We start from the raw sequence: 57,671 nt of genomic DNA, 5'->3' as shown, positions 1-57,671 counted from the left end.
TCGAGTTCCCCGGCGGGATCCCACTCGGCGGCACGGGCATGGCGATCTTCGGCTTCCTCGGCCTGTTCGCGATGCACCACGCGCGCGACGAGGACACCTCCGCCCGGAACCCCGCCCTCGACTGGCTCGACTCCAAAGTGCGCGGCAACCCCACCGACATCACCGGCTGGAAGGGGCAACTCGACTCCTGGGCCTTCGGCCTCGGCGTCGTCGCAGGCACCATCGAGGGCGGCACGATCCTCAACATCAAGGGCATGCTCGTCCTCGAGCTGCCCGGACCGCGGATCCTCCTGTTCGTCAAGGCCCAACTGCTCAGCAAGAAACCCCCGGTCAAGGGCCAGACCACCGGGAACCTGCTGGCCGTGGTCGACATCGGCCCGTCCGGGGTGATGATCGGCATCCAGATCGAGTACGAGATCAAAGAGATCCTCCACCTCCAGATCCCCATCGAGGCCGGCTTCCCCTTCGAGGACCCCGAGAACTTCTACGTCGACATCGGCACGATCAGCGAGCCGATCAAGGCCACGGTCCTCGAACTGTTCGAGGCCACCGCTTATCTCATGGTCCACGGCAACGGCATCCGCGAGTTCCCGCTGTTCAGGGACGGCCTACAGGGCTTCTCCCTCGCCACCGGATTCGGCGTGTCGATCACCTGGGGCGAGAAGGACATCGGCCTGTACCTCCAGGTCGCCGCGGGATTCGACGCCGGTATCGGCTTCGCGCCGCTGACGTTCGCGGGCCGGCTCTACCTCGAAGGCGCGCTGCACCTGATCATCGTCGCCATCGAGGCCAGCGCCGCGCTCACGGTCAAGGCCGCCGAGGTCGAGACCGGCCACGGCGATCCGCCGTCGACCGAACTGGTCACCTTCATCCACGGCGAGGTCTGCGGGAAGGTCAGCCTGCTGTTCTTCACCATCGAGGCCTGCGTGGAGTTCTCTCTCGGCAACGATCCCGACGAGCCGCCCCCGCCCCGGCCGATCCGCGACCTCACCCTCCAGAGCCGCTCCCCGGCCCTGGCCGAGGGCAGCGCGGTCGACCGCGGCGTCGACACGGTGCTGTGCCGCGGCACTCAGGACGGCACCGTCCCGGTGGTCGACGGCGGCGACGGCCCGCGGGAGGTGCGCGTCCCGATCGACGCGATCCCGCTGCTGCAGTTCGAGGCCGGCCCGGTCGTGGACGGCTCCGCGATCGACGGGACCGTCCAGGGCGCGCCGCCGCCCGGCGAGGACGGCTGGCAGAAGCGCGGCATGGTCTATGTGCGCTACCACGTCAGGGAGGTCGAGCTCAGGCTGGTGGCTCAGCACGGCGCCCCGGTCGCGGCCGGGACCGACCCGACCACGGACGGCCCCAGGCCGTACACGTGGCGGATCGGGCCCGACGACGGCAGCGGCGACGGGCTCCCGGTCGATCTGGCCATGCTGGACTGGAAGCCGACGAACACCGACAAGGCGATCCTCGAGGGCGAGACGCTCGACCGGATCGTCGAGGACGGCTGGGGCGAGGCGTGCACGCCGGTCGCCCGGCCCGCCAGCGTCCTGTGGACCTTCCGCGACAGCCCGCTCGGGCCGAACGACTCCGGCTGGAACCCGCACGGCGAGGCCTGGCCGGACGAGCCGGGGTCCCGCCGCGGTCGGCCGGTCGACACCGAGGTACTCGTCCGCGAGACCTGGCGGACCGGCACCCCGCTCGACGGGCTCCTCCCGCACAAACCCGCCGAGGTCGTCGGTGCGCAGGCGCAGTGCCCGTCGGAGGAGCTGCAGAGACGGGCCCACGAAAGAGGCGACAAGCTGTGCGTCTCCAAAGCGCTCGAAGCACCGTACGAGCTGCTCGGCGCCTCGCTGCCGCCGCAGGACTTCGACAGCCCGCTCGGTGAGGCGCTCGACCTGGCCGACCGGGCCAGGGCCAAGGAGCTCCGGGACGTCATCCGGATCAGCGGCGGCCCGCACGAGGCGATGACGCTCCTGGTCGTGGCCGACGAGAAGCTCGTGGCGTCCGGGCTGATGGACGCCGCCGCCTACGACGCCGAGAACCGGGACCTGGGCCGCGTCGACGTCGCGTTCGAGCGGGTCGACGCCGAGACCGACCTGCCGAGCCGCTGGACCGACCCCCGCGGCTCCTGGTGGGACGAGGTGCGGCTCGCCCGCGGCCCGGCCGCAGGGGCCGAACGCAAGGCCGAGTTCCTCGTCCACGTCAAGCCGAGCCGCGCCGCCTTCCACATCGACCTGGGCATCCGGCCGCTCGGGGACGCCGTCGAGAAGTTCGGACTGGTCGCCCCTTCGTGGTTCTTGGTCGCCTTCGAGGGCTTCTCGGAGCGCGAGCGGCGCCGCCATGAGGCCGAGGACCGGCGGGCCGAGGCCGACGAGCAGGCCCTGGCGGACTCGCTGGACTCCGACCCGCACGCGCTGCTGCTTCCCGACGCCGAATACCGGGTCGTCGTCCACTACACCGCCGAGACCGGACGCAAACCGAGCGACGGCGAGGAGGGCGACCCGAACCAGATCGACGTCAAATGGACCGTCAGCGATGAGACCGACACCCGCACGTTCTTCACCGACGACGAGGCGCCGCGCAACCTCGAACCGTGGATGCTCGCGCAGTTCCCGGCCCCCGACGAGCCGCACCACTTCCACGACGACCCGGTGGTGTTCGTGTTCGCCACCGACGACGTGCTCGAGCTGTACGCCGCCTACGACCGGTCCCTGCGGGCGGCGGCCCGCGCGGCGTCGTTCCGCGGTTCGGACGGCACCCCGGAGGCGCCGTTCACCCGGATCATGCTCGACGGGCTGTTCGAGCGGATGGAGGCGCTGGTGCTGTCGCCGTTCGAAGCGACCGCGCGTCGGCTCCTCGCCGACAAGCCGTGCCGGGACTTCGACCCCGGCGGCGACCGGCACGGCCGCGCCGTGGTGGACTTCCACCTCGACCCGGTCACCGACTACGTCGTCGACATCGAGGCCCTGGACGACGGCGGCGAGGTCGCCGCGCCCGAACGCCGCGAAGGCGAGGTCGGTGAGCGGCCGCTGTACCGGCAGCGGATGACGACCTCCCGGTACGGCAGCCGGGACGACTTCGCCCGCGCCGTCCGGGAGTCCAGGGTCGTCCACCAGCGGGTGGAGGACCTGTCCTCGCTCATCGCGATGGACGGCGCGGTCGGTGGAGACGAGTTCGACCGGGCGCTTACGGCGGCCGGTCTGGAGGCCCGTCCGCGGCCGGTCAGTCCGCAGGTCACCGTCCTGTGGAACGGCGAGGAGGTGTCGGCCCCGGTCGCGATCTACATCGAGGCGCCCGAGCCTCTGTGGCGCAGCCGCCTCGAACCGGAGCCGGTCTACGCCGACGACGGCGTCCACATTCTGCAGTGGCGGCTGGGCCGGAGCGAATGGCTCGTGGTCGACGAGCTGATCGAGTCCGGCAGCGGCCCGCTCGTCGAGTCCGCGTACGTCCGGCCGGGACGTACGGCACTGGAGACCCGGGCGCCGTCCATAGCGGAGCTGCGCGAGAAGTTCCTGCGGAACCTGCCCGACGGAGCGCGGCCCGAGCCGCCCGCGACCGCGAAGGTCGAGCGGTTCGCCCGCGACACCGGCGGCGCCCGCACGCTCGCCTTCCTCAAGGCCGGCGCGCGCGGATCGACGGTCGCCCTCGGCCTCGCCCGCGAACTGCACCCGCTGCTCGACCTCGACACCACCGACACCGCCGCGCTGCTCGGCGAGTTCCCGCTCGACCGTCCCGCTTGGGAGATGCCATGACCCGCACCGTGATGCCCAACCTGTTCAACGCCAGGGGCGCCGTGATCGACACCCGCGACGGCGCCAGGGCCGCGCTGCGCTGGATGATCGATCCGAAGCTCGGCCTGCCGGCGACGCACTTCAAGGTGTGGCACCTGCCGAAGCCGTCCACCAAGGCCGAAAAGGTCGACGTCCGGTCGCGCCCGATCGGACGGGACCGGGTGCTCCACACCTGGCCGGGCGAGCGGGCCGCCGCGATGGTGCGGCTCGACTTGGACGTCGGATCGGGTCGGGCGCTGGTCCGCGCGCACTCCGGCCCTTCCGGTTCCGGCCAAGTGGTCGACGAGGTCACCGCCTCGGGTCCGGCCACCGGGATCGGCCTCACCCTCGCCGGCGCGTCCATCCGGTCCATCACCACCGGTCCGAACACGACGGTCACCGGCGCGGTGGTCCTCGACCTGCAACGCCACGTCGACGACCCCGGATGGCGGCTGCTCGAATACGTCGGCCTCCCGGTCGACAAGCGGTTCTCCGGCGGGTACCCGCTCGACCCGCAGGGCCCGCCCGGCGCCCTGACCGACCCGGTCAAGGCCGCGATCCGGCGTGTCGACCGCGGCACCCCGGCCGACTTCTGGCCGCCCGCGACCGATTCCGGGCTCCCGGCGCCGCCGTTCGCACCGCCCGACCCCGAGGCCCTGGTGCGCGGCGAGCTGGAGCCGACCATGAAGCAGCTGGCGGAGATGCTGCGGCTGACCGGCGACCGCAGCCACCACGCCGGGTTCGTGATCGAGCAGTCCATGCCGGTGCCGCGGTCGGTGCACGGCACCGACGCCCCCTCGCATTGGCGATCGACTTCGAACGCGAAGATGCCGCCGCTGCAGTCGGCGCTGCTGGCGGCCGGAACCGACCCGTACGCGGCGCTCGCCCTGGGCTTCGGCACCTCGATCGACGCCACCACGCTCATGGCCGTACCCCCGGTGGTGACCCACCGGATCGAGCAGCCGTCGCGAATGAGCGGGCTGCTGATGGTGACCTTGGAGCACAAGGCCGAGTTCAAAATGTCGGTAGCCGGCCTGGACCTGCGGCTGCCGTTCGAACACGACCTGGCCGCGCTCGTCGACGTCGGCGGCGACCCGCCGGACGCGCCGACGCGTATGCGCGTCAACGCGGACCGGACGAGCCCGCGCCTGGACCGGCCCGGCGGGATCGACCGGCCATGGCTGGAGATCGTCGACCTGACCTGGGATGCGGACCGGCCGGAGGCGGCCACCGGGATCGGCGCCTCGAGCTACGCCGTGCTCGGCTCGGTCGGCGGATCCGACCTCGAACCGGCGCTCGACAAGCGCCCCTCGGGCGGGCACCGGGTGTTCGTGCCGGGGCTGAGCGGCGAGACCGACCGGGTCAAGTACACCCAGTCGGCGGTCCCCGAGCGCTTCCCCGGGGAGGGCCGCACAGCCCGCTTCAGCGTCGCGGCCCAGGACTGGTTCGGGCGCTGGAGCCCGTGGCGGTCGGTGGAACACGACCGGTTGGTCGTGCCGCCGCAGCGGCCGACGGTGCGCCGGGTCGAGATCGACGAGGCCGGGCCCGCCCCGGCCGCCGCGGTCGAATTCACCTGGGACTGGGCCGACCGCCGCCCGGCGGAGGTGCGCGTCCGCCTCCTCGTGCACCCCGAGGGCACGGCCCCGCCGGACGTGGACGGATCGGTCCTCTCCCCCGGCGGCCCCCGGGTCGACGACCACGTGATCTCGTTCTCGGGGGCCTCGAGCGAGTCGCCCCCGACCGGCGTCGAGGAGATCCTCGAAGAGCGCCAAGGCGACCTGCGGACCTACCGGTGCACGATCCCCGGCCTGGGGCTGCCGTACGCGGCCCACCCGCGCATCCGCGTCGAGGCCAAAGCCCGCGCGGCCGAGCTGGTCCGCCCGCTCAAGTCGAGCGAGTTCTCCGCCCCGGTGGGGACCGGCGTGGCCAGCCCCCTGCCGCCGCCCGCGCCGGTGACGACCGCGCCGATGCTGTGGGCCTCGCTCCCCGATGCCGCAGGCGTGTCCCGCGCCGTCCTCGACTGGTCCGGGGCCGGACCCGGCTACACGGTGTACGTCGCCGACGAGTCGGCCGTGGCCCGCGAACTCGGCCTCCCCTCGCCCGATCTGGACCGGCCCGCCGCCGAACGGCTCGCGGACCTGCGCGTCCGCGACTTCGGCGCGGCCAGACGCGCCTTCCGGCGCCTCGCCGAGCGGCTGACCGAACCGAGGCTGAAAGTCGAACTGCCCAAGGGCAACCGGCTGGTCTACTTCTACGGGATCTCCTCGGTCAGCGACACCGGCGTCGAACGGCGCCTTCCGGCCGACGCGAACCAGTACCTCGCCGTCGCCGTGCCCGCCCGGCTCGAACCGGCTACGCCACTGCTGCTGGCGCACATGGACGGTGCGTCGGTCCGGCTCTCGGCCACCGTGGACGACGAACCGGTCGCCGTCGAACGCATCGAGATCGGCCGAGTGCGCGGCAGAGTCAACTCCGGCACACCGGAGGCGGCCGGAGAACCGGAGCTGATCGCGGGCGCCGCCACGGCGACGGCCGAAGACGGCAGGCTCCACTGGGAACTGACCGATTCGGACCCGCTGCCGCCGTGGGAGCCGGTCTACTACCGGGCCGTCGCGGTCGCCTCGGCCGACGCCTCGCTCGGCCAGATCCGGGGCCGCTCCCACCCGAGCCCGGCGGTGGAGGTCATCGTGCCCTCGCCGCACGCGCCGACCGTGACCGGCCTGACCGTCGTGCCCGCCACCGACGGCTCCGGCGGGGCCGTCGCCGGTTTCCGGACCGACGCGTCGCCGCTGCGCACCCGGCTCGGGGCCTTCACCGTCTCGGTCGTCGCGGTGCGCGCGAACGACGGCGAGACCGAGACGACCGTGCTGCGAGGCGATATCGCCTCGCTGCCGTCGTTCACCGGGACGCCGCCGCCGGACGCGCCGGAGCTGTTCCTGCACCGCCCCACCGCCGCCGACCCCTACCGTGTCACCGCCCGATTCGCCGCCGCCCCGCTGTCGGTCACCGCCGATGCGACCGACCCGCTGGGACGCCGCACCTCGTCATCCTGGAGCGCCCCGTGATCAACTCGACCCTCGCCAGCACCGCGTTCAACACCACCGGCCTGGAGGCACTCGGCCACGCGTCGGCGCAACTGTCCGCGAAGTGGGCCGACGCCCGGCCGAGCATCGACGAGGCCGCGATGAGCCTCGAAGGCGCCGCGTCCTGGCGCGCCCCGGTCGACGGCTACCTGGTCTGGTCGCGGCTCGGCGCGCCCGAACTGACCGACCACGCCGGCGTGAGCCTCGACGGCACCGTCGCCGTGCTGCGGTTCCACCCGCAGGGCGCACTCCGCCTCAAAGGACTCGTCGCCGCCCGCTTCGACGGCGGCCAGCACCGGCGGCCCACGCCGTTCTTCGCGGCGCTGCGCGACGGCACCCCGCCGCCGGACCTGCCGAGCGACCAGCCCATGCGGCCGGACACGGTCCTCGCCGGAGCTGACATCGGCCACGGCCGCCTGACCTTCCACGACGAACGAGGGCTGATCATCGACCCGGTCGCCGTCGCCTGCATGATGCGCGACCTGCTGCGCGCCATACCGGCCCTGCACCGGCGCGAGGCGGGAACCGACGACGACATCTCCGATCCGGCCCGGGCCGGGTCGATCGCGCAGGTCGCCGGCCTCGGCACCGCCGGGGCGGTGCGTGTGCACCTGGTGGACCTGTTCGGGAAGCCGTGGAACGACGTGCCCGACCGTGAGGGGGTGCGCATCGGCTCCGACGCCCGCCTCGAGGCGGGGCCGCACGAGTGGAGCGGTGCGCTCACCCTCACCGACGACACCGGGGCGATCCGCATCGGGACGCTTCCCGACGGCGAGCTCGGCACGACCGCCGTCTCGGCCCCGGCCCTGCCGACCACCGGAGTCCCTGCCGGGTCCCCGGTCCCCGTGCTCGAACGCCAGTTCTTCCGCGTGGCCGTCGCCGACCTCGGCCTGCACCTGGCGGGCAACCGCGGCACGACCGCGATCGGCGGCGTCGACGGCGCCGACGAGGCGACCGCGAACGAACCGGCCCCCGAGCTCGGCACCGGCGACCTCGAAGTGCTGCCCGACGGGCGGTCCTTCCTCGGCGCGGCGGGCGAGATCGCCGGTCTGTCCGGGACGCGGCTGGCGGTCAGCCCCACCGTCGCCGACGACTTCCCGCTGCCGGGAAGCCGCACCGAACGCTGGCCCGCGGTGCCCGCGCCGGTCGGCACCGCCGAGGACCTCGCCGCCGCGCACGCCGCGGCCGCCCGCGCCGACGCCACCGCCGCCTACATCGGCACCACCCCGGATGTGGTCGTGACCTGGCCGGCCGGGGCGCTGCCCGCCGAGGCGTTCGTGCGGGTCTTCCCGCGCGTCGACCCGGGCCGGGCGACCGTGCCGCTGGAGCTGCTGCGGTTCTCCAAGCGCGGCGACGGCGGCAGCGCCGTCGTCGCGGCCGGGTCCGAATGCAGGATCCGCGTGCCGGACCCGTACGGGGTCGGCGCCGATCCGCGGCCGTCCGCACCCGCGCTGGTCTTCGACCTGCTCGTCGTCACGCGTGGACCGTCCGGAGGGGATCAGCGGCTGTTCGGTTCGGTCGAGATCGACGCGGTCGGCGACGGCGGCACCGCGCCGCCGGACGGCACCGCCCCGAACGCCTTCGACGGCATCGCCGACGACCACCGCGGCATCGGCCCCGCGCCGGTCCTCGGGCTCGAGCAGACCGTGGCGCACACCGGGACCGACATCGTGCTGGACGCGCTCGGCGCGGCCGCACCTCGGGAGTCGCCCCGGTTCGCCACCATGGCCCGCACGGAGACGGTCGTGGCCGGACACGACGGCGCCGACCCCGGCGCCTGGACCTCGGTGGCCGGACCGGGCTTCCTCAACGGGAGATCGCTCGGCGGCGACGCCCGCCGCGGCAGCCCCGGCCTGCCCGCCGGGCCCGAGGAGCACGCCCCGGGCGTCCGGGTCACCGGCCGACTCGCGCAGGACCTGGCCCGCGCGGCGCTGCGCCGCACCCACCACATCGTGTCGCGCCTGAGCGAGCTCGACAACGCGCGCTGGAACCCGGTGTCGGGCACGTCCGGCGACGCCACCGGCGCCGTCCTCCAGTCGGTGGCGCACACGGTGGAGTCACCGGAACTCCGTGCCGCCCTGGAGCTGGTGGACGTCGAGACCCTCCCCGATACCTGGTCCGGGCTGATCAGCGCGATCGGCTCGCTCCTGACCGGCGATCTGCTGCCGCTCACCTCGCTGCCGGAGCCGGGTGCGGGCGACCGCTGGGTCGCCGAGTTCAAGCGCGAAGCGAGGGCGGCCCACCAGGGCCGGCGCGACGCGCAGTGGGCCTGGCGGTGGGCCTTGTCCCAGGCGCGCGAACTGGTCTACATCGAGACCGCGCTCCTGTCGCACACCGCGGACACCACGGCGGACCGGAAGGTGGACCTGGTGGACCTGCTGCTGAGCCGCATGGGCGCAGAACCGAACCTGAAGGTGGTGCTGGTGACGCCCCGCCGGATCCCGTTCGGACCCGGATACGAGCCGTTCGCGCACCGGATGCACCTGGAGCGGAACCGCGCCGTCGCGACGCTGGCCGAGGCGTTCCCCGAGCGCGTCGTGGTGTACCACCCGGTCGGCTTCCCGGGGCGGCCGGAGAACCTCCGGGGCACCTTCGCGGTCGTGGACGACGTGTGGGCGCTGGTCGGCGGCTCGACGTTCTCCCGGCGCGGGCTGACCTTCGACGGCTCGACGGATCTGGCGTTCGTGGGGCACGACCTCAAGGACGGGGTGAGCGCGACCGTGCGGGACGCCCGCCGCGCCGCGATGGCCCGCGTCCTCGGCGTCGGTCCGCGCGAGGCGGGCTCGACGGCGACCCCCGACCCCCGATGGACGCAGCTCGCGGGGCGGCGCAGCGCCTTCCGGCTGATGCACCGCACGGTCGAGAACGGCGGCGAGGGCGAGGTCCAGCCGAAGTGGCCGGGACTGCCGGAGACCGAGATCGTCGCGCCCTCCAAGGACATCGTCGACCCCGAGGGCGGGGAGTTCTCGGCAGTGCTCGACGGACTGGCGGCGGTCCTGGCGGGACTGGGGCCCGAGCGCCTCTGAGTCCGCCGGGCCGGGGCCTTAAGCGCTGCTGGACCGGGGCGTCGGACCGAAGGAAAATTCGCGGTGTCGGCGACTTGACGATCGTGTAATCGATTACGTAGGATCTCGAGTAATCGATTACACGAAGGAGTGTGCGGATGGCTCGGATCAAGGACGTCGCGGCGCGAGCCGGTGTCTCGGTCGCCACCGTGTCCCGGGTCATCAACGACAACCCGAGGGTCAGCGGGGAGAACCGCGCCCGCGTGGTCGAGGCGATGACGCAGCTGCGGTACGTGCCCAACGCCGTCGCGCGCTCGCTGCGAACCGACGCGACCAAGACGATCGGCCTGATCATCGGCGACATCCTCAACCCGTTCTTCACCGCGCTCGCCCGCTCGGTCGAGCAGGCCGCGCGGGAGGCCGGCTACACGGTCGTGATCGGGAACGCCAACGAACGCGCCGAGGAGCAGGACCACTACGTCCGCACCTTCGCCGAGCAGCAGGTCGACGCGTTCCTGATCTGCCCGACCGCCGAGGTCACCCCCTCGATCACCGAACTGGCGGTGGACGGGCGGCCCCTGGCGTTCCTCGACCGCACGCTCCCGGGCCTGGCCGTTCCGACCGTGCGGGTCGACGGCGCGCGCGCGATCGACGGACTCGTCGCGCATCTGGCGCGGCTCGGCCACCGCAGGATCGGGTACATCTCCGGGCCCGACTCGCTGTCCTCCGGCCGCGACCGCACCGAGGCGTTCCTCGCGGCGATGCGCCGGCACGGCATGGAGATCCGGCCCGAATACGTCGAGACCGGGGACTTCCAGGCCGAAAGCGGACGGGCCAGCACCGTGCGGCTCCTGTCGCTCCCCGAACCGCCGCAGGTGATCTTCGCCGGCGACAACCTCATGGCACTCGGCGCGCTCGACGAGATCCGCGGCCGCGACCTGCGGCTCGGCCGGGACGTCGGACTGGCCTCCTACGACGACGTCCCGTGGTTCGTGCACGTCGACCCGCCGATCACCGCGATCGCGCAGCCGACCGAGGAACTCGGCCACCGCGCCGTGGCGGTCCTGCTGGACCTGCTCGACGGCCGAGAGCCCGAGTCGACGACGCTGCACGCCCAGTTCATCCCCCGGAAGTCATGTGGCGAGGAAGGTGAGATCGCATGAGCCAGGCCATGCTGCGGGTCGAGGGGGTCGGCAAGAGCTTCCCCGGCGTCCGCGCGCTCGACGGCGTCGACTTCGACCTGCGCCCCGGCGAGGTGCACGTCCTGGTCGGCGAGAACGGCGCCGGCAAGAGCACGCTGATCAAGATGCTCTCCGGGGCCCACCAGCCCGACGAGGGGAGCATCCTCGTCGACGGCGCACCGACGCGCATCACCTCGGCCTCCGAGGCCCAGCGGCTCGGGATCGCCACCATCTACCAGGAGTTCAACCTGGTCCCCGAGCTCAGCGTGGCCGAGAACCTCATGCTGGGGCGGCCGCCGCGCCGGTGGGGACTGGTGGACCGGAAGCGGATGCGTCGCGAGGCCGAAGAACTGCTCGACCGCGTCGGCCTCGACCTGGACCCGGCCCGCCGGACCTCGACGCTCGGCATCGCCCAGATGCAGCTGGTCGAGATCGCCAAGGCGCTCGCGCTCGACGCGCGGGTGCTCATCATGGACGAGCCCACCGCGGTGCTCACCACCGGAGAGGTCGACCGGCTCTTCGCGCTCGTCGACCGCCTGCGGGACCGGGGCGTGGGCATCGTCTTCATCACCCACCACCTGGAGGAGATCCCGCGGATCGGCGACCGGGTCACGGTCATGCGCGACGGCCGCGTCGTCGGCGGCGCGCCCGCCACCGCTCCCGAAGAGGAGCTGATCACGATGATGGTCGGGCGGTCGATCTCGCAGCAGTACCCGCGCGAGGCCGCCGAGGCCGGCGAGCCCCTGCTCCAGGTGGAGGGGCTGACGCGGGCCGGAGCGTTCGAGGACGTCTCGTTCGAGGTCCGGGCGGGCGAGGTCGTCGGCGTCGCCGGACTGGTCGGCGCCGGGCGCACCGAGGTCGCCCGCGCCCTGTTCGGCGCCGACCGCTACGACTCCGGCCGCGTGCTCGTCCGCGGCAGGCCCCTGCCCGCCGGCGACGTGCACGCGGCGATGGAGAGCGGCCTCGGGCTCGTCCCCGAGGACCGCAAGTCCCAGGGGCTCGTCCTCGACGCGGACATCGCCGAGAACCTCGGCATCGTCACCCTCGGCCACGGCGCCCGCGCGGGCTTCGTGAACCGCAAGGGCCGACGCGACGCCGCGGACCGGGTGGCCGGGCAACTCGGCGTCAAGATGAGCGGCCTCGGACAGCGGGTCCGCACCCTCTCCGGCGGCAACCAGCAGAAGGTCGTCATCGGCAAATGGCTGCTGGCCGAGTCCAGTGTGCTCATCCTCGACGAGCCCACGCGAGGCATCGACGTCGGCGCCAAGGTCGAGATCTACCAACTCATCAACGCCCTGACCGAGTCCGGGCACGCGATCCTCATGATCTCCAGCGACCTGCCGGAGATCCTCGGCATGAGCGACCGCGTCCTGGTCATGTCCAGGGGACGCCTGGCCGGGGAGCTCCCGGCAGCCGAGGCGACCCAGGACTCGGTGATGACGCTCGCAGTGAGCGGAATGGAGGAAGCCCATGTCTGAGGCCACCTTGGTCGGCGCTGCGAAGCGCCCGTCGAAGATCACCGCCTGGGCCGCCGAGAACGGCGCCGTCATCGGCCTGATCGTCCTCGTCGCCGTCCTGGCGGTGATGTCCGAGGACTTCCTGAACCCCACGAACCTGCTCAACGTGGGCGTCCAGGCGGCCGTTATCGCGATCCTCGCCCTGGGCGCGACGTTCGTCATCGTCACCGCCGGGATCGACCTGTCGGTCGGTTCGGTCGCCGCGCTGTCGGCGATCGTGCTCGGGGTAATGTCCGCCGAATTCGGCCTGCCGTGGCCGCTCGCGCTGCTGATGGCGCTCGCCACCGGGATCGTGTGCGGGCTCGCCAGCGCGGGGCTGATCGCCTACGGCAAGCTCCCGCCGTTCATCGCCACGCTCGCGATGCTCGGCATCGCGCGCGGTCTCGCGCTGGTCGTCTCCGACGGCAGCCCGATCGCCATGCCCGACGCGATCGCCTCCCTCGGCGGCAACATCGGCGCCTACCTGCCGATACCGCTGCTCATCATGCTGGGGATGGGGGCCCTCGCCGCGGTGATCCTGTCCCGCACGTACTCGGGCCGAGCCATGTACGCCATCGGCGGCAACGAGGAGGCGGCCCGCCTCTCCGGCATCCGGGTCACCCGGCAGAAGTTCGTGGCCTACGCGCTCTCCGGCGGCTTCGCCGCCGTCGGCGGGATCGTCCTGGCCAGTCGGCTGGCCTCGGCGCAGCCCCAGGCCGGCACGGGCTACGAGCTGGACGCGATCGCCGCCGTCGTCATCGGCGGCGCGAGCCTGTCCGGCGGCAAAGGCACCGCGTTCGGCACCCTGATCGGCGCGTTCATCCTGGCCGTGCTCCGCAACGGCCTCAACCTGCTGTCGGTGTCGGCGTTCTGGCAGCAGGTCGTCATCGGCGTGGTCATCATCCTCGCCGTACTGCTCGACACCTTGCGCCGCAAGGCGTCCGTCTAACGAAGGAAGATCCATGAAGCGTACAGCACCAATCGCCCTCGGCGCCGCGCTCCTGCTCGGTGTCACCGCCTGCGGCAGCGCCGGCGACGGCGACGAGGACACCGTCGAGATCGGCATGTCCGTCTCGACGCTCAACAACCCGTTCTTCGTCCAGCTCCGCGACGGAGCTGAGGCCAAGGCCGACGAGCTCGGCGTCGAACTGACCGTGACCGACGCGCAGAACGACGCCTCGCAGCAGTTCGACCAGGTCCAGAACTTCGTCAGCCAGAACGTCGACGCGATCGTCATCAACCCGGTCGACTCCGACGCCGCCGCGACCGCGGTGACCGCCGCGACCAACGCGAACATCCCGGTGATCGCCGCCGACCGGACCGTCAACGGGGCCGAGCTGGCCCAGACCGTGGCCTCCGACAACGTCGAAGGCGGCCGGCTCGCCGCCGACGAGCTCGCCGAACTGATCGGCGGGGAGGGCCAGGTCGCCGTCCTGCAGGGCGTGCCAGGGACCTCGGCCTCCCGCGACCGCGGGCAGGGCTTCACCGAGGGCATCGCCGAGCACGACGGCATCGAGGTCGTCGCCGAGCAGCCGGCCGACTTCGACCGCGCCAAGGGCCTGGACGTGATGACCAACATCCTCCAGTCCAACCCGGACATCACCGGCGTCTTCGCCGAGAACGACGAGATGGCCCTAGGCGCCATCGAGGCCCTGGGCGACAGGGCCGGCACGGACGTGCAGGTCGTCGGCTTCGACGGCACACCGGACGGCTTCACCGCGATCGAGGAGGGGACGCTCGCGGCCACCGCCGCCCAGCAGCCGGCGCTGCTCGGCGCCGACGCGGTGGAGAGCGCCGTCGCGGCCGCCGACGGCGAGACCATCGACGCCAGCCAGGACGTGCCGGTCCAGATCGTCACCGCCGACAACGTCGGCGACTTCAAGGAGGAGTAGATGCCGAAGCGCGTCGCCGTGGTCGGCTCGGCCAACGCCGACCTGGTCGTGCGGGTCGAACGCCACCCGGAGGTCGGCGAGACCGTCCACGGGTCGGACATCGTCGTCCATCCGGGGGGCAAGGGCGCCAACCAGGCCGTCGCGGCGGCGCGGCTCGGCGCCGACGTGGCCTTCGTCGGCCGCGTCGGATCCGACCCGTACGGCGAGTTCCTCGGCGACGCGCTCCGCCGGGACGGCGTGGACCTGGCCGGTCTGCGCCGTTCGGACGGGGCCTCCGGGGCCGCCCTGATCGCGGTGGGCCCGGACGGCGACAACACCATCGTCGTCTCCCCGGGCGCCAACGGCCGAGTCGGGCCGGGCGACGTCGCGGCGGCGGGCGCGATCATCGCCGACGCCGCGGTCGTCTCGCTCCAGTTGGAGATCCCGCTCCCCGCGGTGCTCGCCGCCGCCCGCGCGGCCCGGCGCTTGGTGTTCAATCCGTCCCCGCCCGGCCCGGTGCCGGACGAGCTGCTGGCGCTGTGCGACCCGCTGGTCGTCAACGAGCACGAGGCGGCGCGGCTGCTCGGCAGGGCCATGCCGCGGTCGATGGAGGAGGCGGCGGCCGCGCTGCTCGCGCGCGGTCCCCGGTCGGCGATCGTCACCCTCGGCGCGGACGGGGCGATCGCGGCCGAGGCGGGGTCGACCCGGCACCTGCCCAGCCCGAAGGTCGACCCGGTCGACACCACCGGAGCCGGCGACGCGTTCACCGGGGCGCTCGCCTGGCGGCTCGCCGAAGGCGACGCGCTCGCCGACGCCGCCGCGTTCGCCACTCGAGTGGGGGCCTTCGCCGTCACCCGGGAGGGCGCTCAAGACTCGTACCCCCGCATGGAGGACCTGCCGTGAAGCGAACCGGAATCATCAACGCCGAACTGGCCGGGGCCCTCGCGCTCCTCGGCCACACCGATGAGGTGCTCGTCTGCGACAGCGGCATGCCGCGGCCGGGCGGCGTGCCGGTGGTCGATCTCGCCTTCACCGCGGGCATCCCGTCCTTCACCGACGTCCTGGGCGGCCTCCTCACCGAGATCGTCGTCGAGGGCGCCACCGCCGCCTCCGAGGTCACCGAGGCCAACCCCGAATGCGCTGCGCTCCTGGCCGAACGCCTGCCACAGTTGACCCACATACCGCACGAGGAACTGAAGACCAGGTCGGCCCGAGCCCGCCTCATAGTCCGCACCGGCGAGGCCCGCCCGTACGCCAACGTCCTCCTACGCTGCGGCGTCCCCTTCGGATAGAGCCAGGGGCGATTCAGATTCTCGGGGCGACGCTATCCTAGGATCGGTCCGCATCCGCTGCGCTCCTGCTCGCGATGCACCGCAGCGGAATCCGATCCTTCGACCGGTGGGAGCGACCTCATGCCGATCCGGGGTGTGCTTTTCGATATTGACGACACGTTGTTCGACTCGGGGTCGGAGGCCGACAGTCTACTCGCCTATCTGCGGATGCGGGGCCTGCTGGACCGGTTCGGCGGCGGTGCCGCGGCGGTCCGGTTGTGGCGGGAGGTCCGGGAGCGGCACTATGGCCGCTTTTTGAGCGGCGAAATCAGCTTCGCCTCGCAGCAGCGCGAACGTGCTCGGGATTTCCTCGTCCGCCTCGGTGCGTCCGCCGGGGCCGGTCTTTCCGACAGGGAGTGCTCCGCGTGGTTCGCCGGGTACCAGGCCCACCGCCATACGACCCGGACACCGTTCCCCGACGCCGAGTCCGCGCTCAAGAAGCTCGCGCCCGATTTTCGGCTGGGCGTGGTCTCCAACTCCTCGGTCGACCATCAACGCCGCAAACTCGACGCCATCGGACTCCGTTCCTACTTCGGCGACCGGCTCATATGCTCGGATCAGCACGGCGCCGCCAAACCCGAGGCGAGCATCTTCCTCGCCGGCTGCGCCTCGCTCGGCCTTCGGCCACATGAGACGGCCTACGTCGGAGACGACTACGAGACCGACGCGGTAGGAGCGCGTCGCGCGGGACTCCACGGCTTCTGGCTCGACCGGGTGAACGACGGCGTCGCCGCCGCGGTCGACGCCGATATTCGCGTCATTCAATCGCTGAACGAACTCCAGGCCGCCCTCGCCGCGCTGGACTCGGAGTCACAACCGGAGCGCTAGAGGGAGAACACGACGCCGGGTTCGTGCAGGGGGACGAGTTCTGTTCGGGTGGGTGGGTCGGCTCCCGGGCGGGAGACGGTGATCGCGGCGGCACGGGTTGCCAGGCGGCGGCCTGGCGGAGCTGTTCGCCGGTCGGGGCCGCGAGGGTGTCGCGGGCGGTCGGGCCGTCGGCGCCGGGGTAGGCGGGGCCTCCGTCGGGGAGCGAGGCCCGTGCACCGAAGGCGAGCAGCCGTCGGCATTCGCCGTCGAGCCAGGCCCGGTGGGTCCGCAGGCGGGGCCAGGGTGTCAAGGGCGCTCCTTCGGTGCGGGGGCCGGGCTCAGGCGCAGGACGCGCGCGGTGGGCGCCGGGACGTCGGTCTCGACGCGCAGCAGGCCGGTCTCGGCGTTCCAGGCGAGGTCCCACTGGCCCGTGCCGGGCGTCGCGGGGGCCGGGAACAGCTGTTCGTGGGCGAGTTCGTGTCCGCGCAGCGCGGGCAGCGGCACTTCGAGGGAGTAGGGCGCGCCGGGCAGGCGCCAGACGGTCAGGACCGCGGTGTTCCCTTCGCGCAGGGCAAGGGCCTGCCAGGGGCCGCGGTGTTCGAGGCCCAGGGGCCAGGAGGGGACGGCCCGGGCGGTGAACGGCAGCAGTTCGCGGTGCGCCGCGACGGCGTCGGCCACGAGCCGGAGTTGGTCCGGGTCCATGGACGCCAGGTGGCCGGAGAGGTAGAGGCGTCCGGTCAGGCCCGCGACGAGGGTGAACGCCGATTCCTCGGGGCTCATCTCGGGCTGGGCGTAGCCCCAGTGGCCGGCCTGTTCGGGGAGCACCGATGCCGGTGTGGCGGCGGCGATCGGCGGGTACAGCAGGGGGTCCTGCTGGTCCGATGTCGACTGGATGTGGAGGCGGGAGAGCGTGGCGTAGTCGGCGCGCATGCCGCCGGAGGCGCAGTTCTCGATCAGCAGGCCCGGGTGCCGGGCCAGCACGCCGTCGAGCCAGGCCAGGTAGGACCGGCAGTGCTCCAGCAGGCCCGCGCCGGGGGCGAGTCCGCCGGTGTCGGTGCCGGGGCCGGGCATGATGTTGTAGTCGAGTTTGAAGTATCCGACGCCCATGGCGACGAGCCGGTCGACCACTCCGTCGAGGTGCGACTTAGCTGCCGGGTGGCGCAGGTCGAGCTGGTGGCGGCCGTGCTCGACGACCCGGTGCCCGCCGCGCTGGAAGAAGGCGTCGTCGGGCAGGGTCCGCGCGAGCGGGGATCGCACGCCGACGACCTCGGGCTCCAGCCAGATGCCCGGGACCATGCCGAGGGAGCGGATGCGGTCGAGCACTGCTTCGAGGCCGCCGGGGAACCGCGAGGCGCTCGGCCGCCACTCCCCCACGGCATCCCACCAGCCGCCCGCGTCGTCGTCGTACCAGCCGGCGTCAATGCAGTAGCAGTCCGCCCCGGCTCGGGCGGCCGCCTCGGCCAGCGGGAGGATCTTGGCCGTGGTCGGGTCGCCCATCAGGGTGTTCATGTAGTCGTTGAAGATCACCGGCAGCGGACGGTCGTGGGCGGCGGTGCCGGTGCGGGCCACGAGCGCGCGGCGGTAGCCGGTGAGGGCCGACAGCGCCTGGTCGACCGGGTCGCCGTCGCCGCCGGTCGGCGCAACGGTCACGGGGACAGAGGTGAACTCCTCACCGGAGGCCAGTTCGACCGTCCACTGGTGTTCGGCGTCGGTGGGGCCGAGCAGCGCCAGCGAGGCGCCCTCGCGGTCCTCGCCGATCTCCCAGTGCCAGGCGCCGTTGTGCTCGATCTGGAAGGCCAGGCCCGGGCCGCCGTCGCGGCGGACGATCAGGCCGGTCGGCAGGCGTTCGCCGGTGGACCAGGAGCTGCGGGTGGTGACGGCCATCCGGGCGCGGTTGAGGTGGTGGTGGACGGCCGGATCCATCGCCGGCAGTCCGACCTCGCGCAGCGGCGCGCGGTTCCAGCGGGACTCGGCGACCCAGTCGCTGTCGCCCCACAGGACGTCCAGATCCTCGACGGCGGTGTCCGCGGTGACGAACGTGCCCAGGACCAGGGACGTCACCGCCTGGACGGTGATCGGCGCTTCGCCCGAGCGCAGGACCGTCCAGGCGCGGAGCGCGCCGCCGAGCGGTTGGAGCACGCTGGTGGCGCGCAGTCCGGTGACCTTGTCGCGCTGGTGGATTCGCAGCGCGCCTTCGGTGGTCTCGTGCGATTCGTAGCGCAGACGCGATCCGACCACTGTGGAGGTGTAGCGGTGGCTGCCGGGGAAGCGCCCGTGCCCGAGCGCCTGGACCTCCACCAGCGGCGGGGCACCGGCGGCGGGTGGCCCGGGGGCGTCCGCGGTGCGCCGCAGCGACCGCATCGCCACGGGCGCGCCGGGCCCGGTCGCGAGCTCCAGCTCCATGCCGCCGTAGGACCATCGCAGTGTCACGTTCGCTTCTCCTCGCTAGAGCAGGTCGTTGGCGCAGTGCACGGCCGCGGCGAAGGCGTCGGGGTCGCCGGCGGGCGAGTCGACGCGGATCCGGGCCTCCCGGCCCGCCCGCAGCGTGAACATGCCGCCGTCGGCCGAGGCGCCCGGGTCCACGGTGTCGGCGTGGCAGAACACGTCCCGGGCCAGCGAGTTCGCGGTCACGCGCAGCAGGCAGCCGCCCTCGGCGGGCTCGGCCTCGACGCGCAGCGGCCGCGGCTCCAGGTGCTGGTCGACGATCTCGGCGCCGTAGCGGAACGCGGTCGCGAAGCCGGAGGCCTCCGCGTCCGGCTCGGCCACGATCGCTTCGGAGCGCGGGTCGTCGAACGCGGCGACCTCGGCCGGGACGGCGAACGTGGCGGCGCCGCGGGCCTCGACGCGGGTCTCGATCACGGTCTTGGCGAGCACGGTGCCGTCGAAGCCCTCCCGGGTGACGGTGAACGAACCTTCGTAGGCCCGGCCGGTGTCGTTGACCAGGACGAGCGCGAGCGTGTCGGGCTCGGGTTCCGTGCCTTCCCAAGCGTTCGCCCACGCCTCTTTCGAGGCCCGCGGCTGGAGGGTGGCCAAGCGCGGGGCGTAGGCGTCGCGCAGGGCGTGCCACAGCGGCTTGCGGTGCTCGTCGAAGTCGACCGCGGCCCAGGAGACGACGGGCCAGTTGTCGTTGAGCTGCCACAGGACCGTGCCGGTGTTGTGCGGGGTCATGGACCGGAAGTGCTCGACGCCGAACCTGATGGCGTGGGCCTGGTTCAGCTGGGTCGTCCAGTGCCAGTCCTCGATGGACTCCGGGTCGGGAAGGTGCCCGGACCAGCCGCGCTGAAGCTTGGCGTTGCCGAGGTTCGCCTTCTGGTGGACGAGCATCTGGTGGCCGAACGGGTCGAGCGGTTCATCGTGGACGACCCTGGTGAGGGTGGACCAGGCCGGTGGGGCCTGGAAGCCGAACTCGGCGACGAAGCGGGCCCTGTACTTGCCGTAGACGGTGTAGTCCTCGCGGTTCCACACGTCCCAGATGTGGACCGAGCCGTAGCGTTCGTCGTTGGGGTTGCGGTAGTCGCCGAAGGAGAACGGGCTGGCCGGGGTGTACGGGCGGGTGCCGTCGAGTTCGGCCACGAGGCGCGGGATCAGGTCGGTGTAGTAGTGGTCGCCCCAGCCGCGCCCGGCGAGCGCTCCGGCCCAGCCCCAGTCGAGCCAGCCCATCATGTTCTCGTTGTTGCCGTTCCACAGCACCAGCGACGGGTGCGCCGACAGGCGGGTGACGTTCTCGCGCACCTCCGCTTCGACCTCGGTGCGCAGCGGCTCGTCCTCGCTGTATGCGGCGCAGGCGAACAGGAAGTCCTGCCACATCAATAGCCCGTGCTCGTCGGCGAGGTCGTAGAGGTCCTCGGACTCGTAGATGCCGCCGCCCCACACGCGCAGCAGGTTGATGTTGGCCTCGAGGGCGTCGGTGACGCGCCGGGCGTAGCGGTCGCGGCCGATCTCGGTGAGGAAGGCGTGGTCGGGGATCCAGTTGGCGCCGCGCACGAGGACGCGTTCGCCGTTGACCTTCAGGTTGAACGGGGCGCCGTGCTCGTCGGGGGCGGTGTCGAGTTCGACGGTGCGGAAGCCGACCCGGCCGGTCCACGCGGCATCGCCGGTCTTGACGGTGACGTCGTACAGCGGCTGGTCGCCATAGCCGACCGGCCACCAGCGCTCGACGTCCGGCACTGCCGCGTGGACCACGGCCGAGGCCGTTCCGGGGGCGACGGTCCCGGCGGCGGTCACGGTCTCGCCGTCGGGGCCGGTCACGGTGACGGCGACCGGGACCTCGGTCTCGGCGCCGCCGCGTTCGATGTCGATGTGGACGGCGAGAGTGCCGTCCGTGCCGTCGATGCCGACCAGGGGCCGCACGGCGGCTATCCGCACGTTCGACCAGGAGTCGATCCCGATCGGCTTCCAGATCCCGGCCCCGGCGACGTCGATGCCCCAGTCCCAGCCGAAGGCGCAGGCCATCTTGCGAATCTGGTTGAACTCGTGGTGGTTGACCTGCGGCATCGCTCCGTCGCGCGCGGCGCGGGCGTCGGTTTCGGGCACCGGGGCGGCGAAGGTGACGGTGAGGGTGTTGTCCCCCTCGCGCAGTGCCTCGCGCGCGTCCCACCGGTAGGAGCGGTGCATGTTCTCGGTGCGTCCGATTTCGACGCCGTTGAGCTCGACGGTCGCGACCGTGTCGAGACCGTGCGCCACGAGGTCGTGGCGGTCCGATCCGTCGTCGGTCCAGGTGAAGGTCGTCGCGAACCGCCATGAGGTGTCGCCGATCCACTGCTGGGCCGCTTCGTTGTCGCCGTCGAACGGGTCGTCGATGAGGCCGGTCCGGTTCAGGTCCAGGTGCGCCTCGCCGGGAACGGCGGCGTCCACGCCCTCGGCGAGCGCGGCGGCGACCGGTCCGGGAGCCTCCGGGGAGAGCTCGGCGGCGGTGAGGGTCCAGCCCTCGTGGAGGGCGCGGAAGGTCGATGGCAGCTGGGTCACGGTCGGTCCTCAATGTGGTCGGGAGCGTGGTGGCCTGGTTGGCGAACCGGTTCGCGGAGCACGCGGACGCCTCCGGCGGGGACGGTCGTCTCGGGTCCGACGCGGTCGCCGGAGAGCAGGTCGTGCCCCTCGGCGGCGACCGTACGGTCGGTGTCGTCGTGGTTGAGCAGGAACAGGTAGGAGCGGCCGGGGCCGGTGCGGCGCACCGCTTCGAGGCCGGGTTCGGCCTCGGCGGCGCGCTCCAGACCGGCGTCGGCGATCAGGCGGGCCGCGATGCGGTCGGCGGACTCGGCGGCCAGCGGCGCCGAGACGTACCAGGCGGCGCCTCCGCCGACCGCGCGGCGGGTGACGGCCGGGCCGTCCGCCAGTGAACTGGAGGCGTAGCGGACGACGGCTTCGGCGCCGTCGAGGTGGACCCGCTCGGTCCAGTCGGTCACGGCGGTGCCGTCGTCGAGTTCGACAGCCTCGCCTTCCTGGAGCGGGTAGAACTCGTCGCTCCAGGCGCCGAGGACGTCGCGGAAGGCGCCCGGGAAGCCGCCGGTGATGACCTTGGAGTCGGCCTCGCAGATGCCGGAGAGGTAGGTGACGAGCAGGGTGCCGCCGCGTTCGGGGACGGAGCTGAGCCGGTCGGCTGCGGCCCGGTCGACCACGAGCAGGTTCGGTACGATCACCAGATCGTAGCCGTCCAGGTCCCGGTCGGGCGGCACCACGTCGCACAGGACCTGCCGGTCCCACAGGGCCCGGTGCCAGGCTCGCAGTTCGCGTCCGTACGACAGGTCGCGGTGCGGTTTGAGGCCGTGCCGGAGGGCCCAGCCGGCCGGATCGTCCACGACGATCGCGGCCTTCGCCGCCTCGACCCGCGTCCCCCGGATCTCCGCGAGCGATTTCAGGCGGGCGCCGAGCTCGACGACCTCCTTCCACACGCGTGAGCGGGTGCCGGTGTGCGGCAGCATCGCCGAGTGGAACTGCTCTGCGCCCGAGGTGGAGGCGCGCCACTGGAAGAACATGACGCCGTCGGCGCCGCGGGCGACGTGGCCGAGCGAGTGCCGGAGGATCTCGCCGGGGTCCTTGGCGCGGTTGCGGCGCTGCCAGCTCGGGCCGCCGGTGGAGCTCTCCATGAGCAGCCAGGGGCGGCGGTCGGCGGCCATGCCGCGCATCCGGTCGCCGGAGAAGGCCAGGTCCTGTTCTCGCAGCGGATCGTCCACGCTCGTGTAGTGGTCGTTGGCGGCGACGGCGGTGTGCGGGGCCCAGGAGGCGTAGTCGACCACCTGCGCTCCGGCGCCGACCATCAGGTTGGTGGTGACCGGGACGTCCGAATGCCGTTCGATGACCTCCTTCTCGGCCAGGTAGTGCGACAGGAGCGCGTCCGAGGAGTAGCGCTCGTAGTCCAGGAACAGCGCGGGGTTGGGGGCGCCGTGGCGGCCCAGCGGGGGCATGACCTCCTCCCAACGGCCGTAGCGGTGTCCCCATTGCTCGGTCCCCCAGGCGGCGTTGACCGCCTCCAGGCTCCCGTGGCGGCGCGCGAGCCATTCGCGGAAGGCCGCGGCCGAGCGTTCGCAGTGGCAGCGGGCGTTGCCGCCGCCGAGTTCGTTGCCCACGTGCCACAGCCGCACGGACGGGTGGCGGCCGTAGCGTTCGGCGAGCGACTCGACTTGCCGCAGCGCGTGGCGGCGGTAGAGCAGGGAGGCCGGGCACCAGGCGTTGCGTCCGCCGGCGGGTTCGCGGTAGCCGTCGGCCAGGACCGGCGCGATCTCGGGGTGGGCGGTCAGCAGCCACTGCGGCGGGGCCGCGGTGGGGGTGGCCAGGTCGATGCCGATGCCGTTCCGTTCGAGCAGGTCGACCGCCTCGTCCATCCAGGTCCAGTCGCGTTCGCCGTCGGCGGTCTCCACGGTGCCCCAGGCGAAGACGCCGAGGGTCACCAGGTTGACCCCGGCCTCGCGCATGAGCCGCACGTCCTCGTCCCACACGTCCCTCGGGAACTGCTCGGGGTTGTAGTCGCCACCGTAGGCCAGGCCGTCGGCGAGCCTCGGGGTCGGTCCCGGGCCGGGCCGGGCGGGCACGACGGCGGGGACGAAGTCGGGTGTTCCGGTCTCCATCAGGCGCTTCGCTCCTTCGATTCGGTCGGGACTCCGGCGTCGCGCCACTGCCCGGCGAAGTGGTCGTAGCAGCGGCCGTTGTCGATGGCGTCGCGGTCGACCGGTCCGGCGTCGGCCGCGAGGCGGCCCGGGCGCTCGGGGTCGGGCGCGGCCTGGGCCAGCAGCTTGGTGTAGTCGTGGCGCGGGTCCAGGATGACCGCGTCGGACGGGCCCCGCTCGACCACGCGGCCGCGGTAGAGCACCACGATCTCGTCGGAGAAGTGCCGCGCGGTGGCCAGGTCGTGGGTGATGTAGAGGACGGCCAGGTCGTCCTCGCGCTGGAGCCGCCCCAGCAGGTTGAGCACGCCGAGGCGGATCGACACGTCGAGCATGGACACCGGCTCGTCGGCGATGAGCACCTGGGCGCCTGGGGCGAGGGCGCGGGCGATCGCGACGCGTTGGCGCTGGCCGCCGGACAGCTCGTGCGGTCGGCGGGGCGCGAGGTCCTCGCCCGGGGAGAGGTTGACCCGCTCCAGCATCTCGATCACTCGCGCGTGCGTCTCCTCGTTCGTGCCGGTGCGCTTGTGGATGCGCAGCGGGCGGGCGATGTGGTGCTCGATGGAGTGGAAGGGGTTCAGCGAGGCGAAGGGGTCCTGGAAGACCATCTGCACTTCGCGCCGGTAGGCCGCGCCGTCGACGGCGGTGCCGTCCTCGAGCCGGACATCGACGGTTCCCGAGGTGGGACGCTCCATCCTGGTGAGGATCTTGGCGATCGTCGACTTGCCGGAGCCCGACTCCCCCACCAGCGCGACGGTCCTGCCGGGGACGAGTTCGAGGCTGACGTGGTCGACCGCGCGCAGGCGGGTCCGCTTCAGGCCCGACCGGAGCTTGTAGTCCTTCACCAAGTCGGTCACGTGGACGCTGGTCATGATGGCTCCTCGGGCTGGTCGACGCCGTCTCGGATGAAGGACCCGCGCGTGCCCGACAGGCTCGGGAAGGAGCCGAGGAGCTTGCGGGTGTAGGGGTGCCTCGCGTCCCGGTAGAGGCGGTCGGCGGTGTCGAGCTCGACGATCTCGCCGTCGAGCATCACGGCGATCCGGTCCGAGATCTCCAGCAGCAGCGGCAGATCGTGGGTGATGAAGACGACCGCGAAGTCCAGTTCGTCGCGCAGGCGCACGATCTCGCGGAGGATGTCGCGCTGCACGACCACGTCGAGGGCGGTGGTCGGCTCGTCCATGACCATGATCTGCGGTTCCAGCAGCATCGCCATGGCGATCATGACCCTCTGGCGCATGCCGCCGGACAGCTCGTGCGGGTAGGAGCCGAGCCGGACCGGGTCGACGCCGACGCGTTCGAGGACGTCGGCCGATCGTTCGCGGACCTCCGCGCGCGACATGCCGGGCCGGTGGGCCAGCAGCGTGTCGCGCAGCTGGGCTCTGACCGAGGTGACCGGGTTGAGCGCGTTCATCGCTCCCTGGAAGACCATGGAGAGCTTCTCCCAGCGGAAGAGGCGCAGGTCGGCCTCCTTCAGCGAGAGGATGTCGATGTCCTCGCCTGACCGGTCGTGGAAGGTGATCCGGCCCGACGCGATACGCGCGGGCGGGCGGTGGAGGCGGTTGACCGCGTATGCGAGGGTGGTCTTGCCGCAGCCGGATTCGCCCGCGAGCCCGAGGATCTCGCCGCGGTGGAGGGTCAGGTCGGCATCGCGGACGGCCGTGACCGGCTTTTCGACCTCGTAGACGACGGTGAGGTCGGCGACGGTCAGGACGGGTTGCGCGACGGCGAGCCGCTCGGCTCGGGCGGTTTCGGACATGGTCGTCATCGGCCGGACTCCTCTGGGTCGGGGACGGCCCGGTGCTGCGCGAGCCGGCGTTCGAGCTTCGCGGCCTTGCGGGCGCGCTTGCGGTGGAGCCGCATGTTCTTGAGCTTGGGGTTGATGATCTCGTCGATCGAGAAGTTCACTATGGACAAACCCATGCCGAACAGGGCGATCATCAGCCCTGGCGGCACGAACCACCACCAGGCGCCCAACGGCAGCGCGAAGCCGTTCTGGGCGTAGAAGAGCATCGTTCCCAGTGTCGAGGAGTTGGAGGCGCCGAGGCCGATGAACGACAGCCCCGCCTCACCGAGGATCGCAGCGATGACGGCGAAGACGAACTGCGAGGCGATGACCGGCAGCAGGTTCGGCAGGATCTCGACCAGGATGACCCGCCATGGGCGTTCGCCGGAGACCTTGGAGGCGGCCACGTAGTCGCGATTGCGGACCGACAGCGTCTGGGCGCGCAGCACGCGGGCCGAGGCGGCCCAGCCGGTGACGGCCAGGACCACCGCGATCGTCCACAGCCCGCGGCTCTCGCGCGGGACGAACCCGGAGATCACGATGACCAGCGGCAGGCCGGGGATGACCAGGAAGACGTTGGAAAGCAGCGAGAACGCCTCGTCGACGAGCCTGCCCCGATAGGCCCCGTAGATGCCGAAGAAGCACGACAGGATCGTGGCGAGCACACCCACGATGAGGCCGATCTGAAGGGAGCCGCGCGTCGCGTAGGCGAGCTGAGCGAGCACGTCCTGCCCGGTCTGGGTGGTGCCCAACGGGAACTCGGCGCTGGGTCCGGACAGCCCCTGGTCTCTGATCTGGTCGGGGTCGCCGACCAGGAACGGGGCGAGGACGCCGAACACGGTGATGCCGACTACCAGGATCAGGCCCACTGCCAGCCAGGGCGTCATGGTCGGCAGCAGCATCCGAAATCCGGACTTCGGCCGCGTGTCCGACACTCGGCTCTCGTCGCCGGTCCCGGGCGGCGGAGCGTCGGGGATTTTCGGATTCGTCATGAGTTGCACCTATCTCAGGACCGGGCGCGGGTGCGCGGGTCGATGACGCCGTAGAGCATGTCGACCACGAGATTGGCGCCCAGGACGGCGAGCGTGATGAAGAGGAACACGCCCTGCATGAGCGCGTAGTCGTTGTTCTGGACCGCGCCGAGCAGCCGTGAGCCGATGCCCGGATAGGAGAACACCTGTTCGGTGATCACCGAGCCGGAGACGACGAAGCCGAGCGAGATCGCGAATCCCGCGACCGACGGCAGGACGGCGTTCCGCGAGGCGTACGAGCGCAGGATCTTCCTCGGCGACAGGCCCTTCGCTTCGGCGGTGAGGACGTAGTCCTCCGAGAGGGTGGACACCATCATGTTGCGCATGCCCAGAAGCCACCCTCCGAGGGAGGCCAGCACGATGGTGAGCGCGGGCAGGAATCCGTAGTGGATCGCCGAGCCGATGAACTCGGCGTTCCAGCCCGGGGACAGGGTGACGTCGTAGCCTCCCTGCATCGGAAACCAGCCCAGGACCCGGGCGAGCAGGTAGGTGAGGATGAGCGCGAGCCAGAAGTACGGAACCGCCGCGAGCAGGGTGGTGGCCGGGACCAGCGAGTCGAGCCAAGTGCCCGGCTTCCAGCCGACGAACGCGCCGAGGGTCACGCCGAGGACGGCGGCGAGGATCGTCGAGAGGCCGACGAGCACCACCGTCCACGGCAGCGACTGACTGATCACGTCGGAGACCTCGGCCGGGTAGTAGCTGACCGAGACGCCGAGGTCGCCGCGGAACAGGTTCTTCAGGTAGTCGACGTATTGCATCCACAAGGGCTCGGTGGTGTCGCCCCCGAGGAGCAGGCTGTAGGCCTCCCTCGTCTCCGGGCTCACCGTGCCGCCGCGCTGCTGCAGCTTGGCGAGCAGGATGTCCACCGGGTCGCCGGGCAGCAACCGCGGGATCGCGAAGTTCAGCGTCAGCGCGGCCCACAGGGCGACCGCGTAGAAGCCGAGTTTGCGCAGGAAATAGCTCAACAGTCTTCTCCTTCGGGGCCGGGGGCGACTAGCTCGCCGGCTCGAGCCGCTTGTAGATCTCGGCGGCGTCGAACGCCGACCAGACCGCGGGGAAGGCGTACAGGTCCTCGTCGGAGGGCCAGCCTGTGAACTTCGCGGTGTTCCAGATGCTGGTGGTGCCGCCGGTCAGGACCGGGATGTAGGGCATGTCCCCGACGATCTCGGACTGGATCGTGTCGAAGTGCAGCTGCCGCGCGGCGTCGTCCTCGAGGGAGAGCTTCGCGATCTCGTCGAGTGCTTCGTCGACGACGGGGTTGTCGTATCGGGAGAAGTTGTTGCCCGCCGACTCGCCCACTTCGGCGCCGGTGCCGGAGTCGAAGAAGTAGGTGTACAGGTAGTACGGGTCCGGTGCGGGGCCCTGCCATAGGGAGTCGATGGCGAGCTCGAAGTCGCCCGAACCCTTCTTCTCGGTCCACTCGTTCCACGAGGACTGGGCCGCTTCGATCTCGATGCCCGCCTCGGCGGCCTGCGAACTGATGGTGTCGACGGCGGTGATGTAGTCGGTCCAGCCGGAGACGACCTCGACGGTGAGCGACAGCTTCTCGCCGTCCTTGGCGTAGACGCCGTCATCGCCCTTGGCCCATCCGGCGTCTTCGAGGATCTGCTCGGCGCGGGTCACGTCGGGGTCCATCGGGGCGATCTTCTCGGTGACGGCGTCGGAGACGAACTCGTCCTGGCTGGGCGTCAGCGCGAACGAAGGCGAGATCTCACTGGCGGTCTCCTGGAAGGCCAGGCTGTTCAGCTGTGCGCGGTCGATCGCGTAGTAGAGGGCATGCCGCACGGCCGGGTCGGTTTGGGGGCCTTCGCAGCCCATGTCCGCGCTCGAGCAGGTGGCCAGCACCATCTGGTTCTGCCACTGGGTGTAGTGCTCGTAGTCGGGGAAGTTCTCGTTGGTGTTCTGGATGTCGGGGATGGGGCTGGTGATCCAGTCGGCGGTTCCGGCCGCGATCGCGTCGGCGCCCGCCTGGTTGCCCGAGAGCGCGACCGTGCGAACCTCCTTGACCTCGGGTTCGCCGCCCCAGTAGTCCGGGTTGGCCTCGATCGTGAATGCCTGGGGTTTGAACTCCTTGAGGGTGTAGGCGCCGGTTCCGATCGGGTCCTCGACGACGTCCTCTTCGGGGTCGATCTCTTTCCAGAGGTGTTCGGGAACGATGGCCGTGTTCAGCAGGTCCGGGCCCTTGACGAACGCCGGTTCCTCGAAGGTGAAGACGACGTGGGTGTCGTCGACGGCTTCGGCGTTCCCGTCGTAGCCCTGGCTGTTGATCGCCGGGTGCTCCTTGAGCATCTCGAAGGTGAAGGCGACGTCGTCGGCGGTGAACGCTTCACCGTCGCTCCAGGTCACGTTCTCGCGGAGGGTGATCGCCAGTTCCGTGCCGTCGTCGTTCCACGAGTGCTCGGTGCCCAGGAGCGGTTCGGGGTCGGACACCTGGGCCTTGTTGTAGAAGAACAGCGTTTCGTAGATGGTGCCCAGGCCGCCGATCCGCGAGGGCGAGAAGGGGTTGAAGTTGACCTGCATATCGCCGGCCTGGCTGGTGGTGATCAGGGTGGTGGCTTCTCCGGAGCCGCTGCCGTCGCTCGAACCCGAGCATGCGCTCAGGGCCAGGCCGACCGCGGCCGCGCTCCCGATCGCCGCCGCGAGCCGGCGGCGCGTTCGATTCGTGAATGACATCTTCGTCCTTTCGCGTCCGGGGCCTCTTCGCCCGCGAACTGGAGGGGTGACGCCCGTCCTAGGCGTCCGTTCTATTATTAACCGGTTAAATTTAAGTAGTCAAGAAGAAATTCGGATAGGCGTCGGAGAGGAGTACCGCATGCTCAGTCCCGGTCAGGGCCACGTATCGACGGCCGGCCGCATGCTCGACCTCCTGCGCACGCAGGGCACGCTCAGCCGCGTCGAGCTGGCCGAACGGTCGGGCCTGACGGCGGGGACGATCACCCACGCGGTGCGTCGTCTGATCGAGGACGGCCTGGTCCGCGAGGTCGGGCGCGACCAGCAGCAGGGCCGCGGGCAGCCCCGGCGGCTCCTCGAACTCGACGCGGAGGCCTGGTACGCCGTCGGCATCCAGGTCGACCGGACCACCACCACGATCGTCGTGCTCGACTTCGCCGGGAACCGGATCGCCGGGGCCAGTCTGCGCGGCTCCGGCGGCACCGGCCCGGAGCGGACCATCGCGGCGCTCGCCGACCATGTCGCCGACCTGCTCCGCAGCGCCGCGGTCGGGCGCGATCGCGTGCTCGGCGTCGGGCTGGTGACCCACGGCCCGCAGGACCGCGAACGCGGGGTGCTGCTGACCGCCCAGCCCGATCCCGCGTGGCTCGAGTTCCCGCTCACCGGCAGGCTCTCGGAGCGGCTGGGGACGCCGGTGCTGCTGGAGAACGACGCCACCGCCGCGGCCTTCGGCGAGCAGTGGGCCGGAGCGGTGCCCACCGCCACCTTCGGACTGGTCTACATGGCCTCGGGGATCGGCGGCGGCGTCATCGTCGACGGCGAGATCTACCGCGGCCGCGCCTCGAACACGGTCGAGATCGGCCACGTCGTGCTCAACGGCGGGAGCACCGAGTGCGTGTGCGGCAATCGCGGCTGCGCGCAGGCCGAGGCCGGGCCGCGAGCGGTGGTGGAGCAGGTCTTGGCCGAGGCCGACCTGGCCGAACGGATCGGCGTCCGGGGCGCGCCGGAGGGCACGCTCACCGACTTCGAGCGCATCGCGCGCGCCTGGCGCTCCGGCGACCGGGAGGCGGGCAGGCTGCTGGAACGGTCCGCGACCTCGATCGGGCGCGCCGCGGTGACCCTCGTCAACCTCTTCGACCTCGACACCGTCGTGCTCGCCGGCCCCGCGTTCCTCACCGCCGGGACGCTGTACCGGCGGCATGTGGCGGCCGAGCTGGAGCAGAGCGCGCTCAGTCGGGCGCTGAGCCGGCCGGAGGTGCTCATCTCCACCAACGTCGACACCGCCGCCGCCATCGGCGGCGCCCTCCACGTACTGCGTACGATGCCGTCTGGAACGCAAGAGACCGGAACCGGCATCTCTCCTGTCCCGAAAGAACCCCATAAAGGAGCATCGTGAACATCGAGACCTGGACCGTACTGCGTCGTGACGGCGTCGCATTGATTCTGGCTCACCCCGAGACCGGTCTGCCCTGCGTGGTCCACTGGGGGCCCGACCTCGGCCCGCTGTCCGAGGCCGATCTGGTCGCTCTGGACCGTGCCACCAGCCGCCAAACCGCACCGGGCACCCTCGACGCCGCCTGGCGGCTCCCGCTCCTCCCCCAGGAATCGGACGGCTGGTCCGGCCGACCCGGCCTCCTCACGACCAGAGACGGCCGCCCGGTCTTCCCCCGCTGGACCGCCCGGACCGAACCCGACGGTGAGACGGCCATCGAGATGACGGCCACCGATGACGATGCCGGGCTCGCCCTGCGCTCCCGGGTCGAGATCGGCGCTGGCGGGCTGGTCCTGGTCGACCATGAAGTGACCAACACCGGCACCGGGACCCTCGACGTGGCGTGGCTCGAAGCGACCCTCCCGGTCCCGAAGGCGGCCGACCGCCTCACATCGTTCTCCGGCCGCTGGTCCCGCGAGAAGACGCCGCAGACCGCCCCGATGCCGCGCGGGACGACCACCCGCGAAACCCGGCGGGGCCGGGCCGGGCACGACACCCCCTGGACCACCCTCGCTTCAGAGGGCGAGCCGCGCAATCGGACCGGACAAGTCTGGGCCGTCCACCTCGGCTGGAGCGCCGACCTCCGCCACCGCACCGACCACCTCCCCGAGCACGGCACGGTGCTGGGCGCCGGCGAACTGCTCCGCCCCGCCGAAATCCGACTCGCACCCGGTGCCGCATACCAGGCGCCGACCGCCTACTTCTCCTGGTCGGCCACCGGCCTCGACGGCATCGCCGAGCGCTTCCACACCTGGATGCGCGCGCGGGACCAGCACCCGGCCGCGCCGCGCCCGCTCGTGCTCAACACCTGGGAGGCCGTCTACTTCGACCACGACCCGCAGCGGCTGGAGGCGCTCGCGCGCAAGGCCGCCGAGGTCGGGGTCGAACGGTTCGTCCTCGACGACGGCTGGTTCCACGACCGCCGCGACGACAAGGCCGGGCTCGGCGACTGGGAGGTCGACCCCGAAGCCTGGCCCGACGGCCTGGAGCCCCTCGCCAAGCTCGTGCATTCGCTGGGGATGGAGTTCGGGCTCTGGTTCGAACCCGAAATGATCAACCTCGACTCCGACACCGCCCGCGCCCACCCCGACTGGCTCCTGGCCAACCCCGCCTCGGTCCCAGCCCCCGAGGGCCTGTCATTCCGTACGCAGTACGTTTTGGATCTGGCGAACCCGGCCGCGTTCGATCACGTGCACACGCAGATGTCGGCCGTGATCGGCCGACTCGGCGTCGACTTCGTGAAGTGGGACCACAACCGCGACCTTGTGGAGCCGGTTCACGACGGCGATCCGGGGACGCACGCCCAGACCAGGGCGGCCTACCGACTCATCGCCGCCCTCAAAGCCGACCATCCGGGCCTGGAGATCGAGTCCTGCTCCTCCGGCGGCGCGCGCACCGACCTCGGCATCCTCGAATACACCGACCGGGTGTGGGCCTCGGACTCCAACGACCCGGTCGAACGCCAGGACATACAGCGCTGGACCGAACTGGTGCTCCCCCCGGAGTTGATCGGCGCGCACGTCGGGCCCTCCCCGGCCCACTCCTCGGGCCGGGCCACCGACCTGACCTACCGCATCGCGACCTCGCTGCAGGGCTCGTCCGGCTTCGAATGGGACCTGCTGGCCTGCGACGAGGCCGAGACCGCCCAGATCACCGCCTTCGCAGACCTCTACAGGGAACTGCGGCCGCTGCTCCACTCGGGCACGGTCGTCCACCCCGACACGGTCGACCCGGCCCTGCGCGCTCGCGGCGTCATCGCCCCCGACCGCTCACAGGCGGTTTTCACCGTCGCGACCGTCGCCTCACTGGAGGAGATGCAGTCCGAACGGCTGCGGCTGCCCGGCCTCGACTCGGCGCGGCGCTACACCGTGCACGTGCGCGACGAGACCGGCATCGCGAAATGGGGCTGGACCACCCCCGCCTGGCTCGGCGGCGAACCGGTCACCGCCACCGGCCGCGTCCTGACCCACATCGGCCTCCAACTCCCCACACTCTGGCCAGTCCAAGCGCTGATACTGCACCTGACCTCTGACTGAGGCCGCTCTACGGCCGCCGCATTGACACCAGTGCGCCTTCACCGGCTCAAGTATGGTGTTCCGTACCGGCGGCCGTGCAAGGCGAAGTCCACAAGGAGGCGGCATTGAGAGCGTTCGGCTCCGAGACCCGTGTGCCGACCCTGGTCGCGGTGCTCGACCTCATCCGCGAGCGCGGAACGGTCAGCCGCGTCGAACTCGCCGAGGCCACCGGGCTCACGCAGGCGTCCATGACGCACGCCGTCCGCAAACTCATGGCGCTCGGCTTCGTCCACGAGGTGGGGACGGCCCGCTCCGGTCGCGGCACGCCTCGCCGGCTCGTGGGGATCCAACCCGATGCCTGCTACATGGTCGGCGTCCAATTCGACCGGTTCATCTCGGTCGGGGTGGTCGTCGACCTGGCCGGCCGTGTGGTGGTGCGACGCGAGCTGCCGCGGGCCGGGGAGCGGGTCCCGGAGGCGGTGCTCCCCGAGCTGGCCCAAGGCGTGCAGTCGATGCTGGCGGCGGCGGGGGCGCCGCGCGACAGGGTCCGCGGTATCGGCCTGGCGACCTATGGTCCGCAGGACCGGGAGGCGGGCGTCCTGCTCACGCAGCAGCCGACTCCCGAGTGGCGGGGTTTCCCGCTGGCGGCGGCGCTGGAGGAGGCCACGGGGCTGCCAGTGACCATCGAGAACGACGCGACGGCGGCGGGTATCGGCATCCAGGCCCTCGGCGGCTCGTCGTCGAGCTTCGCTGTGGTGTTCATGTCGGGCGGCATCGGTTCGGGCCTGATCATCGACGGCCATCCCTACCGGGGGTCCACCTCGAACGGTCTCGAACTCGGCCACATCTCCGTGGACGCCCTCGGGCCGGACTGCGATTGCGGCAACCGCGGCTGTCTGGACAACATCGCCGGGCCGATCGCGGTCTCGGGCCGGGCGCGGGAGAACCCGGGGCTGGCCGCGCGGCTCGGACTCGGGCAGGATCCGCTCAGGGACTTCACCGAGATCGGGCGCGCGGCGGTGGCCGGGGACGCCGAAGCCTCCGAGTTGATCGACACGTCGATACAGCGGTTGTGCGTCGCGACCGTGACCCTGGTGAACCTGTTCGACGTCGGACGTGTCGTCCTCGCGGGCCACGCCTTCGCCGATGTCGGCCCGCTCTACCGCGAGGCGCTTCAGGACGCCTTCGACAACACGGTGTTCATGCGTCAAGTCCACAGTGTCAAGGCCGAGTTGGCCGATGACGTCGCGCACGCGGCCTCCATCGGAGGCGCCATGGTGGTGCTGCGCAACATCCTCGAATCCCAGAACTCGGTGGGCCGGGAACCGGCGACCGGGTGAGCTCGACGCCCGCCGCGCAGTAATTCCAGGTCGCGCAGGCGCTCGGTGGTCCGCGCCGCTTCGGGCACACCGCATTCCCGGTATTTTCGTGCGGCGCGGCGCAGGTGTTGCCGTTCTGCGACCGTGTCGCCTCGCAGGCGGTGCGCGTCCGCGAGGCCGTGGTGGGCGCGTGCGAGTTCGTAGAGGTCCCCATCGGACTCCGCGAGGGCCGCCGCCCGCTCGTGATGCCCGATCGCCTCCTCGGTGAGACCCGAGGCCGTGAGCGCGCGCCCCAGGTGGTTCCTGGCGGTGCGCTCGTACGCGGGGTTGGCCACTTCCTCGGCGTACTCGACCGCGGGGACCAGACGCGATACGGCCTCGTCGACCCGGTCCAGGCGCAGCAGGTCCTCGCCGAGCTCGATCAGGACCGGCACGATCCCGCCTCTGAAGCCCCGCTCGCGGCACGTCTCGAGGCAGGTCGTGTGGAGGTCCAGGGCCGCGGCCGGATCGCCGCTCTCGCGGAGGAGCGTGCCGCGGAAGTTCGCGATGCGGACGGGATTGTAGAGGTCGTCCGCGTCAAGGCGCTGCTCCGACTCGACGAGGCACTGCTCGGCCTCCGCCAGGCGTCCGAGCAGAAGCAGCGGATTGAACATGTTCGCTCTGACGAGCACGATCACCTTGTCTTCCCCGGTGGCTTCGGCCAGTTCGAGCGCTTCGCGATAGACGGCGAGCGACTCGGCGAACCGTCCTGATTGCCGGTGCAGCAGACCTATCATCCTCATCGACAGCGCGGCGGCGCGTACGTCTCCGAGACGCTGTTGGAGGGCGGCGGCCTGTTCGAGGCAGTCGACCGCCTCGGCGCTGCTGCCCATGAACAGGAGGTGCCGGCCCCGGTCAGCCAGGGAGTACGACTCCTTGCGCTCGTCACCGAGACGGCGGGAGAGCTCGAGCGCCAGCTGGTTCACGATCAGGAGCCGCTCGTTGTCGCGGTCGTGGATCCGGAAGGCGCTGGTGGCGGCGGCGAGGTGCCAGGCCGCCTCGAGCCAGCCGACGCGTTCGGCCGCGAACACCGCGGCCGCGAGATTTCCGCGTTCGGCGCGATACCAGGCGTCGGCGCTCTCCCGGTCCTCCAGACCGGGCAGCCCGAGATCGTGGGCCGCCGCGCCCTCGGCGAGCACCGTCATGCTCGGCAGTGTCCACTGATTCGCCACACGGTACGCGTAGTGCAGGTACATCCCGAGCAGTCGGCCGAACGCCTCTTCCCGTTCGTCCTCGCTCTCCTCGAGTTCGACGACCCGGACCGCGAAACGCCGCACCAGGTCGTGCAGTCCGTATCGGCCCGGTGTCCGAGTCTCGGCGAGGTGGAAGTCCACCAGGTTCTCCAGCATCGCCGACGCCCGCGCCTCATCCACGTCGCACAGTGCCGCGGCGGCGCGGGCGTCCACGTCGTCACCGGGAACGAGGCCGAGTCGCCGCAGCAGCCGCCGGTGGTCGTAGTCCAGCTCGCGATAGGAGGCGTTCAGCGCCGCGACGACGCCGCGGAATCCCATGTCGAGTTCGGACAGCAGCCGGTCCTCGTCGGCGAGCCGCTCCAGCAGGTCCTCGGCCTTCCAGAGGGGGCGGCTGCGCAGGCGCGCGGCGGCCAGGCCGATGGCGAGCGGGAGGCGCCCGCAGTACTCCGCGACCGTGGCGGCCTCCTCCTCGGTGATCCGGTCGGCGACCGCCGCGGCGAGCATTTCGACGGCTTCGGGCATCGACGGCGGTTCGAGCGGCACCGGGTACACGCCGGACAGCGGCGACATGTCGCGTCGACTCGTCACCAGGGTCAGGCCGCTCGGGGTTCCGGGAAGGAGCGCTTCCACCTGCTCGGCGCTCGCCGCGTCGTCGAGGACCAGGAGCACTCGGCGGTCGGCGACGGCGCTGCGGAAGCAGGTCGTGAGGTCGTCGACGTCGGCGGGTATGTCCGGGTCGGACAAGCCGAGACGGCGCAGCAGGCCCGTCAGCACCGGCTGAAGGCCCGGGCCGGGGCCTTCCGAGCGCGTGAATCCGTGGAGGTCCGCGAACAGCTGGCCGTCGGGGTACCGGTCGGCGAGGGCGTGAGCGGACGCCAGCGCGAGGGAGGTCTTGCCCACTCCCGCCATGCCGTGCACGGCGACGACGGTGGAGCCGCGGTCGACCGCGGCGATGATCGTGTCCAGCTGCGCCTTCCGACCGGCGAACTCGGCGGGCGGGCGCGGGAGTTCTCGCGGCGCCACCGGCGGGCGTTCCGGAGATCCGGCCATCAGCGCCCGATCGGTCTCGTTCAGTCCCAACGCCTCGGCGAGCAGACGCAGGGTCGCCGCCTGCGGCCGCACTCTGCCGGACTCGATGTCCCGGATCGTGCGCACGCCGACTCCGGCTTTGTGTGCGAGTTCGTCCTGCGTCATCACCGCCTGCACGCGGAGGGACCTGAGGTTGGCGCGGGCAACTGACCCTCGGTCGGACACAAGATCATGATAGGGCAGCCTTGCCGAGGGCGGTCCGGTCGACGTCGCTCCGCGTCGCGGAGTGCGGGGCGGGTGACGGTCCGGCCCCGTGCCGGTAAGCGCCGGTCCTCGGGGTCGGGCACGGGTTCCTCGACCGGTGCCCGGGAGGGCTCGGCGTACACGTCCCAGCCGTCGACCAGAGTGTCGGCCCGTGGGTCGGGCGCCTCTTCCCACTGTTCGGAGTCCGGTTCGGCCCGCTCGTCGGGCACCTCCTCCGCCAGTTCCTCGGCCACCGGCAGCCCTTGTCTCTCCTCTGCGGGCGTGGTGCCGTGCCGGTCGACGCTCGGGCGGTCTTCGGCGCTCAGAATCTTCTCTTCCGCCGGGCGCTCGTCCTCCAGTTCGTCGTCGATCCAGCTGAACGGGTCCTGCTCGTCGGCCGCGTAGGGCCTGCGTTCGTCGGACATCGCCCCTCCTCCCGCTGATGGTCGGGCCTGCGAGGGCGGGTACCCGATCCGGTCGCTCCAACTCCCGAGACGGGAGGGAATTCGGGTCGAACGGGCGCTCGCGGAGTAGGAGCGGACTGCCCGGGTACCCCGTCTCGACCGAATCGTTCACCACAGGGGACGACCGCGGCGCGCCTCATCGGGCCCGAAGGGCCGAGAACGCGCCCCGGTCGGCATCCGAGAGGGGAAGGAATGACCATGGCAGATCAGGCGGCAATGCTCGTCAGGCTCGGCGACACGGACCTGACGGTCGCCAGCGAGGCCGACGACGTGCGCGGACGCGACGTCGTCGACGTCGACGGCGAGGAGGTGGGCCGGGTCGACAGCCTGCTCATCGACCGCGGCGAGCGCAAGGTGCGGTTCCTCGAGGTCGGTTCGGGCGGCTTCCTCGGCATGGGGAAGAAAGAGGTGCTGATCCCGGTCGACGTCGTGACGAGCATCGACGAGGAGCACGTCTACATCAACCGGAAGCGGACGCACGTGGCGGAATCGCCGGGCTACGACCCCGAGCTCACCCCCGAACCGGAACGTCCGTATCTCGAAGAGGTGTACGGCCACTACGGGCTCCCGCCCCACTGGGGGTCCGGTTACGTCTATCCCGGCTTTCCGTTCTCGCCGCGATGATGTCGGCCGCGCCGACGGCGCGGCCTTACCGGTATGGACGGATTGCTCTACGAGGTCTGGCCGGTCGCCCTCGCATCGGGCGTGTTCGTCGTCGCGGGCCTGGTCACGGTCGTCCTCGGCGTGAGGCTGGTCTCGCTCGGCGACGCCCTGGCCGACCGGACCGGGTTGGGGGAGGCGTTCTTCGGGGCGGTGTTCCTCGGCCTGGTCACGTCCCTTTCGGGGATCGTCATGACCGCCGTGAGCGCCGCAGCGGGCGTTCCGGAGCTGGCCTACAGCAACGCCGTGGGCGGCATCGCGGCCCAGACTCTGGCGATCGTGGTCGCCGACGCGGTCTACCGCCGGGTGAACCTGGAGCACGCCGCGGCCTCCGAGCAGAACCTGCTGTTCGGTTGCCTGCTGATCGTGCTGCTGTCGACCGCGCTGCTCGCCTCGTTCAGCCCCGAGGCGACCGTGCTCGGCGTGCATCCGGTGTCGCTGGTGATGATCGCGCTCTACTTCGGCGGGCTGCGGCTGGTGGGCCGAGAGCATCGGCCCATGTGGCGGGCGGTGTCGACGCGCGACACCGAGCCCGACGAGCCCGAGGCCCACCCCGCGTTCGCCGGGCGGCCGAACCGGCGGCTGTGGTCGGAGTTCGGCCTGATCGCGGCCGGGGTCGTCGTCGGGGGCTGGGCGGTGGCGCGGGCCGGGGAGAGCCTGGTCGTCGCCACCGGGCTGCACTCCGGGTTCGTCGGCGGGGTGCTGATGGGCGTCATCAACGCGATACCCGAGACGGTCGCCGCCGTCGCGGCGGTGCGCCGCGGCGCCCTCACCCTGGCGGTGGCCGCCGTCGTCGGCGGGAACTCGCTGGACGCGTTGAACCTCGTGATCGGCGACATCGCCTACCGGGGCGGATCGATCTTCCATGCCGCCACCGGCGATCAGCTGTTCCTGACCACCGCGGCCCTGCTGATGACCGCCGTGCTGCTGGGCGGCCTGCTGGTGCGCCAGCGGCGCGGCTGGCTGCGCCTGGGCTTCGACGGCGTGGTGATGGGCGCGGTCTACCTCGCCGCCGTGATCGTCCTGGCCACGTAAGCGCCGATGTAGAGGCTAATGACGCCGGGGTCGCCGAGGGCCGCGTTCAGCATGTCCTGCGCGGCCAGGATGACCTGTCCGAGGATGAAGGACGCGAACATGAGCGCCTGGCCCGCTGTGAAAGCGCACTCCGCCGCTGGGAAGCCTTCCGAGGCGCGGCGGGATTGACAGAGAATTCGCAGGATTCGGGCGGTGCGGACCGCCGGACGGCGGCGAATAGTCTTACCGGACTCGATTGATTGGAGCTGGCGGCGTGGACTTCGGGTTGTTGGCGAGCCTGGCGGGGCTGGCGGTCCTGGATTCTCTGAACACGTCGACCATGCTGGCGGCGGCGGTGATCGTGCTGACCGCTCGGCGGCCGGCGGCGACCGGATGGGCCTACCTGTCCGGGGCGGTGCTGGCCTTCTACCTGGTGGCGACGGCGCTGCTGCTCGGCGCCTCGGCGGTCGAGGGCTCGGTCGGCGAGTTCTCGATGTGGGCCCGCCGGGCCATCTTCGCGGCGCTGGCGGTGTTCCTGGTGTGGCTCGGCCTGCGGCGTCTGCGTACGCGCCGGAAGCGGCCGCCGGTGCGGCTGCCCGCGTGGGTGAACCCGTGGATCGCCGCCGGACTCGGGGTCCTGACGACGGCCTCGGATCTTCCCAGCGCCTTCCCGCTGTTCTTCGCGGTGAGCCGGCTCGTGGACGCTCCGATCGGCACCGGGCAGGGGTTCGCGCTCCTCGCGGGGTACACCGTCGTATACGCCCTGCCCACGCTCGCGGTGTTCCTGGTCGCGCTCAGGCTCAAGGACCGGATGCGGGACCGGCTGGAGCAGTTCGCGAGCGGCTACGGCGAAGGCGAGGTCGCGGCGAGTCGACCGATCGCGGGACTGTACTTCGCCGCGGCCGCCGCCAGTGCGGCGGTCGCCGTGTTCGTCGTGGGCTGACCGACACCCGCGATTTACGCCATTGTAGGCGGTTTGCCGCGCATCGGAAGTGGGGATTCGCGTTCGGAGGGACCGCGTACGCTATCGTCTGGAACCCTCCGACGAGAAAGCTTCGCATGAGCAGCACTCCCGAAGAACCCCCCGCTCCGTCGCGATCCGAGACCGCCGAAACGCGACCGGGCGGTGAGCGGGCGGCCGAGCCGACACCGACTCAGGCGGCGCTCGGAAAGCCCGATCCCGAGTCCGAGGGCCAGGTCACGTTCTCCGATCCGGCTCCGCCGGTCTACGTCGGTCCTCCCCCGCGTGCCACGAACCCGCTGTGGCGCACCGAGGCCGCGGCTCCGCCGCTGGTCGTCCTGCTGGGCGCGTTCATCGCGCTGTTCGGCGGCTGGGCGGTCTTCCACGAGGACGGGGTGGGCATCGGCCTCGCGCTCACCGGGATCGGGATGCTCGCCGTGGCGATGTTCGCCGGCGGGAGGGAGGACCTCGCCGTCCGGCTCCCCTCCGCGGTCCTGATCGCGGCGCTGTGGGCGGTGGCCGCGATCCGCGACGCCGGATGGGTCGTCACGCTGTGCGCGGTCGCGGCGCTGCTGCTGACGCCGCTGGCGCTCGCCCCGCAGCGCCGGTTCACCGGCATGATCGCGGGGGCGCTCGGGTACTTCGGCGGACTCGCCGCCGCCATCGGGTGGGCCGGCAGGGGACGCCCCGTCCGAAAGGTCGGCGGCGCGGGCGCGGGCCGCACCGTCATGGTCATCCTCGTGACCGCGGTCCTGCTGCTGGTGTTCGGCGGACTCTTCGCCGCCGCCGACCGGAACTTCGCGGACCTGCTGGCGAACCTGTCGCCGGACACGGACCCGGTGGACGTCTTCCTGCGACTGGTCCTGGCGGTCGTCCTGTTCGGACTGCTCCTGCTGTGGGCGTTCACCGCCCTGATGCGGCCGGACTTCGACCCGGAGGAGCCCGCTCGGCCGCGCACCTTGTCGCGCTTCGAGATCGGCGTGCCCCTGGGCTCGCTGAACCTGCTGTTCGCGGTGTTCATCGCCATGCAGCTGCGCACCTACTTCGGCGGCGAGGACTACGTCATGGAGACGGCCGGGCTGACGTTCGCCGAATACGCCCGGCAGGGGTTCTGGCAGCTCAGCGTGGTCGCGGTCCTGGCGCTGGCGGTCATCGCGATCGCGGCGTGGTTCGGGCCGCGCCGGAAGCGGACCGACCGCTGGACGCTCCGACTCCTCCTGGGCGGCCTGTGCGCGATGTCGCTGGTGGTGGTCGCCTCGGCGGCGCTGCGGATGTCCGTCTACTTCGACATGTTCGGGCTGACCAGGATGCGGATGTGGGTGTTCACCGTCGAGATCTGGCTGGCGATCCTGTTCGTGCTGGTGCTGGTGTGCTGCTGGAAGCTGCGCGCCTCGTGGCTGCCGCGGGGGATTCTCGGCTCGGGCGCCCTGGTGCTGCTCGGGCTGGCGGCGATCAACCCGGACGGGTTCATCGCCTCGTACAACGTCGACCGTTTCGAGGACACCGGGAAGCTCGACATGACCTATCTGCAGAGCCTCTCGGCCGACGCCGCGCCCGCGCTGATGGAACTGCCCGAGGACGAGCGCCGCTGCACCATGCGCTGGGGCGATCGCGACGACTGGATAGACCGGGCGCCGCTGGCGTGGAACCTGGGCTACTCGCGGGCCGCCGAACTCAAGCGGGACTTCCGCGGTGTGGACTCCGGCGTGTGCCGCGACCACCTCGGCCCCGGATACGACGACGACCGGATCGGCGGCCCCGGGGCTCCCGAGCCCGACCCTGCCGAGGAATCGACCGACGTCGACGCCGCGGACTACGGGTTCTTCTACGGCGACACCTGCCGCCTGCTCGACACGACCTCGGCCGACGAGATGTTCGGGGAGGACGCGAAGGGCGGCTACGGCGTCGAGCCCGACGGCGCCCGCCAGAGCGGCACCGTCTTCGGAAACATGGACGCCGAAGACGCGACCCCCTACGCGAGCCTCGAATGCGGCTACTTCGGGACCGGCACCGGCCATCTCGTGGTGGAGCTCAACCAGTGGCCCACCGCCGAGCGGGCCGAGGAGGCGCTCACGCAGGACCGGACCTACCACTCCAGCACCGACTACGATGTCGCCGACCTCGGCAGCGAGACCATGTCCGGCTTCACCGCCGTCTACGACAGCCCCACCTACCGGGAGTACAAGTACTCCTTCGCCATGGAGGACCTGGTCTTCGAGGCCGTGGTGACCGAAGGGCCGGTCGGCGACGAGGCTCGGGCGGTCCTCGAAGACCTCACCTACCAGCTCCACGAGCTCTACCTCGAACTCGCCTGACGGTCGCCGGCCCGCGGGGGTGCGGCGGGCCGGTCAGGCGGTGCCGAAGCGCTTGGCCGCGCGCGCCTTGGCCTTGGCGGCCTCGGCCTCCCGGTCACGCGGCGGCGCGGCGGTCACCAGGGAGTCCAGCAGTTCCTGGGTGGCGGCGGCGACCGCGGCCACCGCCCGGTCGAACGCCTCCTGGTTGGCCTGCGACGGCCGCGAGGACCCGCTGACCTTCCGGACGTACTGGAGCGCCGCCGAGGCCACCTCGTCGTCGGTGGCGGGCGGTTCGAAGTTGTGCAGGACCCGAATGTTGCGACACATGCCTCCAGAGTGGCACGGCTGCGGCCCCGCCGCGACTCCGCAGAGGCGCGGCCGGATCGGGGGCGGTCACGGGCGTCGCCGGCCCGGACGGGGGTCCTCGGGCCGGTCCCCGCCGACGCGGCCCGATTCGTAGGCCCACATCGCGGCCTCGACGCGGTTGCGCAGGCCGAGCTTCAGCAGGACTCCTGCGATGTGGGTCTTGACCGTGCCGAGCGACAGGAACAGCCGCTCGCCGATCTCGTTGTTCGTCAGACCTGCGGCCAGGAGCGCGAGCACGTCCTCCTCGCGGTCGGTCAGCGGGGTGGTCGGCCGCCGGACCCGCCGGGCGGGCCGGGAGAACTCGTCGAGCAGCCGCACGGTGACCTGCGGCGAGATGAGGGCGTCGCCGTTCGCGGCGGCGCGGACGGCCTCGCGGATCAGGTGCGGGCCCGCGTCCTTGAGCAGGAAGCCCTTGGCTCCGGCCCGGAGCGCCCCGTGCACGTACTCGTCGAGGTCGAACGTGGTGATGACGACTACCGCGATCGGGTCGGCGACGTGCGCTCCGGCCAGGAGGGAGGTCGCCTCGATGCCGTCGAGGCCCGGCATGCGGATGTCCAGGAGCGCGACGTCGGGGCGCAACCGCCGCGCGAGCCGGACCGCGGCCTCGCCGTCGGCGGCCTCGCCCACCACTTCGATGCCCGGCTGGTTCTCGAGCAGGAGGCGCAGTCCGGTGCGGACCGGTTCCTGGTCGTCGGCGACGAGGACGCTGATCGTGCTCATGAGGTGCCTTCCGGGTTCACGTTTCGCGGGACTCGCCGCCGAGGGGCAGCGTCGCGCGCAGGCTCCACCCGCCGTCGGGGTCGGGGCCGGCCGCGACGTCCCCGCCCAGGAGCGCGGCGCGCTCGGACATGCCGCGCAGTCCGTGGCCGTCGCCGGCGGCCGGGCGCGCGGGTTCGCCGTCGTCGCGGACGAGAATGTGCGCCGCCGCCGAGTCGGCCTGGACCGACACGTCGATCGCGGTGGCGGCGCGGGCATGGCGGCGGGCGTTGGTGACGCCCTCCTGCGCGATCCGGAACAGGGTCGAGGCGACCACGGCGGGCAGGTCTTCGGGGGCGTCGATGCGCACCCGCACCGGCGGCGGACCCGGTTCGGCCAGTCGCGCGAGCTCGTCGAGCCCGGCCGAGGGCGCGTAGTCGGCGGGCGATCGGAGCGCGCGCACGAGCGAGCGCATGTCGGCCAGCACGGCCTGGGCTTCGCGCTCGATGACGCCGACCGACTCGGTCACGCGGGTGGTGTCGTGGGGGTCCTCTCCGACCACCTGCGCCCGGATAACGATTGCCGACAGGTGGTGGGCCACGGTGTCGTGCAGGTCGCGGGCGAGCGCCTCGCGTTCGCGCGCGCGTACGGCGTCGAGCCGCTGCCGCCGCGAGGCCGCCCGCTCGCGCCGGAGCGCCCCGATCAGGCAAGCGCCGCCCAGGAAGGCGATCCCGGCGATGGCATCGGCGATCGGATCGCGGCTGAGCGGGCCGGTCACGGCGAGGCCGACCGCGATGACCGCGCCGCCCGCGATCCTGGCGCGTCCCGAACCCCACCGGAACAGGGCGTAGGGAATCGCCAGGAGCGCGAACATGGTGAACAGCGCGTTCGGGTCGGCGTCGGCGAGGCGCTGCGCGATCGCGAAGCCGACCGTCAGGGAGGTCATGACCGCGACGCAGGTCAGCGGGCGCACGCGCCGCCACGGGAACGCGCACAGGACCGCGAGCGTCACCAGCGTCGTCGCGAGCGGCCATGGGAGGTCGGTGCGCGCGGCGCCCTCGACGAGGGAGGCCCCGGCCAGCGCACCCGCGATCGCGAAGTCCCGCGGTCGCGGACCGGCCGCGCCGGCGGCGCCTGGACGCGTCCACGCGCCGCTCAACCTACCCACGTCTCGAATCCTAAGTCGATGCGGACGGTGATGCTCTTCTTGCCGTACTCGGTCGTGGCGGTGCGGCCGTCGAGGTCGAGTTCGACGGAGTCGAATTCGCCTTCGATGCGCCCCGCCTTCACGATCGGCACCTCGACTCCGGCGGCCGGGGGCCGCTGCGGGTCCAGGTGGATCAGCAGGACGCTGCCGGTCTCGATGCGGAACTTGCCGTGCGCGTCCAGGACCGGTTCGCCCGAGTCGTCCACGGTCGCGTCGAGGGCGGCTCCGGCCTGCGTGTAGTCCCCGCCGACCTCGACGGTCGCGTCCTCGAGCACCAGAGCGCCGCCCTTGACCTGGACCTCGCCGCCGCCCAGGGCGGTGGCCGAGGCGGCCTTGAGGGTTCCGGACTCGACGTGGACGCCGCCGGTGAAGGAGTTGTCGCCGCTGAGGGCGAGCGTGCCGGAGCCGACCTTGTGGAGCTTTCCGGTGCCGCCGATGTCGTTGCGCCAGGCGTCGGCTCGGTGGAAGCCGCCCTTGTCGGCCTCCATGACCACCCGCACGTCGCCGTCGAAGCGGCCGTAGCCGTCGGCGGCGCGGAACAGGTCGAGCCTGCCCCACTGCTCGGGGCCGTCCAGGATCGGGTAGCCCGAGGGCAGCGCGGTCGTGCGCAGGACCTCGCGGCGCTGTCCGGCGTCCAGGTAGGGCAGGCGGGTCTCCAGGAGGGCCTCGGCGCCCTTGGGGACGGACATGTCGGTTTCGGCGCCGCGCCGTTCGAGCATGTAGGTGTAGCGGGGCTCGACGATGGCGCGGTTGGCCTCGCGGTCGGCGTAGGCGTCGGTGTCGGTGCCCCGGTTGTGGGCGTATGCGAACAGTTCGTCGGCGCTGACGCCGGCCCGGTCGGTGAAGTAGGCGAGGGCCTGTTCGCGGGCGGCGGCGCGCAGGTCGGCGTACTGGGGGTCGTAGAGCACGGCGGCCGCCAGCGCCGTGCCGAGGACGCGCCCGCCGATGACGTCGACCGGCGAGTGCATGCCCGAGAGGATCCGGTGGTCGGACAGGTCGGAGGCGCGGGTGACGAGCTCTTGGAAGCGCTCGGGGACGGCGTAGGCGAGGGCGAGGGCCGCCAGCCAGTGGGCGTTGGTGTGGCCGCTGGGGTAGCCGCCGTCCTTCTCGGGTTCGTCGGAGCGCTGGCGCAGGAGTTCGTCGGCCACGTCGGTGTCGGATTCGTAGACGGGGTAGCCGAACGGCGAGAGCCCGCCGGTCTCGACCACTTCGCTGTCGCGGTTCATGCGCCAGGGGCGCGGGTACTGGAAGGTGTACTTGCCGGGGTTGGAGGAGGCGTGCGGGCCGCGCACGGTGTTGACCAGCTCGACGACCTTGCCGAGCTCGGACTCGGGCGAGCCGGCGCCCGTCTGCGAGCCTTCGGGGGCGTCGTCGGGGACCGAGTCGCTGAACTTGCCGTCCGGGATGCCGTCGGGTGCGGCGGTGATCGAGGTGACGGCCTTCGCGCCGGCCTTGTAGAGGTCGGCGAGCGGGCCGAGTCCGGCGATGGCGCTGTAGCTCTGGTGCTGGCGGTCGGAGATGAACGCCTGCTTGCCTCCGGCGGGGGTGCGGTTCGCGGTGGTCTCGACGCAGTGGTCGATGTTGGCGCGCAGGGTCTTGGTGTCGATGGCGCTGCCGTTGTCCCAGTCGGAGCCGGTCTCCCACAGCTCCTCGAAGCCCGAGAGGATGCGGACGGCTGCGTTGGTCTCGGGCGAGAGGTTGTCGGTGGTGTTGGTGATGTAGTCGTCGACGAAGGCGGTCCCGTCCCACTGGGCGGGGCGTGCCGGGGCCGTCGCGATGTTGGGGCTGAAGACGCTCGGGGCGGTGGTGGCCCCGGAGGCGGCCGCCGGTTCGGCGGTCGCGGCGACGGCGGCACCGGCGGCGAGAGCCGCCGAGCCGATGAGGAGGCTGCGGCGGTCGAACCTGTGGTCCTGTTCGGTCATGTTCGTTTATCCCTAGTGCATGTGGATCAATGTTGAAATCACTGTCACCGGGTCTCTTGAACGAGGGTTGTCCGGAGCATGAACCGGCCGTGGAATGGCCCTATCGGTTGCCTTCTCAGGCCGCGACTACGGCGGGGCGGCGGCGCCGGGCCGCGGCGCGGCGGCGGGCGATCACCCATTCGGCGAAGAGGGCGTTGATGATCCATCCCGCGTCCATCTGGAGCAGGCGCGCCAGCATGTCGGGTTCGCCGAAGAGCAGCAGGAACGGGGCCGAGGTGAGGACCTGGGTGCCCGCGCCCATGGCCAGGGCGTAAGCACGCGTCATCCACGCCCCGTGCGCGAAGAAGTCGCGGCGGGCGATCGCGGCCACGCCGAGGACGAGGGAGGCGAGCATGACCCCGCCGACGATGTACCTGGAGATCTCGATCGCGAGGCCGTCGATGGGGCGCACGTCGTAGAAGGCGGCCATCCACAGCCCGGTCACGGCGACGACGACGCCGGTCGGGACGAGCAGGTACCGCCCGGCGAAGCGATGCCAGGCCCGGTGGCGGCGGCGCAGGCTCGGCACGAACTGGAAGGCCCCGACGATCGCGTACACGACCGCGGCGATGATGTGGAGGACCACCGGCACAGGCATCTGCATGAACGCGGCGTTCTCGGCGGTCTCCGGTGCTCCGGAGGCGATCTCGCCGACGCGGACGGCACCGGCGAGCGAGGGCACGAGGGCGAGGAGGATGAGGCCGGCCGCGATGAGCCATTCGCGGCGGGGGATGCGCGTGGAGGTCATACGGCAATCCTGGTCGCGCGGGCCCCTCCCCCACTTCGGCCATGTGGCCTGAACCCGTCAAGCGGGGCCGCCGACGCGGCGATCAGTCCACTTGGGGGACTTCGACGACGACCTTGCCGCGGTGGTCCTCGGCGGCGAGGTGGGCGAGCGCCGTGCGGGACCTCTCAAGCGGGAAGACGCGGTCGATGACCGGGCTGACGACGCCGTCGGCCACCAGCGCGCCGACGCTCTCCAGATCGGTGCGCGACTGCGGCACCACCAGCATTCCGACCCGCTTCCGGGCGGCCAGTCGGATCATCGGCCCGGCGAGCAGGACCGCGAACAGGATGCGCGTGTGGCCTCCGACCATGCGATAAGCCCCACCCGGGCGCAGCGCCCGGTGGACGCGGAACGGCGAGCGGCGGCCGAAGAGGTCCACCACCAGGTCGTATTCGGCGCGGCGGTCGGCCCAGTCCTCCTTCTCGAAGTCGATCGTCTCGTCGGCGCCTATGCGGCGCAGGAAGTCCGCCTTGTCGGCGCGGTCGACGGCCGTCACCTCGGCACCCAGGTGCTTGGCGAGGGCGATCACGAGCGAACCCCCGGATCCGCCCGCGCCGTTGACGAGGACCCGGTCGCCGGGCCGCACCGCGCGGGTGGCGCGGAGGGCGATGCATCCCGCCTGGGGGATCGCCGCCGCCTCGGTGAAGGACATTCCGGGGGGCTTGCGGGCGAGCAGGCGCGGCGGCGTCGCGACGTACTCGGCGAGTCCGCCGCGGTATCCGGCCAGTTCTCCGTACACCTCGTCGCCCGGAGCGTACTCGGTCACCGAGGAGCCGACGGCGGCGACGACTCCGGCCACGTCCGAGCCTGGAATCGGATTGCGCGGTCGACGCAGCCCGGCGATGCGCGCGTAGAAGGGGCGGCCGGCGAGGTTCTCGCGGTCCGAGCCGTTGAGGGAGGCCGCCCGGATCCGTATCAGGATCTGATCGTCCGAGGGGACCGGCTCGGGCACGTCGCCGACCGCGACGTCTTCGGGGGTGCCGTACCGGTCCTGGATCACGGCTCTCATGGGGGCTCCACTCTCGCTCCGGTCGGGGGTTTTTCATCCTATGTGATCGTCATACGGCCCAGGGGGCGTGCGGCCCCGTCATCAGGGCCGGCGGTGGATCGGTCCATGTTGAACCGATTCAACGACTTCGGCCTGATCTTCCCGCCGCAACCGATCTTCAGGCGGTCGGGCTCGGTCTCGGCACCGATTTGACGTCCTCATCTACCCGATCTTGACGAGCAGTTGATCGTTAACTATTGTGTCTATCACGTTTGAATCCTTTCAATCACCGAAGCAAACCGTGTCGCCCCGCACGACGGCACCTAGAGCAACCGGCCGACGAGGAACGTGGGCCGCCCTTATGCATCGATGAAGATGTAGGAGCACGCATGACGACGCTGAACACCCCTCGCGGTTCGGCAGCGACCGACCGCTCGGCCCTCGGCGACACGCGGGTCGAGCGCTGGTACGGGTGGCTCGACGCCGTGGCGTTCATCGGCCTGCTGAACCTGCTGGTCATCGTCTTCACGCTGGCGGGCGGGATCGTCCTCGGTTGGGCGCCGGCGCTGTCGGCCGCGACCTCGTGCAGCCGCAGGCGACTGCGAGGAGACGCGCAGCGCCTGGTCCGCACCTTCGCCGCCCACTGGCGGCGCGAGTTCGCGCACGCCAACCTCATCGCCGCCCCGTCGGCCGCCGCCCTGGCGGCCCTCGGCATCAGCCTCGCCGCCCTGACCGGCCGGGACGGTTCCGGATGGCTCGTGGGCGCGCTCGTCGCGGCGGCCGCCGTCTGCCTCGCGCACCTGGTGCTCGTGCTGACGATGGACGCCCACTACGAACTCCGGCGCGCGCAGTGCGTGCGCCTGGCCTGGGCGTTCCTGGTGAGGTTCCCCGGCGCGCCCCTCCTGCTCACCGCCACCACCGCACTCGTCATCGCGATCACGGCGTTCGTGCCCGGACTGCTGCCCGTGGTCTCCATAGGCGCCTGGGCGTACCTGTGCACGGCTCTGTGCCTGTCGTTCTACGCCGCGAACGAGCGGAACCTCCAAACCCAGACCTGATCCCCGTCAAAGAAATCCCCTTTCGAAAGGACCCCCGATGAACGTTAGAAAGCGCATACCAATCGTCGTCCTCGCGGTGGGCGGACTCGTGCTGTCCGCCTGCTCCGGCGGCGGCGACGATTCCGACCCGCTGGAGACCCTCGACATCATGGCGCCCTTCTATTCCGAGGTGCCCCCGGAGGAGGACGATCCGATCGATGAGGCGCTGAGCGAACTTGTCGGCCACGACATCAGCGTCCAGTGGGTGCCGCACAGCGAATACGGCGACAAGGTCAACGTTACCCTTGCGGGCGACGACATCCCCGACGTCATGGTCATCGAGGACAAGAACCAGTCCTTCGTCCAGACCGCCGAAGCTGGCGGGTTCTGGGACCTCACCGACTACCTCGCCTCCGGCGACTACCCCAACCTCGTCGCCGAGAACCCCGAGGTACAGGAGGCGACCAGCGTCAACGGCACCGTCTACGGCGTCTACCGCGCCCGCGACGTCATCAGGCACAGCGTGATCCTGCGGGCGGACTGGCTCGACAATCTCGACATGGATCCGCCCGAAACCACCGACGACCTCATGGAGATCGCGCGGGCCTTCACCGAGGACGACCCCGACGGCAACGGCGAGGACGACACCTACGGCATGATCAACATCGAGTGGCCCGCCGCGATCGGCACCGGCAGCCCTTACGACGCCATCGAGGTCTGGCACGGCGCCGGCAACGTCTGGAAGGACGAAGGCGGCACGCTCACTCCATCATTCGAAACTCCGGAGTGGAAGCAGGCAGTAGAGTACGAGCGCGAGATGGTCGAGAACGGCTACCTCAACCCCGACTACGCCACGATGGCTCCCGAGGACTGGAACACCCCGTTCCTCAACGGCGAGGGCGGCATCATCGTCGATGTCCAGTCCCGCGCCAGCCAGCTCGTCGGCCTGTTCAAGGAGCAGGACCCCGAGACCTTCGATCAGTACGTCGCGCTCGCGGGCCAACTCGAAGGACCGAACGGGACCTATTCGATGCCGACCCCCGGCCACAAAGGCATCCTGGCGATCCCCAAGTCCGGCGTGCAAACCGAGGAACAGCTCGAAGAGGTGCTGACCACCCTCAACAACCTCAACAGCACCGAGGCGCAGAACCTCATGAACAACGGGATCGAGGGCGATAACTACACCGTCGAGGACGGCGTCGCGGTCCGCGACCCCGAGAGGCAGGACTTCACCGACCAGGTGACCGGTGCTTGGGCCCAACTCGGCATGAACGTCGCCGGCTACAACGCCTATCCGCTCGCGAAGGAGACCGAGTTCGAGCAGGAACTGGAGGACCTTCGGCTCGATCTCCAGTCCGAGGACCTCGAGAACGCCGTCTTCAACCCGGCGGCGAGCCTGGTGTCAGAGACCTACACCACCAACGGCGTTCAGCTCGACACCATGATCGCCGACGCCCGCATCCAGTACATCGACGGGCAAATAGACGACGCCGGGCTGCAGGACGTATTCGACCAGTGGCATTCCAGCGGCGGAGACGATGTGCTGGCCGAGCTGAACGACCTCTACTCGGAACTCGACTGACCCTCCGATACGGGGCGAGCCGTCCCCCGGACGCCCGCCCCGACCCCCGACCCCCGACCCCCGACCCCCGAGGAGCCTGCGTTGACGACCGTCCTGAAGGTCGATCCCGAGCCCCCGCGAACGCGGCCCGGCGCCCGGCGGCGGAGATTCCTGACCGACGTGGTGCGCTACCGGTGGCTGATCTTCATGATGCTGCCGGGGATCGTGTACTTCGTTCTGTTCAGGTTTTGGCCGATGTACGGGGCCCACATCGCGTTCAAGAACTACATCCCGTTCCTCGGCATCGAGGGCAGCGAATGGGTCGGCCTGGCCCACTTCGAGGAGTTCTTCACCAACCCCGACTTCCCGCGCCTGCTGACGAACACGCTGATCGTCGCCTCGCTCAGCCTGTTCATCGCGTTCCCGCTCACCATCGTGCTGGCCCTGCTGCTCAACGAACTGCGCCTGACGATCCTCAAACGGACCGTGCAGACACTCGTCTACATCCCCCACTTCCTGTCGTGGACGGTCGTGGTGTCGCTGACCGCGCTGCTGTTCGCCATCGGAAACGGGCCGCTGTGGACATTCTTCAACGACCTATTCGGCACCGACTCCAACATGCTCGCCGACCCCGACTGGTTCCGGCCGCTCATTCTCATGCAGATGGTCTGGAAGGACACCGGCTGGGGCACGATCATCTTCCTCGCGGCCCTGGCCGGGGTCGACCAGGAGCAGTACCAGGCGGCGATCATCGACGGCGCGGGCCGCTGGCAGCGCGTCTGGCACATCACGCTGCCCTCCATCCGGCCGGTGATCATCATCCTGCTCATCCTCCAGACCGGACGGTTCCTCGACACTGGCTTCGAGCAGATCTACCTCATGTCGAATTCGTTGAACCGCGATGTCGCCGACGTTTTCGACACCTACGTCTACTTCACCGGCATCCAGCAGGGGGCATATAGCTACTCCACGGCCATAGGCCTATCCAAGGCGCTCGTCGGAGTGGTGCTCATCTTCGGGACCAACTGGCTCGCCAAGCGCTTCAATCAACAGGGGATCTTCTGATGGCTTCCACAGCGCAAAAGCGGTTCAACACCCGCGCCGGACGCGTCTTCGACGTGGTGAACATCGTCCTGCTCGTCGCGGTGGGGCTGCTCGCGGTGCTGCCGTTCGTCTACGTGCTGGCCGGCTCGTTCGCGACCGAGGTCGAGATCGCCACGCGGCCGTTCTTCGTGTGGCCGAACGAGTTCACCACCGAATCGTACGAGTCGATCCTGACCTCGGACGTGTTCGTGCGGGCCTTCTTCACGACCGTGGTGGTCACGCTCGTCGGCACGCTGGTCCAACTGGCGCTGACGGCGCTGATGGCCTACCCGCTGTCGAAGGTGGACCTGCCGGGCCGCCGCACGATCCTCAGCCTGGTCGTCTTCACGATGGTCTTCAGCGCGGGCATGATCCCGACGTTCCTGGTGGTCCAGCAGCTGGGCCTGCTCGACACGTACTGGGCGCTGTTCCTGCCGATGGCGATCAACCCCTTCAGCCTGATCATCATCAAGAACTTCTTCCAGCAGCTCCCGGTCGAGCTCCAGGAGTCGGCCCGGATCGACGGGGCGAACGAGCTCCAGGTGCTGCGCCACGTCGTCCTGCCGCTGTCCAAGCCGGTGCTGGCGACGTTCGCGCTGTTCTACGCCGTCGGCATCTGGAACGACTACATGTCGCCGCTGCTGTACCTGAGCGACACCAGCAAGTGGACGCTCCAGATGGTGCTGCGCCAGGTCACCGCCGCGGCGTCCCTGTCGGCCGACGAGATGGGCTCGGACGTGCCGCCGCCGGCCGAGGGCATCAAGTTCGCCGTGGTGATCGTGGCCACCATTCCGGTGCTCCTGGCGTACCCGTTCCTCCAGAAACACTTTGCCAAGGGAATGCTCATAGGAAGCGTGAAAGGCTGATGACGATCCACCTCGCGGGCGACTCGACGGTCGCCCCCACCGACCACGGCGCCACCTCGGGCCGAGAGGACCTGCCGCTCCTGGGCTGGGGCGACGAGCTCGCCCGGTTCACCGACCAGGACGTGCGGAACCTGGCCGTCGGCGGCGCGACCACCAAGTCCTTCCGCGACGAGGGCCACTGGGACAAGGTCGCCGCCGAGCTGCGGCCCGGCGACACCGTGGTGATCCAGTTCGGACACAACGACCAGAAGGAGCCCGAGGTCCTCGCCGCCGAGGGCGGCTACAGGGCCCGGCTGGCCGAGTTCGTCGCCGAGGTCCGCGCCGCCGGAGCCCGGCCCGTCTTGGCCACCAGCGTCGAACGCCGAATGTTCGACGAGGAAGGGCGGCTGCGGTACTCGCACGGCCCCTACCCGGCGACGGTCCGAGCGCTCGGTCATGAGCTCGACGTGCCCGTCATCGACCTGAACGTGTTCTCCAGGTGGCTCTACACCTGGATGGGCGAGGACGAATCGGCCGTGCTGTTCGTGCACGGCGCGGCCGCGAAGCTCGGCGTCGAGGTCGACGACCAACTGGCCAAGGACAACACGCACTTCACGACGGCCGGAGCCGCCGCTGTGGCACGGTTCGTCGCGGAGGCGCTGCGCGCCCTCGACGGCGACGGCGGGGACGCCGAGCCGCTCGGCCTGTGGCTGGTGCGGCCGTGAGTACGTATCGCAACCCGCTGGCCGATCCGTCCGATCTCGACGGCTGGGTGGCGGAAGGACCGGTCGGCCTGGAGTTCCGCGACGGCGGCATGGTCCTGTCCAGCGCCGCCGACGAGGCGGCCCTGGCCGCAGACGGGCGCGGCGACCACGCCCACTTCACGTTCTGGTGCCCGGAGGTGTTCGGCGCCGACGTGGAGGTCTCGTGGGACTTCCGGCCGCTGTCCGGGGAGGGCCTGGCGATGCTGTTCTTCGCCGCGACCGGCACCGGCGGGCGCGACCTGTTCGACCCGTCGCTGGCGACGCGCACCGGCTACTACCCGCAGTACCACTCCGGCGACGTGTCGACGATGCACGTGTCGTACCTGCGCCGCAAGTGGCCCGCCGAGCGGCGCTTCCGCACCTGCAACCTGCGCAAGAGCCCGGGGTTCCGGTTGGTCGCGCAGGGCGCCGACCCGCTTCCCGGCCCCGAGGACGCCGACGGCCACTACCGGGTGCGCGTCACCAAGCGCGGCGGCGAGGTGTCCTTCGCGATCGACGACCTGGACCTGTTCACGTTCCACGACGACGAGCCGCTGGGCGCGGGCAGGATCGGCTTCCGCCAGATGGCCCCGCTCGCGGCCCACTACCGCAACCTCGAGGTGACTCCACTCCCGTGAATACCGCCGCTACCGACACCGAAGTGCCCTTGCGCTGGCTCGACGACGTCCCGCCCGACCTCGCCTTGGGCGGGGTCACGTGCGGCGTCCCGTTCGCGTGCGGCGCCGTCGCCGAGTCGGCGTCGCTTTCCGTGGTCGACGCCGACGGCGCTCCGGTCCCCGCCCAGGTGTGGCCGCTGGCGGCGTGGCCGGACGGCAGCGTCAAGTGGGTCGGGGTCGCGCTCGGCGCCGACCGCGAGCCCTCCGGCGGGTACCGGGTCGTCCAGGGCGGCGGATCGACGGACCCGGCGGTCCGCGTCAAGGCGATCTCCGGCGCGGACGGCGTGGTGGTCGACACCGGCGTGTGCCGCGTCGTCGTGGCCGATTCGGGGCCTGAGCTCGTGCGTTCGGTCCGGATCGGAGGCGCGGAGGTGGCGGCCTCGGGCAGGCTGGTCTCCAGCCGCCAGGACCACCCCGAGCCCGACGTGCGCGGCCGGGTCGACGCGGTCGGGCACGTGACCGGCTGCGAGGTGGAGCAGGACGGGCCGCTGCGCGCGGTCGTGCGCGTCACCGGGGTCCACCGCGACGAGTCCGGCCGGGAGTGGCTGCCGTTCACGGTGCGGCTGGTGTTCGCCGCCGGAGCGGCCACGTTCCGGCTGGTCCACTCCTTCGTGTGGGACGGCGATCCCGAGCGCGATTTCCTCTCCTCGCTCGGGCTGCGGTTCACGGTGCCGCTGCGGGAGGCGTGGCACGACCGGCACGTGCGCCTGGCCGGGGCGGACGGGGGCTTCCTGCGGGAGGCGGTGCGCGGGCTGACCGGGCTGCGCCGCGACCCGGGCGCCGAAGTCCGGGCCGCGCAGATGGACGGGCGTCCCACGCCGCCGCCGTCCGAATGGGACCGTTCGGTGGACCGGCTGGCGCGCTGGATACCGACCTGGAGCGACTACTCGCTGCGCCAGTTGAACGCGAACGGGTACACCGTCCACAAGCGCACGGCCGCCGACAGGCCGTGGATCGACGTCACGCAGGGCACTCGCGCCGAAGGGCTGGCCTACATCGGCGACGTCTCCGGCGGGCTCGCTCTCGGACTGACCGGGTTCTGGCAGTCGCACCCGACCGGCCTGGACGTGCGCGGCGCCGACTCGGAGGCGGCGACGCTGACGGCGTGGCTGTGGTCGCCGGAGGCGGCCCCGATGGACCTGCGGTTCTACCACGACGGCCTCGGGCAGGAGGATTACGCCGACCAGCTCGACGCCCTCGAGATCACCTATGAGGACTACGAGCCCGGGTTCGGTTCGGCGCACGGCATCGGCCGCACCCACGAGCTGACCGTGTCTCCGTTCGAGGCCACCCCCCGGATCGAGGAGCTGGCGCGAATCGCGCGCGGGACCGCCGTCCGGCCGCAGCTCGTGCCCGAGCCGCGGGCGCTGCACGCGGCCGGGGTGCTGGGCGACTGGGACCTCCCCGACCGCGCCGAGCCGCGCCGGGCCGCGCTGGAGGACCGACTGGACTTCCTGCTCGACTTCTACGTCGGCCAGGTCGACCAGCGGTCCTGGTACGGATTCTGGAACTTCGGCGACGTCATGCACGCCTACGACCGCGACCGCCACACCTGGCGCTACGACGTCGGCGGATACGCGTGGGACAACTCCGAGCTGTCCCCGGACCTGTGGCTGTGGACCTCGTTCCTGCGCACCGGCCGCGCGGACGTGTTCCGCCTGGCCGAGCGCATGACCAGGCACACCGGGGACGTGGACGTGTACCACGCCGGACCGTGGAAGGGCCTGGGCAGCAGGCACAACGTCCAGCACTGGGGTTGCAGCGCCAAGCAGGTGCGCATCTCCACGCCCGCCTACCGGCGGTTCCACTACTTCCTGACCGGCGATGAGCACACGCGCGATTTGATGCTGGAGCTGCGGGACTCCGACGCGACGTTCCTGGCCCTCGACCCCACCCGCAAGGTGCGGTCCGACGCGGCCACCTACCGTCCGGAGCGCCGCGCGCTCGCGGTCGGGCTCGGGACCGACTGGAGCGCCCTGGCCGCGACGTGGCTGGCGGACTGGGAGATCACCGGCGACGAGCGGTCGCGGGACCGGCTGGTCGGCACGATGAGCGACATCGGCGCGCTGCCGCACGGGTTCTTCACCGGCGAGGCACTGTACGACCTGGACACGGGCCGGTTCGACACCTCGCGGGACCGGGTCTCGGTCTCGCACCTCTCGGCCGTGTTCGGGCTGGTCGAGGTGTGCAGCGAACTGGTGGGCCTGGTGGACGCGGGGCAGGTCGAGGCGCCCGGGTTCCGGGAGGCGTGGTTGCAGTACTGCCGGCTCTATCTGGCGACTCCCGAAGAGCAGGAGGCCGAGTTGGGCGTGGCGCCGACGGGGTTCAATCTCAAGCAGGCGCACTCCAGGCTGGCGGCGTTTGCAGCGGACCGGCTCGGCGACGAAGGGCTCGCCGACCTGGCGTGGCGGTCGTATTTCGAGGGTGGCGAGTTCATGGGCGAGGAGGCGTTCCGGGCGGTGACGATCCTGCCGCCGGAGGTGCCGTCCCCGGTGGACGAGGCGCGGACCCTGTCCACGAACGACGCCGCGCAGTGCGGCCTGGCCACGATCCAGAACCTGGCTCTGATCGGGCACCGGCTGGCCGAGGCGACCTGACGTGGGCATTGCGGTGGCGGGCTAGGGAACCGATCGGCCCGCCATCGCGCCCAGTTCCGGGGGGTTCTGGGTGAGGACGGTCGACTCGAACCACATGGACAGTCGGCCGCAGTCGCAGCGGGCGTACACGACCGTGCCGGTGGAGGTGCGGTGGCTGGAGACCACCGTCATGGCGGCGCTCATGCCCAGCTCGCACAGCGGGCAACGGTCTCGGGGAGAGCTCTGAGTGTTGGTCATAGGGCAAGTCTCGGCCTAGGATCGTACGAGAACAACGAAAGTTCTCCCATCGTATCTTGCGAGGTCTTCGAATGATCGACTCGAGGCTCCAGACCCTGCGGGTCCTGCGCACGCACGGCACGGTCACCGCCGCCGCCCTGGCGCTGCACCTGACGCCGTCCACGGTCTCGCACCAGCTCAAGCAGCTCGCCGCCGAGACCGGGATCCGGCTGCTGGAGCCCAACGGCCGCCGGGTCCGGCTCACCCCCGCCGCCGAGCTCCTGCTCGAACACGCCGATGTCCTCTACGCCCAATGGGAGCGGACCAAGGTCGACCTGGCCGCCCTCGCGGACGGCGAGATCGGCGGCCTGCGGCTGTGCGGCCTGGCGAGTACCGTCTCGGCCTTCATCGCCCCGGCGGCGAAACGGCTGCGCGAGTCGTGGCCCGGACTGCGGCTGCATTTGGCGGCGGTCGAGTCGGACGAGGCGTTCGGGATGCTCGAGTCGGGCGACGCCGACATTGCCGTCATCAATCCGACCGACGCCGCTCCCCCGCCGAGCGACCCGCGCTTCGAGCAGCAGTTCCTCATGGACGATCCCGAGGATCTGCTGGTGCCGGCCGACCACCGGCTGGCCGGGCGCGAGAGCGTGGAGCTGATCGAGGCCGCCGATGAGGAGTGGGTGAGCATGCCCGGGTGCATCGACCAGGAGCAGCTGCTGCTCAGTTCCGCCAAGGCGGCCGGATTCGCTCCCGACATCGCCCACCGGGCCGACCACTGGGGAACCGTTTCCGGGCTGGTGTGCACCGGTTTCGGGGTGACCCTGATATCGCGGCTGATGCCGATCCCGGCCGGGCACGAAGTGGTGCGGGTGCCCATCCGCGGCAATCCGGTGCCGACGCGTCGCCTGTTCACCGCCGTGCGGCGAGGCAGCGCCGAGCAGCCGGCGATCGCCCGCGGCCTCGCCGCGATCCGCGAGGAGGCCACCCGCGAACTCCCTCACTGAGCGCCGGCGGCTTAGTGATTGATCGCTAGTTGCTACAGGTCGGGGCCGTCTGTCGGGTCGGTATCGA

The 57,671-nt window shown here is 71.3% G+C and carries 40 protein-coding genes and 2 pseudogenes (1 of these 42 running past the window's edge); 24 read left to right on the top strand and 18 right to left on the bottom strand.

From position 1 onward, the window contains the following. The 9 genes and pseudogenes from JFB92_RS16405 to JFB92_RS16365 all read left to right on the top strand — a co-directional run. A protein-coding gene (locus tag JFB92_RS16405; protein WP_199041171.1) for a hypothetical protein crosses the window boundary here: on the top strand, window positions 1–3,740 show its 3' portion. Its footprint begins 3,262 nt before the window's first position; 3,740 of the gene's 7,002 nt are visible here — the last part of the coding sequence; its start codon lies off the left edge, out of view; its stop codon occupies window positions 3,738–3,740. Next, window positions 3,737–6,823, top strand: a complete 3,087-nt coding sequence (locus tag JFB92_RS16400) for a hypothetical protein (RefSeq protein WP_199041168.1) — start codon at window positions 3,737–3,739, stop codon at window positions 6,821–6,823. Before JFB92_RS16405 ends, JFB92_RS16400 begins: the two co-directional genes overlap by 4 nt. Further along, window positions 6,820–9,867, top strand: coding sequence for a phospholipase D-like domain-containing protein (locus JFB92_RS16395; RefSeq protein ID WP_199041165.1), 3,048 nt, complete (start codon window positions 6,820–6,822; stop codon window positions 9,865–9,867). The genes JFB92_RS16400 and JFB92_RS16395 overlap by 4 nt, the downstream gene beginning before the upstream one ends. A 137-nt stretch (window positions 9,868–10,004) precedes the next feature. Next, window positions 10,005–11,009, top strand: a complete 1,005-nt coding sequence (locus JFB92_RS16390; RefSeq protein WP_199041162.1) for a LacI family DNA-binding transcriptional regulator — start codon at window positions 10,005–10,007, stop codon at window positions 11,007–11,009. Further along, entirely contained in the window at window positions 11,006–12,505 is a 1,500-nt protein-coding gene (locus JFB92_RS16385; protein WP_199041159.1) for a sugar ABC transporter ATP-binding protein, read from the top strand. The genes JFB92_RS16390 and JFB92_RS16385 overlap by 4 nt, the downstream gene beginning before the upstream one ends. Next, window positions 12,498–14,415, top strand: a pseudogene (locus JFB92_RS26985) (ABC transporter permease/substrate-binding protein). The gene JFB92_RS16385 and the pseudogene JFB92_RS26985 overlap by 8 nt, the downstream one beginning before the upstream one ends. After that, the gene (locus JFB92_RS16375; RefSeq protein WP_199041156.1) at window positions 14,416–15,297 is read left to right on the top strand and encodes a ribokinase; all 882 of its coding nucleotides are present in this window, start codon (window positions 14,416–14,418) and stop codon (window positions 15,295–15,297) included. Continuing rightward, entirely contained in the window at window positions 15,294–15,686 is a 393-nt protein-coding gene (rbsD, locus tag JFB92_RS16370) for a D-ribose pyranase (protein ID WP_199041154.1), read from the top strand. The genes JFB92_RS16375 and rbsD overlap by 4 nt, the downstream gene beginning before the upstream one ends. A 135-nt stretch (window positions 15,687–15,821) precedes the next feature. Continuing rightward, the gene (locus JFB92_RS16365) at window positions 15,822–16,553 is read left to right on the top strand and encodes an HAD family hydrolase (RefSeq protein WP_199041138.1); all 732 of its coding nucleotides are present in this window, start codon (window positions 15,822–15,824) and stop codon (window positions 16,551–16,553) included. A gap of 285 nt (window positions 16,554–16,838) precedes the next feature. Here JFB92_RS16365 and JFB92_RS16360 read toward each other — a convergent pair whose 3' ends face one another. The 8 genes from JFB92_RS16360 to JFB92_RS16325 are packed head-to-tail and all read right to left on the bottom strand — an operon-like array spanning window position 16,839 to window position 29,116. Then, on the bottom strand, window positions 16,839–18,962 hold the full coding sequence (locus JFB92_RS16360) for an alpha-galactosidase (RefSeq protein WP_199041135.1): 2,124 nt from the start codon (window positions 18,960–18,962) through the stop codon (window positions 16,839–16,841). Between the two features lie 15 nt (window positions 18,963–18,977). Then, window positions 18,978–21,497 (bottom strand): glycoside hydrolase family 2 protein, encoded by a 2,520-nt coding sequence (locus tag JFB92_RS16355; protein ID WP_199041132.1) that lies wholly within the window; start codon window positions 21,495–21,497, stop codon window positions 18,978–18,980. Beyond that, window positions 21,494–23,593, bottom strand: a complete 2,100-nt coding sequence (locus tag JFB92_RS16350; RefSeq protein WP_199041129.1) for a beta-galactosidase — start codon at window positions 23,591–23,593, stop codon at window positions 21,494–21,496. Before JFB92_RS16350 ends, JFB92_RS16355 begins: the two co-directional genes overlap by 4 nt. Then, window positions 23,593–24,501, bottom strand: a complete 909-nt coding sequence (locus JFB92_RS16345; protein WP_199041126.1) for an ABC transporter ATP-binding protein — start codon at window positions 24,499–24,501, stop codon at window positions 23,593–23,595. The genes JFB92_RS16350 and JFB92_RS16345 overlap by 1 nt, the downstream gene beginning before the upstream one ends. Next, the gene (locus JFB92_RS16340; RefSeq protein ID WP_199041180.1) at window positions 24,498–25,385 is read right to left on the bottom strand and encodes an ABC transporter ATP-binding protein; all 888 of its coding nucleotides are present in this window, start codon (window positions 25,383–25,385) and stop codon (window positions 24,498–24,500) included. The genes JFB92_RS16345 and JFB92_RS16340 overlap by 4 nt, the downstream gene beginning before the upstream one ends. 5 nt (window positions 25,386–25,390) lie before the next feature. Next, window positions 25,391–26,404, bottom strand: a complete 1,014-nt coding sequence (locus JFB92_RS16335) for an ABC transporter permease (protein ID WP_199041123.1) — start codon at window positions 26,402–26,404, stop codon at window positions 25,391–25,393. A 14-nt stretch (window positions 26,405–26,418) separates the two neighbouring features. Further along, a complete protein-coding gene (locus JFB92_RS16330) occupies window positions 26,419–27,408 on the bottom strand; it encodes an ABC transporter permease (RefSeq protein WP_199041120.1) in 990 nt (329 codons plus the stop codon). A 28-nt stretch (window positions 27,409–27,436) separates the two neighbouring features. Further along, window positions 27,437–29,116 carry an ABC transporter substrate-binding protein gene (locus tag JFB92_RS16325; RefSeq protein WP_199041117.1) on the bottom strand — a complete coding sequence of 560 codons (1,680 nt, stop codon included), beginning with the start codon at window positions 29,114–29,116 and terminating at the stop codon, window positions 27,437–27,439. A 139-nt stretch (window positions 29,117–29,255) separates the two neighbouring features. Here JFB92_RS16325 and JFB92_RS16320 point away from each other — a divergent pair, with 139 nt between their 5' ends. The 3 genes from JFB92_RS16320 (at window position 29,256) to JFB92_RS25640 (ending at window position 33,960) form a co-directional block, all read left to right on the top strand. After that, window positions 29,256–30,509: an ROK family transcriptional regulator gene (locus JFB92_RS16320; protein WP_199041114.1), complete on the top strand. Its 1,254-nt coding sequence runs from the start codon at window positions 29,256–29,258 to the stop codon at window positions 30,507–30,509. Continuing rightward, entirely contained in the window at window positions 30,506–32,641 is a 2,136-nt protein-coding gene (locus tag JFB92_RS16315) for an alpha-galactosidase (RefSeq protein ID WP_199041111.1), read from the top strand. The genes JFB92_RS16320 and JFB92_RS16315 overlap by 4 nt, the downstream gene beginning before the upstream one ends. 104 nt (window positions 32,642–32,745) lie before the next feature. Then, entirely contained in the window at window positions 32,746–33,960 is a 1,215-nt protein-coding gene (locus JFB92_RS25640) for an ROK family transcriptional regulator (RefSeq protein WP_233163388.1), read from the top strand. A 197-nt stretch (window positions 33,961–34,157) separates the two neighbouring features. Here the strand turns inward: JFB92_RS25640 and JFB92_RS16310 are convergent. Next, a pseudogene (locus JFB92_RS16310) lies at window positions 34,158–36,365 on the bottom strand (tetratricopeptide repeat protein); the annotation flags it as partial. Next, the gene (locus tag JFB92_RS16305; protein ID WP_199041105.1) at window positions 36,365–36,868 is read right to left on the bottom strand and encodes a hypothetical protein; all 504 of its coding nucleotides are present in this window, start codon (window positions 36,866–36,868) and stop codon (window positions 36,365–36,367) included. The gene JFB92_RS16305 and the pseudogene JFB92_RS16310, both read right to left, overlap by 1 nt. A 237-nt stretch (window positions 36,869–37,105) precedes the next feature. Here JFB92_RS16305 and JFB92_RS16300 point away from each other — a divergent pair, with 237 nt between their 5' ends. Continuing rightward, a complete protein-coding gene (locus tag JFB92_RS16300; protein ID WP_199041102.1) occupies window positions 37,106–37,531 on the top strand; it encodes a PRC-barrel domain-containing protein in 426 nt (141 codons plus the stop codon). 33 nt (window positions 37,532–37,564) lie between these two features. Then, window positions 37,565–38,602 carry a sodium:calcium antiporter gene (locus tag JFB92_RS16295; RefSeq protein WP_199041099.1) on the top strand — a complete coding sequence of 346 codons (1,038 nt, stop codon included), beginning with the start codon at window positions 37,565–37,567 and terminating at the stop codon, window positions 38,600–38,602. On the opposite strand, the gene JFB92_RS26245 is transcribed toward JFB92_RS16295, so the two are convergent. Further along, window positions 38,569–38,703 carry a hypothetical protein gene (locus JFB92_RS26245; RefSeq protein WP_269847977.1) on the bottom strand — a complete coding sequence of 45 codons (135 nt, stop codon included), beginning with the start codon at window positions 38,701–38,703 and terminating at the stop codon, window positions 38,569–38,571. The genes JFB92_RS16295 and JFB92_RS26245 overlap by 34 nt on opposite strands. Before the next feature lie 152 nt (window positions 38,704–38,855). Between JFB92_RS26245 and JFB92_RS16290 the strand changes: the two genes are divergently transcribed. After that, window positions 38,856–39,524, top strand: a complete 669-nt coding sequence (locus tag JFB92_RS16290) for a GAP family protein (RefSeq protein WP_199041096.1) — start codon at window positions 38,856–38,858, stop codon at window positions 39,522–39,524. 116 nt (window positions 39,525–39,640) lie between these two features. Next, window positions 39,641–41,857: a DUF4153 domain-containing protein gene (locus JFB92_RS16285; protein WP_199041093.1), complete on the top strand. Its 2,217-nt coding sequence runs from the start codon at window positions 39,641–39,643 to the stop codon at window positions 41,855–41,857. A 33-nt stretch (window positions 41,858–41,890) separates the two neighbouring features. Here JFB92_RS16285 and JFB92_RS16280 read toward each other — a convergent pair whose 3' ends face one another. The 6 genes from JFB92_RS16280 to JFB92_RS16255 form a co-directional block, all read right to left on the bottom strand. Then, entirely contained in the window at window positions 41,891–42,163 is a 273-nt protein-coding gene (locus tag JFB92_RS16280) for a DUF2277 domain-containing protein (RefSeq protein WP_199041089.1), read from the bottom strand. Window positions 42,164–42,229: 66 nt separating this feature from the next. After that, window positions 42,230–42,922 carry a response regulator gene (locus JFB92_RS16275; protein WP_199041086.1) on the bottom strand — a complete coding sequence of 231 codons (693 nt, stop codon included), beginning with the start codon at window positions 42,920–42,922 and terminating at the stop codon, window positions 42,230–42,232. A 16-nt stretch (window positions 42,923–42,938) separates the two neighbouring features. After that, window positions 42,939–44,066, bottom strand: a complete 1,128-nt coding sequence (locus tag JFB92_RS16270; protein WP_199041083.1) for a sensor histidine kinase — start codon at window positions 44,064–44,066, stop codon at window positions 42,939–42,941. Continuing rightward, complete coding sequence (locus JFB92_RS16265) at window positions 44,054–46,027, bottom strand: phosphatase PAP2 family protein (RefSeq protein WP_199041080.1); 1,974 nt, start codon at window positions 46,025–46,027, stop codon at window positions 44,054–44,056. The genes JFB92_RS16270 and JFB92_RS16265 overlap by 13 nt, the downstream gene beginning before the upstream one ends. 115 nt (window positions 46,028–46,142) lie before the next feature. Further along, entirely contained in the window at window positions 46,143–46,814 is a 672-nt protein-coding gene (locus tag JFB92_RS16260) for a DUF2306 domain-containing protein (protein WP_199041078.1), read from the bottom strand. A gap of 82 nt (window positions 46,815–46,896) precedes the next feature. Next, complete coding sequence (locus JFB92_RS16255) at window positions 46,897–47,862, bottom strand: NAD(P)-dependent alcohol dehydrogenase (RefSeq protein WP_199041076.1); 966 nt, start codon at window positions 47,860–47,862, stop codon at window positions 46,897–46,899. A gap of 368 nt (window positions 47,863–48,230) precedes the next feature. Here JFB92_RS16255 and JFB92_RS16250 point away from each other — a divergent pair, with 368 nt between their 5' ends. The 7 genes from JFB92_RS16250 (at window position 48,231) to JFB92_RS16220 (ending at window position 56,384) form a co-directional block, all read left to right on the top strand. Further along, on the top strand, window positions 48,231–48,899 hold the full coding sequence (locus JFB92_RS16250; protein WP_199041074.1) for a YesL family protein: 669 nt from the start codon (window positions 48,231–48,233) through the stop codon (window positions 48,897–48,899). Window positions 48,900–48,936: 37 nt separating this feature from the next. Further along, entirely contained in the window at window positions 48,937–50,460 is a 1,524-nt protein-coding gene (locus JFB92_RS16245; RefSeq protein WP_199041072.1) for an extracellular solute-binding protein, read from the top strand. 150 nt (window positions 50,461–50,610) lie between these two features. Beyond that, window positions 50,611–51,504: an ABC transporter permease gene (locus JFB92_RS16240; RefSeq protein ID WP_372451655.1), complete on the top strand. Its 894-nt coding sequence runs from the start codon at window positions 50,611–50,613 to the stop codon at window positions 51,502–51,504. After that, the gene (locus tag JFB92_RS16235; RefSeq protein WP_199041068.1) at window positions 51,504–52,388 is read left to right on the top strand and encodes a carbohydrate ABC transporter permease; all 885 of its coding nucleotides are present in this window, start codon (window positions 51,504–51,506) and stop codon (window positions 52,386–52,388) included. Before JFB92_RS16240 ends, JFB92_RS16235 begins: the two co-directional genes overlap by 1 nt. Then, the gene (locus JFB92_RS16230; RefSeq protein ID WP_199041065.1) at window positions 52,388–53,092 is read left to right on the top strand and encodes a rhamnogalacturonan acetylesterase; all 705 of its coding nucleotides are present in this window, start codon (window positions 52,388–52,390) and stop codon (window positions 53,090–53,092) included. Before JFB92_RS16235 ends, JFB92_RS16230 begins: the two co-directional genes overlap by 1 nt. Beyond that, entirely contained in the window at window positions 53,089–53,748 is a 660-nt protein-coding gene (locus JFB92_RS16225; protein WP_199041062.1) for a DUF1961 family protein, read from the top strand. Before JFB92_RS16230 ends, JFB92_RS16225 begins: the two co-directional genes overlap by 4 nt. Next, window positions 53,745–56,384: an exo-rhamnogalacturonan lyase family protein gene (locus tag JFB92_RS16220; protein ID WP_199041059.1), complete on the top strand. Its 2,640-nt coding sequence runs from the start codon at window positions 53,745–53,747 to the stop codon at window positions 56,382–56,384. The genes JFB92_RS16225 and JFB92_RS16220 overlap by 4 nt, the downstream gene beginning before the upstream one ends. Before the next feature lie 21 nt (window positions 56,385–56,405). Here JFB92_RS16220 and JFB92_RS16215 read toward each other — a convergent pair whose 3' ends face one another. Continuing rightward, window positions 56,406–56,621 carry a hypothetical protein gene (locus JFB92_RS16215; protein ID WP_199041056.1) on the bottom strand — a complete coding sequence of 72 codons (216 nt, stop codon included), beginning with the start codon at window positions 56,619–56,621 and terminating at the stop codon, window positions 56,406–56,408. A gap of 71 nt (window positions 56,622–56,692) precedes the next feature. On the opposite strand from JFB92_RS16215, the gene JFB92_RS16210 reads away from it, so the two are divergent. After that, complete coding sequence (locus tag JFB92_RS16210; RefSeq protein ID WP_199041054.1) at window positions 56,693–57,604, top strand: LysR family transcriptional regulator; 912 nt, start codon at window positions 56,693–56,695, stop codon at window positions 57,602–57,604. The last annotated feature ends 67 nt before the right edge of the window (window positions 57,605–57,671 follow it).

This window comes from Glycomyces salinus, from assembly GCF_016428645.1.
Lineage (GTDB): Bacteria > Actinomycetota > Actinomycetes > Mycobacteriales > Micromonosporaceae > Glycomyces > Glycomyces salinus.
This window is presented reverse-complemented; position numbering and strand designations above follow the sequence as displayed.

Excerpts from the sequence above, each read along its gene's own strand:
- JFB92_RS16400 (WP_199041168.1), top strand. The coding sequence starts at position 3,737 with ATGACCCGCACCGTGATGCCCAACCTGTTCAACGCCAGGGGCGCCGTG.
- JFB92_RS16390 (WP_199041162.1), top strand. The coding sequence starts at position 10,005 with ATGGCTCGGATCAAGGACGTCGCGGCGCGAGCCGGTGTCTCGGTCGCC.
- JFB92_RS16385 (WP_199041159.1), top strand. The coding sequence starts at position 11,006 with ATGAGCCAGGCCATGCTGCGGGTCGAGGGGGTCGGCAAGAGCTTCCCC.
- JFB92_RS16375 (WP_199041156.1), top strand. The coding sequence starts at position 14,416 with ATGCCGAAGCGCGTCGCCGTGGTCGGCTCGGCCAACGCCGACCTGGTC.
- JFB92_RS16350 (WP_199041129.1), bottom strand. The coding sequence starts at position 23,593 with ATGGAGACCGGAACACCCGACTTCGTCCCCGCCGTCGTGCCCGCCCGG.
- JFB92_RS16345 (WP_199041126.1), bottom strand. The coding sequence starts at position 24,501 with ATGACCAGCGTCCACGTGACCGACTTGGTGAAGGACTACAAGCTCCGG.
- JFB92_RS16340 (WP_199041180.1), bottom strand. The coding sequence starts at position 25,385 with ATGTCCGAAACCGCCCGAGCCGAGCGGCTCGCCGTCGCGCAACCCGTC.
- JFB92_RS16335 (WP_199041123.1), bottom strand. The coding sequence starts at position 26,404 with ATGACGAATCCGAAAATCCCCGACGCTCCGCCGCCCGGGACCGGCGAC.
- JFB92_RS16325 (WP_199041117.1), bottom strand. The coding sequence starts at position 29,116 with ATGTCATTCACGAATCGAACGCGCCGCCGGCTCGCGGCGGCGATCGGG.
- JFB92_RS16320 (WP_199041114.1), top strand. The coding sequence starts at position 29,256 with ATGCTCAGTCCCGGTCAGGGCCACGTATCGACGGCCGGCCGCATGCTC.
- JFB92_RS16305 (WP_199041105.1), bottom strand. The coding sequence starts at position 36,868 with ATGTCCGACGAACGCAGGCCCTACGCGGCCGACGAGCAGGACCCGTTC.
- JFB92_RS16300 (WP_199041102.1), top strand. The coding sequence starts at position 37,106 with ATGGCAGATCAGGCGGCAATGCTCGTCAGGCTCGGCGACACGGACCTG.
- JFB92_RS16295 (WP_199041099.1), top strand. The coding sequence starts at position 37,565 with ATGGACGGATTGCTCTACGAGGTCTGGCCGGTCGCCCTCGCATCGGGC.
- JFB92_RS26245 (WP_269847977.1), bottom strand. The coding sequence starts at position 38,703 with ATGTTCGCGTCCTTCATCCTCGGACAGGTCATCCTGGCCGCGCAGGAC.
- JFB92_RS16285 (WP_199041093.1), top strand. The coding sequence starts at position 39,641 with ATGAGCAGCACTCCCGAAGAACCCCCCGCTCCGTCGCGATCCGAGACC.
- JFB92_RS16280 (WP_199041089.1), bottom strand. The coding sequence starts at position 42,163 with ATGTGTCGCAACATTCGGGTCCTGCACAACTTCGAACCGCCCGCCACC.
- JFB92_RS16275 (WP_199041086.1), bottom strand. The coding sequence starts at position 42,922 with ATGAGCACGATCAGCGTCCTCGTCGCCGACGACCAGGAACCGGTCCGC.
- JFB92_RS16265 (WP_199041080.1), bottom strand. The coding sequence starts at position 46,027 with ATGACCGAACAGGACCACAGGTTCGACCGCCGCAGCCTCCTCATCGGC.
- JFB92_RS16260 (WP_199041078.1), bottom strand. The coding sequence starts at position 46,814 with ATGACCTCCACGCGCATCCCCCGCCGCGAATGGCTCATCGCGGCCGGC.
- JFB92_RS16255 (WP_199041076.1), bottom strand. The coding sequence starts at position 47,862 with ATGAGAGCCGTGATCCAGGACCGGTACGGCACCCCCGAAGACGTCGCG.
- JFB92_RS16250 (WP_199041074.1), top strand. The coding sequence starts at position 48,231 with ATGACGACGCTGAACACCCCTCGCGGTTCGGCAGCGACCGACCGCTCG.
- JFB92_RS16245 (WP_199041072.1), top strand. The coding sequence starts at position 48,937 with ATGAACGTTAGAAAGCGCATACCAATCGTCGTCCTCGCGGTGGGCGGA.
- JFB92_RS16235 (WP_199041068.1), top strand. The coding sequence starts at position 51,504 with ATGGCTTCCACAGCGCAAAAGCGGTTCAACACCCGCGCCGGACGCGTC.
- JFB92_RS16230 (WP_199041065.1), top strand. The coding sequence starts at position 52,388 with ATGACGATCCACCTCGCGGGCGACTCGACGGTCGCCCCCACCGACCAC.
- JFB92_RS16215 (WP_199041056.1), bottom strand. The coding sequence starts at position 56,621 with ATGACCAACACTCAGAGCTCTCCCCGAGACCGTTGCCCGCTGTGCGAG.
- JFB92_RS16210 (WP_199041054.1), top strand. The coding sequence starts at position 56,693 with ATGATCGACTCGAGGCTCCAGACCCTGCGGGTCCTGCGCACGCACGGC.